We start from the raw sequence: 55882 nt of genomic DNA on the forward strand, positions 1-55882 counted from the left end.
CTGCCGGTCCTGACGGAACCGGCCCCGGGCGATTCGTCGCCGGTGGTCGGTTCGCCCGGATCGTCGTCGGGTCCGGCCCGGGGCAGACCGTCCTGGGGGCTGCGTGTCGCCACCAGCACCGGCAACTCCCGAGTGGCGGACGCCTCGCGCGCGGCGGCCAGCCGCCAGGTGTCCCGACCGCCCGTCTTGGCGGCGTACAGCGCCTCGTCGGCCGCCTGGAGCACCTGCGGTCCGGTGTCGGCGTGGTCCGGAAAGACGGCGATCCCGATCGATACCGTCATCGGCACCGTATCCACCTTCCCGGCGTGCCCGGCCACCCCGACCGGACTGTCCCGAATGGCCGCACCGAGCCGCTCGGCGACGATCGTGGCACCTCGGGCGTCGGTCTCCGGCAGCAGCACCACGAACTCCTCCCCGCCCTGCCGGAAGGCGAGGTCGACCTCGCGGATCTCGCCCCGGACGCGCCGGGCGAACTCGGCCAGCACGGTGTCCCCGGCCGGGTGCCCGTAGGTGTCGTTGATCAGCTTGAACCGGTCCAGGTCCAGCACGAGGACGCTCACCGTCCGGCCGAACCGGCTGGCCCGCTCCACCTCACGGCGTACCGACTCGCGTAGGTAGCGGTAGTTCCACAGCCCGGTCAGCGGGTCGGTGAGCGACAGCCGCTGCGCCTCCTCGTGGACGCGGACGTTCTCCACCGCCACCGCCGCGTGCCCGGCGAAGGTCCGCAGCGTCGCCAGGTCGTCGTCGTCGAACTCCGCCCCGCCCGGCCGGTCGTAGAGGGCGAGCACGCCGAGCACCGTCTCCGCCGAGGTCGCCGTGCCCGACCGCGTCCCGGCAGGCGCGGTGTCGCCCGCCGGACCGGTTTCCGCACGTACGGTCGCCTCGGGCGCGGTGAACGGCACCGCGACGTACGTCCGGCAGGGCGGTTCACCGCAGGCGTCGGCCGTCTCCATCCGGCCCCGGCATGGTCGACCGGTCGCCGCGACCTCGCCCAGCAATCCGCTGCCCACCGGCGTCGAACCGGTACCGGGCCAGTGCCCGTCGATCCCCTCGGAGCACTGGGCGACCAGCACGCCGCCCGGCTCGGTGAGCAGCACCGCACCGGCCCGGGCACCGGTCGCGGCGAGCGCGCTGCGCAGGATCACCCGCAGGATCCGTTGCAGATCGTGGGTGCTGGCCAGGGTGTCGCCCAGCACCGCGAGATGCCCGCGCAACTGGTCCCGGCTGCTGGCCAGCGCCGTCAGGTAGCCACCGGTCTCCTGGGCCATCCGGTTGAACGCGGCGGCCAGCCGGCCGACCTCGTCGTCGCTGCGTACCGGCACCCGGGCGGTCAGGTCACCGGCCGCCACCCGGTCCACCGCGCCGGCCAGTTCCACCAGCGGACGGGTGGTCACCCGGGCCAGTCGCCAGGCGGCGGCCACCCCCACCAGGGCGGCCAGCAGCACCACGCCGACCAGCACCGCGTGCAGTCCGGGCGGCTGGTCGCTGGGCACCGAGAGCACCAGGGGCAGCGGTTGGCCGAGGCTCGGGCCGGCCCGGCGCAGGTACCGGCCGTCGGGCGTACCGGTCACCCGCTCGCCGCGCAGCGACGCCGCCGCGGCGATCACCTCCGCACGGCCGTTCGCCGACTCCGTGCTGTGTGCGACCTGCGGCGGCGCGGCGCCGCCGTCGAGCAGGGTCACCGCGACGCCGGTGACCGCCGCGAGGCGCGCCACGAACCGGGGGTCGACCGGCTGGGCAGCGGAGACGGTGCCGAGCGCCGCGCCGGCTGCGTCGCGCAGTTCCACCCGGACGGCGAGCGCACCGACCGGCCCGGCGGCGGAAGCCGCGCCGACACCGACCGTCGGCGGCACCGGCGGGGCGCAGTCCCGCCAGGGGGCCGGTGGCGCCTCCGGGGTGGCGAAGCTGACCCGGCCGGTCACGTCGGTGACCAGCACGGCCGAGGCGAGCCCCCGGTTGACCACCTGGCTGGCGGCACCCGGCCGGTCGGTGGTGAGCGCGACCGCGTCCGCCGCGGCACGTAGTTGCTGGCAGAGCGCGTCGATCGAGGTACGCACGGCGGTGGCGGCCACCGCCAGCCGCTCGGTGGCGCGGCTGCGGTCCATCGCCGCCACGGTCGAGGCGACGAAGACGGCGCCGAGCAGGACCGGGCCGAACGCCACGGCCAGGAAAGCCGCGGTCAACCGCCCCCGTAGCGTCAACGCTCCCCCTTCCCCCCGGAAGTTGCGCGACCGTCGCCTGCGATGCTGACACAGCGCAAGGGTGTGACACGCGTTGCGTGAGGGGTGTTGCGTGCCGGAATTTGCGGAAGGAGCGGAAGTGACGCATGACGCGAAGCGGGCGGCCCGGGTGACGTTGCTGGCTCGCCGCCGGGCGTACACCGTCGCCGAACGCGAGAGCGCGGCCGAAGCGGTCCAGGCCGAGCTGGTGGCCCTGGTACGCCGCCTGCGGCCGACCCGCGTGGCCGCGTACGCCCCGGTCGGCGGCGAGCCGGGCGGCCCGGGCCTGCCGGCGGTGCTCGCTGACGCGCTGCCGCCCGGCGCCGAGCTGCTGCTGCCGGTGCTCCGCCACGACCTGGACCTGGACTGGGCCCCGTGGGCGGGAGCCGGCGCGATGGTCGCCGCCGGTCGAGGCATCCGCGAGCCGGACACCCCTCGGCGCGGTGTCGACGGGATCGTCACGGCCGAGCTGGTCGTGGTGCCCGCCCTGGCCGTCGACCGCCGGGGCGTACGCCTGGGCCGGGGAGGCGGCTCGTACGACCGGGCGCTGGCCCGGGTGCCCGCGACCGCTTTCACGGTCACGCCCCTGTACGACGGCGAACTGCTCGACGAGGTCCCGGCCGAGCCGCACGACCGCCCGGTACGCGCGGCGCTCACCCCGAGCGGTGGCCTGCACGCGCTGCCGACCAGTGTCGCGCCCCACACTTCCGCTGGACGAACCGGGCCCTGATGACGCACCATTGGCACTCGAATGCGTCGAGTGCCAACCGGCCGTGTCAGATCCGGAGGAGAACGTGCCCACGTACCAGTACGCCTGCACCGCGTGCGGTCACCAGCTCGAGGCGGTGCAGTCGTTCTCCGACGAGCCGCTGACCGACTGCCCCGCGTGCGAGGGGCGGCTGCGGAAGCTCTTCAACTCCGTCGGCATCGTCTTCAAGGGTTCCGGTTTCTATCGCACCGACTCCCGCTCCAACGGCTCCGCGAGCACCGACACCGCGTCGAGTCCAAGCAAGTCGGGTACGTCCGAGTCGTCGTCTTCCTCCTCGACCGGCTCGGACTCCTCGTCGGGCAGTTCGTCCTCCGGGAGCAGCGCCTCCTCGGGCAGTTCATCTGGCGGCGGCACGAGCAAGGCCCCGGCGGCGGCCAGCACCTCCTGACGCAGGGCGACGCTCCCGGGCGCTCAGTCCCAGTGCGGCGGGCGCTCGGCGAGCAGCCAGTCGTCGTTGCCACCGGCCCGCTCGCCCCAGCCGCGATCGGTGTCGTCGGTGCTCTGCTCCGGCAGCACCACGAAGTCGTCCTCGCTCAGGTCGACCGCGCGATCGTCGTCGCCGCGCCCACCCGGTTCCCCAGTCGTCACGACCGCCAAGGCTAACGCAACCCCGGGCTGCCTCCAGCCCGTCGATCATGCCGGCGTACCGGCTGCGGTGAGCACGGGTGCGGAATCTACGGCGTGGCGCACCGGGGGTTGGTAGCGTCGGACGACGTGACGACGCCCCACCCCGGCCCGGCCTCCGACGATCCCTGGCGTCGGCCGACGGCACCGACCCCCGCTGCGGGCACCACGACCGGCCCGGGCGGTCGGGTCGGTGGTCCACCGGACGGTCACGGGACGGGGGTGGCCGGGTACAGCGGGCCGCCGCCCACCATCGCGCCGCCACCCGGATGGCGTCCGCCGGTGCATTTCCAGGCGGCACCGCCACGGCGGCTGCCCGCGCAGGACATGGGAGCGCTGGACGCGCAGGAGCAGCGGGCACAGCGGACGACCTGGGTGATCGGCGGGGTCGCCGGCGCCGTACTCGTGGTGTTGGTCTGCCTGCTCTGCTCGCGGATGCTCTTCTGACGGCGGCGGGCCGTCAGTCGAAGGTGTTGCCCCAGACCATCTCGGAGCCGGAGTGACCGGTGAGCCAGACGTAGACGAGCGCGGCGACACCCGCCCCGATCACCAGCACCGACAGCACCGGGGTCAGCCAGTTCGGCAGCTTCGGCGCCCGGGGGTGACCGCTGGTCGCCACCAGCAGCACGATCGTCGCCAGGGCGAGCCCCAAGGTGATCAGGAACAGCACGTCACCGTACGCGGCGTGCGCGTTCATCTGGTCGATGATCTCGCCGGAGAAGCCCCGGGCGATCTGCCGCTCCTGCAACGCCTCGCCGGACTGCACGCTGACGAACGCCGTGATCGGCGCGACGACCGCGAGGATCGCCACCGCCCAGTCCAGGCGGGGACGGAATCTCGGCAGCACGATGTACGCGGCGGCGAGCAACACCAGCAGCGGTACGAAGACCACGACCGCATGCACGACAAGCACGTGCATGGGCAGGCCCAGCGCCTTCTCGAACATCGGCACCTCCGGCGATAGGTGATCGTGACATGTCAGCGTACGGGCCGGGTGGCTGCGCCCCAGCGCTCTCCTGCTTGACACGAGCCGCCGGCGTTCAGGGTTCACCGGATTGTCACCCGAACGGCCTGGCTGTGGCCCGAGCCACCGAACCCGCCAGTCTGTTGTCGGGGTGAAGCGGCCGTGCTGTCATTGACACATGTCCAGTGGTGAGGATCTGCTGCGGTCGCACGGCCTGCGGGTCACCCGGCCACGCCTCGCCGTACTCGACGTGTTGGCGGACGGCGGTCACCTGGACGTCGACGAGATCACCCGACGGGTACGGGAGCGGATCGACTCGGTCTCCATCCAGGCGGTCTACGACGTGTTGGGGGCGCTCTCCCGGGCCGGGCTGTCCCGCCGGATCGAACCGGCCGGCAGCCCCGCCCGCTACGAGGCCCGGGTCGGCGACAACCACCACCACGTGGTGTGCCGGGGCTGCGGCGAGATCGCCGACGTGGACTGTGCCGTCGGCGACGCCCCCTGCCTGGATCCGCGCACCGCAGCCGGCTTCCAGGTCGACGAGGCGGAGGTCACCTTCTGGGGGCTCTGCCCCGCTTGCCAGGCCCCCGGCTCCGCCGACGTCTGAGCGAGCGCAGCCGGGCGTGGCACGCTTGGTGGGTGGATTCCACTGACACCGGCCTGTTCGGTCCCGACTCGGTCACCTGGAAACTGCACGCGGAGCCGATCCTGCTCCTCGCCGGTCTGCGCTCGCTCTACCTCCAGGCGCTGCACCCGAGGGCGATGGCCGGGGTCGCCCAGAACAGCAACTACCGCCGGGACGCCTGGGGCCGGCTGGTCCGCACCGCCAACTACGTGGGCACCACCGTCTACGGCACCACCGCCGAGGCGGAGGAGGCCGGGTTGCGGCTGCGCCGGCTGCACGCCCGGATGACGGCCGTCGACCCGGCCACCGGGCAGCGGTTCCGGGTCGACGAGCCGGACCTGCTGCGCTGGGTGCACGTCACCGAGGTGGAGTCGTTCCTCGACACCGCGCGTCGGGCCGGCGTACCACTGGACGACGTTGAGGTGGACGGCTACTACACCGAGCAGCGCCGGTCCGCCGCGCTGGTCGGACTCGACCCGGAGACGGTGCCGGGCACCGCCGCCGAGGTGGCCGAGTACTACCGCCGGGTCCGCCCGGAGCTGCGGATGACCAAGGAGGCCGCCGAGACGGCCCTGTTCCTGACCGCGCCGCCGCTGCCGTGGAAGCTCAGCCTGCCCGCCCGGGTCGGGCTCAATCTCGGGCCGCTGAGGTGGGCGTACCTGGGCGTGGCCGGCACCGCGCTGGCGCTGCTGCCCGGGTGGGCCCGGCGACTGTACGGCGGGCTGGGCCTGCCGACCACCGCCCTCTCGGCGGAGGTGACGGTACGCGCGCTCCGGTTCGCCCTCACCGCACTGCCGCGCGACTGGCGGGAAGGGCCGATGCGGCGCGCCGCCGAGGAACGCGCGGCCCGGTCGGCTGCCCTCTCCGGCTGACCGGACGACGGCCGGTCCTGACCCGCCGGCCACGCAGCTCCGCTCGGCCGTTTGCTCAGCGTCGGCCGATTACTCAGCCCTGCCCGGCCGGCGGCTCGGCCGGGCGGTCGACGGCCGCCCAGGGCTCCTTGCCCGGCAGTTCGGCACCGGCCGGACAGGTCCGCCGGTAGTCGCACCAGGCGCAGCGCGGGCTGGGCGTGGTCGGGAAGGCGGCGTCCGGGTCGCCGCCGTCCGCGATCAACCGCTCGGCGGCCATGATGTCCTGGGCGGTCTGCTCGGCCCGGGTCACCTGCCGGGCCAGCGAGTCGGCGGTGTGCTCGTGCGCGGCTACCGTGCCGCTGGGCAGGTGGTGCAGTTCGACCCGCCGGCAGGGCCGACGGAACACCCGCTCGGCCGCGTACGCGTAGAGCGCCAGCGCCTGCGAGCCCCGGGCGTCGTCCGCGTCCAGCCCGGTGCGGCCGGTCTTGTAGTCGACGATGACCAACTCGGGGCCGTCCGGCCCGGGTCGAGAGTCGATCCGGTCGGTGCGCCCGTTGAACGCCAGCACCCCGGTCTTGGTCGCCACCACCCGCTCCACGCCGACCGGTTCGTCGGCCGGGTCGAGCCCTCCGACGTACGTTTCGAGCCAGCCCAGTGCCCGCCGGTAGACGTCCCGCTCCTGCGCGTCGTCGCGGTAGCCGTCGCGTACCCAGGTGCCCTTGAGCAGGGTGGGCAGCACCTCCGGGCGACGCCGGTCGGCGGGCAGGGCGTACCAGTTCTTCAGGGCGGTGTGCACGCTGGCGCCGAGCGAGTTGTGCGCCCACGGCGGCCCCTTCGGCGGAGCCGGCCGGTCGACGTACGCGTGGCGGTAGCGCCGGGGGCAGTCCGCGTACGCACCCAGTCTGCTCGGGGTGCAGACGAACAACCGCTCCGGCATGCCCTCGAAGCCGAGCTGCTCGGGCTGCGCGTCGCGGGGCCGGGGCGCACGGCCACCGGCCGCGGGTCGTCCTGCTGGGGAAGCTCGTCGCACGGCCACGATCCTGCCATCCACCCCCGACAGTCGCACGGCCGGCGCTGCGCCTGATCGGGCCACGACGGTGGCGATCGCGGCCAGCAGCAGGATCAGTGGCAGCCCGACGCGATTCCGGTCACCCCGGACGAGGCGGCGACGAGGCGCTCGTACTCCTCGGGTGCGGTGGTGAAGGCGCCGAGCTGGACGGTCTTGTGTGTGCCGTGGAAGTCCGACGACCCGGTCACCAGCAGGTCCAGGTCGGCGGCGAGCCCGCGTACGTGTGCCCGCTCGGCGGGTGAGTGGTCCTCGTGGTCGGCCTCCAGACCGGCCAGGCCGACCGCCGCCAGTTCGGCGATCAGCGTGTCCGGCACGATCGGACCGCGTCGGCTGGCCCGGGGGTGGGCGAACACCGGCACCCCGCCGGCTGCCCGGACCAGTCGGACCGCCTGAAAGACGTCGATGTCCTCCTTCGGCAGGCGGTACCGCTCCCCCAGCCACTCCGGCCCGAACGCCGCGCTGGTGGTGGCGACCAGTCCGGCCCGGATCAGCGCCTGCGCGATGTGCGGCCGACCCACCGCCCCACCGCCTGCCGCAGCGAGGATCTCCGGCCATCGCACGTCGACGCCGTCGGCACGCAGCAGCGCCACGGTGCGTTCGCCACGGGTCAGCCGGGCGGCCCGCATCCGGGCCAACTCGGCGACCAGCTCCGGATGGTCCGGGTCGAACAGGTACGCCAGCAGGTGCAGCGACAGTGGCGGCTGGTCGCCGTACCAGCGGCAGGACAGTTCCGCGCCGCGTACCAGTCGAAGCCCGGGCGGCAGCGCCCGCACGGCCGGTGCCCAGCCGGCGGTGGTGTCGTGGTCGGTGATCGCCACCACGGCCAGCCCGGCTTCGGCAGCGGCCCGGACCAGCTCGGCAGGAGCGAGCGTGCCGTCGCTGGCTGTGGAGTGGGAGTGCAGGTCGATCCGGGGGGTCATCGCCCGACGCTACCGGGCCCACGGTCAGCCACCGGTCACCACCACCAACGGCTCGTCGCGGCGCAGGCCGGCGACGGTGACCGGGACGGCGGGACGGCCGGCGCTGACCCGCTCGGCGTCCACCCGGACCAGGGCACCGGCCGCGTCGGCGTAGTGCGCCACGTCCGGCCGGTTCCAGGACACCGTGCCGTTCATCGGTGGTCCGGCCGGATGGGCCGGGACGGACGGGTCGAGTCGGGTCAGGTCGACCAACAGGGCCGAGTCCTGCTTACCGGCGCGCCCGTTGACCAGCAACCATCGCCCGTCGGGGGAGACCGCTCCGACGCCGTCGCCCCCGATCGCAGGGCCGCAGGCGGGCTGCTCGGGCGCGCGGACGTCGGCCGGGTCGAGCAGGGTCAGGCAGGTGCCCTCGGTGAGGCCGGCGGGCACCTCGCCGACCAGTCGTCCGTCGGGCAACGCGCCGAATACGCGCAGGCTGGTCCGGTCCGTGCCCTCGTCGAGCAGGCCCGGACGCAGTGGCCACAGCACGTGCCCGGGGAGGTCGGGGTCGAGCCGCACCAGCACCGCGCCGTCGACGAACCGCAGCGGTACGGCGGTGGCCGGCGCCTCGGCGCGTACCGTGCTGATCAGCACGCCGTTGGCGATGCCGGCGGCGGCCAGCACCCGGTCCTGCTTCCAGGCGACCTGCCGGCCGTGCCGGTCGAGGACGATTTCGGCGGCGCCCGCCAGCAGCATCCGGGCGGTGCCGTCGGGCGCCACCGCCCACAGCGACCGACCCGACAGCGACGGTTCACCGACGGCCAGCCAGCCTCGCCCGTCGGTGAGCCGGTGCACCCGCTGCACCGCGCCGGTCCCGAGCAGGGGCACCCGGCGTCCCTGCGCGGTGGCGATCGTCCGGCCCAGCACCAGGTCGACCTCGGCCAGCGGGGTCTCGGTGCTCGGGCCAGGCGGCGGGAGGCTGGTGCGGTACGTGTCCGGTGCCGGGTTCGGGTCGGCGATCACGACGGTGTCGGCACCGGTCGGCGGGCGGTCCTCGCGTAGTTGCATCGCACCGGCGCTGACCAGCACGATCGCGGACGCGGCCAGGCTCATACCGGCCAGCGTGCGGCGACGCTGGACGCGGTGGGCCCGGCGGAGCAGCGCACTCGCCGGGTCGCGCGGGGCGCACGGGGTCGCCACCTGCCGGGAGAACGTCTCCCGGACGGCGCGCTCCAGCTCGTCCTGCGACATGTGGACGAAACGATCCGGGGTCCCGCTCTGGTTGTCACGACCTCCGGAAACGGTGTTCACCGGTGCTCACCGACCAGGGCGTCGTCCGGCTTCCGCAGCGACGCCGCCGCCTCGGGCGGTACGTCGGGTCGCAGGGCCGGAACCTGCGCGTCGGGTCGGCCTGCCGGAAGCGGTGCGTCGGCTCGGGCGGCCGGCCGGGGCCGGGCAGACGACGCGGACCGGGCGGACGGGCGACCGGGCCGGCGGGCGGCCGGACCGGGCGGGGCCGCCGATGCGCCGGGGATCGTGATCTCCTCCTCCGCGCCGATCCGCCGCCGCAGGGTGGCCAGCGCGCGGGAGGTCTGGCTCTTGACGGTGCCCGGCGAGATCTCCAGCAGGGCTGCGGTCTGCGCCTCGGACATGTCCTCGTAGTAGCGCAGCACCAGCACCGCGCGCTGTCGGGCCGGCAACGCGCGCAGGTGTCGCCACAGCGCGTCGCGGTCGAGTTGGTGCTCGATCGCGTCGGCGGCGGCACGCTCCGGCAGCACCTCGGTCGGGCGCTCGCCGTGCCAGCGTCGCCGCCACCAACTCGTCGACGTGTTGACCATGACGCGCCGGGCGTACGGCTCGATGGCCTCGATGCCGCCGAGCCGTTTCCAGGCCAGGTAGGTCTTGGTCAGCGCGGTCTGGAGCAGGTCCTCGGCGGTGCCCCAGTCACCGGTGAGCAGGGAAGCGGTGCGCAGCAGCGCGGCGGAACGGGCCGTGACGAAGTCACGGAACTCGTCCTCCAGCGGATTGCTGCCGCCCACGCCCCCCCCGAACTGATCCTGCTCGGCAGCCTGCCACGGCGCGGGGTAGCGGGTCGAGGGCGAAAGGTGCGCAGTGACTCCGATGTTCGGTCGGAAAGTTTCAGGCCCCGTCGTCGGCCTTGGCCTCGTCCTGCTCCTTGCCCAACCGCGCCTCGACCGCCTGCGGCTCGTACATCTCCTCGACCACACGCAGGTAGAGCTCGTTGGGGTTGGGCAGGTTCTTGACCTCGCGCAGCGCCTGCTCCTGACCGGCCGACTCCAGCACGAAGGTGCCGTAGTTGAGTGCCCGTCCGGCCGGCGTCTGCTCGTACTTCATGTCGGTGACCCGGACCAGCGGCATCATCGCGACCCGCCGGGTGATGATGCCGTTGACGACCATCACCCGCTTGTTGGTCAGAATGAACCGGTCGTACCACCAGTCGGCGACCCGCCAGGCCACCCAGCCCATCACACCGAACCAGAGCAGCACGGCGATCGTGGTGAGCGCGCCGACGTTCTGTCCGGCGAGGAAGCCGGAGAGGTAGCCGAGCACGAAAGTGGCGGCGATGCCGATCAGGATCGGGGTGACGAGGTGGATCCAGTGCCGCTTCCACTCGCCCCGGTAACGCTCGGTCGGGAAGAGATAGCGTGCGACCAGCGAGCTGGGCTCGTCCTCCAGCGGCAGTACCCGCCGGGGCGCCATGCCGCTGGCGTCGGAGCGCAGCCCGGCCAGTTCCTCCTCGGAGATCTGCGGGGGCTGATAGCCGCCCTCGGGATCTCGTGCCCAGGCTCGCTCGGAGCGGGCCTGACCCGCGTAGTAGGCGGGACCGTCGCCGTAGCCGGCGTCGTCGGAGAAGGCGGGCCCGTCGGAGAGACGCGCACCGGACCCGAAGCCCGGACCGTCGTCAGGATCGATCCGGGGTATCGGCTCGGTGTCGCGTTCCCGGCGCGCCCGGTCGGGGTCGTCGGGGTCGAAGGGTGGGCCGGAGGGGCTTCCCATCGGAGGCTAGGCGACCAGGCTGGTGAAGAAGTCGCCGAACCCCTGGGCTATGTCCATGATCCCGCCGCCCAGAGACTTGAAGACGTCTGCGGCGGAATTTGGCCGGTAGGCGACGAAGAAGATCAAGAATGCGATACCGGCCCAGGTGAGGACCTTCTTGACCATGGCGGGCCATCCTCTCGCACGGCGCCGGGTTCCAATTACCGCAGCGGCACCCAGAGTATCAGCGTGGTGTCTTACCGTGAATATCTGCGTCCGTTCTCCGACATTCCGGGGAGGCAGTCACGCCTTCCCGTGCAGGTACGGAGATGGTGCGCCGTACACGAGTTCGGGCGGCGTCCACTCGACCAGGTCGTGCAACATCACGTCCTCGGCGAGCAGATGCCCCGCACTCGCCGGCCAGGCTATCGCATACAGCCACATTCCCCGAGCCTCGCCGGCGTACGCGCTTCGATCTGTCAGTGAACTCACGAGCCACAGTGGAGTGGGATGCCCAGCGACCCGGATTCCCGCGCGCCCGACATGACCGGGATGCCCCGGACCGGGATCGGTCAACGCCTCGGCCAACTCAGGGCCGGCGTCCGGGCCGAGTACCCCCGCGTACCGCGTGCCGAGCCCGACGCCCGGCTCCTCGGCCACGAAGACCAGATCGGCCGGTCCACCGCCCAGCGGCGCCGGGCCGGCACAGGCGACCGCGGTGGCGCGTACCCCGATCCGGTCGTCACCGGCCCACGCCACGCCGGTGGTGGTCCAGCCCGGAGGCAGCGGCCAGGGGCACCACAGCGGGACGGGCGGCTGCTCCGGCTGCGCCGTCGACTGGATCCGTTCCACGACGCTGGCCACGATCTCGGCGCCGATGTGCTCGGGTACGTGCAGCGGCGCCACCGGCCCGCAGTCCGGACAGCGCGACTCGGCGTGCATCAGGTCCGGCGCCCGCACGGACCCCCCACATCTGGGACAACTCACCGCAACAGTCACCACTCCACCGTCGCCCCGCACGGGCGAGCCGTCAAGCGGAGCGGCCTCATTGCCCCGCGTGGCGCGCGAGCGACTCGGCCGGGACCGGCAGCGCCGCCGTCGCGTTGGTTCTAGTCCGGGGGCGACCCGGCGTGCGTGCGGATCCAGGCGTGCATCGCGATCCCGCTCGCCACGCCCGCGTTGATGGACCGGGTCGAACCGTACTGGGCGATGGAGAAGAGCTGGTCGCAGGCGGCCCGCGCGGCGTCGGAGAGGCCGGGACCCTCCTGACCGAACAGCAGCACGCAGCGCCGGGGCAGTGTGGTGGTCTCCATCGGACGCGAACCGGGCAGGTTGTCGATGCCGACCAGCGGCAGCTCCTGCCCGGCCGCCCAGCAGGCGAACTGTTCGATCGTCTCATGGTGCCGTACGTGCTGGTAGCGGTCGGTCACCATGGCACCGCGCCGGTTCCACCGGCGGCGTCCGACGATGTGCACCTCGGCAGCGAGGAAGGCGTTGGCGTTGCGGACCACCGTGCCGATGTTGAAGTCGTGCTGCCAGTTCTCGATCGCCACGTGGAAGTCGTGCCGCCGCCGGTCCAGGTCGGCGACCACCGCCTCGCGCCGCCAGTACCGGTAGCGGTCGACCACGTTGCGCCGGTCGCCCTCGGCGAGCAGCTCCGGGTCGTAGCGGGGGTCGTCCGGCAGGTCGCCGGGCCACGGGCCAACACCGACGTCAAGCTGCTCACCGATCACGACCACGCAGGGTACGCGCCGCCGCGCCGACCCCGGCGAGGTGTGCGCGGCAGAAGGCTCAGCGCAGCGCGAGCGCGCCGCCGAGCCGGTCGAGGAACCGGCGGTCGGCCGGGGCCAGCGCCACGTCCGGCACTGCCGCCGACGCGGTACGGCACACCCGGGCACCCACCGACTGCACCCACTGCCGGTACGCCGCCGAGTCGGCCGGGTCGGCCCGCCGCTCCAGCACCCGTACCGCCGTCCGACACGCCGCCAGCAGGTCCACCGGGTCGCCGGGGCCCACGCCGGCCTCCGACGCGCCGTCGTGGCGCGCGTAGATGGCGGCCACCACCGCCCGGATGAGATCGCTGTCGAAGACCCGGCCGGCCGCCACCGCGTCCAGACCGGCGAGCCCGGCGGCCACCGGTGAGTACGCGCGCCCCGGCCCGGGCCGGGCGGCGACCACGATCACCCGGCCGGGCAGCCCGGTGAGCAACTCCCACTCGGTGGCGGAATAGCCCACGGCGATCATGACCTGCTCGCTGCGCTCGCTCATGGCGGGACCTCCGGCTCGATCATATGCGCCGGGTCGGTCCGGAGGCGGGAAAAAGTCGTTCGGCGGTGGCCGCGCCGGGTCGGACTCAGCGGTCGAACCGGGGCTGGACGCAATGAGCGGCGGGGCCCTCCCCGGCACCCGCCGCCCACGCTCTGATGCCTCAAGATTCTGCCGGAGGAGCGCCTGACTGCACAGAGACCGGGGTCACATTTACCTTTTCGTTACATTACCCAACGTGACCAAATGTCCGCCCAGAAGCGATCTCCGCAGGTCGAATCGGCGCTTGTCAACGCCAAAGTTACCGTGTCGTAGCAGTAACAGGGCCCGATCTCCTTGGAACCGCTCCCATCACAACCGGTCACGCAATTGCGACGTGCAATTGCGATCTGCGGACGCGTCGCGAGACCGATGACGGTCGATGCGGACAAAGGCTCCCAAGGCGGCCAGGCCCCGGGTTTTGGTGGCAGCCCGGCGGGAATGCCTCGGGGTACGGTCGGGTTCCACCAGGCGTAGACGTTCCGCGTGATCGGAGAGATAGACATGGCAACCGTCGAGCTGACCACCGCTAATTTCGACCAGGTGACCGAGAGCGACGGCATCGTGCTGGTCGACTTCTGGGCCGAATGGTGCGGCCCGTGCAAGCGGTTCGCCCCGGTCTACGAGCGTTCCTCGGACAAGCACCCCGAGATCACCTTCGGCAAGGTGGACACCGAGGCGCAGCAGAGCCTCGCCGCCAAGTTCGACATCCGCTCGATCCCGACCATCATGGCCATCCGCGACGGCGTGATCGTCTTCGCGCAGCCCGGCGCGCTGCCCGAGTCGGCCCTGGAGAACCTCATCGAGCAGGTCCAGGCCCTCGACATGGACGACGTACGCAAGAAGCTCGCCGAGCACAACCACTGACCTCCCACGCCGACGGCCGGGCCCCGAGACCGGGGGCCCGGCCGTCGGCGCTTTCACCGGCCCGACTCGTCACAGCTGGGACACGGGCCGGTCGACGGGAGCCGCACCAGGCCGTCCGTGCCGTATCTTCGGCACCCGATGGATGCGTTGACGAGCCACGGCCGCACGATCCGGGTGGCGGCGACCGCGCTCGGCCTGACCCTCCTGCTCGCCGGGACGGCCTGGGGCGACGACGACCACTTCCCGTTCGGCCCCTTCCGGATGTACTCCACCTCGGACCCGGCCGACGCCGACGCCCCGGACACCCGGGTCGAGGGCGTGGACCTCACCGGCGCCGTGGTCGACCTCGGCGAGCGGGCCACCGGCATCCGCCGCGCCGAGATCGAGGGCCAGCAGGCCCACTACGTCGCCGACCCGACCCGCCTGCGCGAGGTCGCCGACGCGTACGAACGGCGTCATCCCGACGCGCCCCGGCTGACCGAGGTCCGGATCGTGATCCGCTGGCACGACATCACCGACCGCCGGCCCACCGGACAGTGGTCCGACGAGACAGTCGTGCGCTGGCAGGTGGCCCCGTGATCCGCTGGCTGACCGAGGCCGTGCCACGCGGCCGGGTAGCCGCCTTCCGCACCCTGATCTACCTCTTCGTCGCCGCCGACCTGGTCGTCTTCACCCCCTGGGTACGCGCCAAGGTGGACGTGCCCGGCGACATGTACCAGCCGCTGTTCATCGGCCGCCTGCTACCGCTGCCCACCCCGAGTCCGGCGCTGGTCGGCGTCGTCTTCTGGGCGCTGCTGCTGCTCGCCCTGGTCGCCGCCACCGGGCGCGCTCCCCGGCTGTTGGGCTGGACGGTCTTCGCCCTCTACTTCCAGTGGATGATCGTCGCGATGAGCTACGGGAAGGTGGACCACGACCGGTTCGCCCTGCTCGTCGCGCTCGCGGTGCTACCCACCGCAGGCCGTGCCCGGCACGGGGACCCGACGCCCACCGAGGCCGGTGGCTGGGCCCTGCGGGTCACCCAGATCGCGGTGATCTGCACCTACTTCCTCGCCGCCCTGGCCAAGTTCCGCTTCGGCGGCCTGGACTGGGCGACCGGCTCGGTGCTGGCGAAGGCGATCATCCGGCGGGGCACCGACCTGGCCGACCTGCTCGCCCAGGTGCCGCACCTGCTGCTCGTCGCCCAGTTCGGCATCCTCGCCTTCGAACTGCTCAGCCCGGCGATCTTCGTACTGCCGGAGCGGTGGCGACACGCCACGGTCGCCTTCTTCTACTCGTTCCACCTGGTCACCATCGCCACGATCACCATCTCGTTCGCGCCGCACCTGGTCGCCATGACCAGTTTCCTGCCGCTGGAGAAGGTCCGTCCGGTGATCCTGGCGCGACGGCTGCTGGCCCGCCGCACCGAGCCGCCACATCCGCGCGCCGAGCCGTCGCCAACGGGATCCGGGACTCAGCCGGTCGACGGACCGTAGAGGCGGTCGCGCGTCTCCTGGGGCAGCGAACAGGCGGCCGTACCGCCGGGCATCCGGTGCCGGTTGCGGGCCACCCAGCGGTACACCGACCAGGCGGCGGCGCGTACCGGCGGGAACCGCAGCCCGGCCCCGGCGATCCGCCAGAGCCGGCCACTGCCGGCGAGCAGCGCGGCGATCGCGTCCGGGCCGGCGGACCGGTGCCCGTCGACGCCGACCCACTGCACCGCCTCCTCGCACTCGGTCTCGGTCAGCCCGAGCCGGTCGAGGTCGGCGAACTGCCAGGGCAGCACCGTGGCACCGGTCGGGATCCGCCGCTCGATGAACTCGGCGCAGCGGGTGCAGAACGCGCAGTCCCCGTCGTAGACGAAGGTCGACCTCTTCATGCCTGCCATCCTCCCCCGCCACCGGCCCGTTGACACCGCAGTGTCCGGCGCGCCACTTGCACCCTTGTCGTACGTGTGTTCGAATGACGGTCATGCGCTGGGAGAACCTCGCCGCTCCCCCGGACGAGGGAGTTCCCGGACGGGCAGCGCCAGCGACGCCACCCCTGCCGCTGGCGCTGCCCGACGCGGTCGTACGCACCTTCGACACCCCCGACTTCGCGGGCATGACCTTCTACGAGGTGCGCGCCAAGTCGATCCTGAACAGGGTCCCCGGCACCTCCCGAGTCCCGTTCGAGTGGACGATCAACCCGTACCGGGGATGCAGTCATGCATGTTTATACTGTTTTGCCCGGAATACCCATACTTACCTTGACTTCGATGCCGGGGCGGACTTCGACCGGCAGGTGGTCGTCAAGGTCAACGCCGGTGAGTTGGTCCGGCGGGAGCTGGCAGCGCCGCGCTGGCGGGGCGCGCACCTGGCGATGGGCACCAACGTCGACTGCTACCAGCGGGCCGAGGGCCGCTACCGCCTCATGCCACCGATCATCGAGGCGCTGCGCGACTTCGCGAACCCGTTCTCGATCCTCACCAAGGGCACGCTGATCCTGCGCGACCTGCCCCTGTTGCGGCAGGCGGCCGAGGTCACCCGGGTCGGGGTGTCGTTCTCGGTGGGCTTCGTCGACGAGCGGCTGTGGCGGTCGGTCGAACCCGGCACCCCGGGCCCCCGGCGGCGACTCGACGCCGTACGCCGGTTCGCCGACGCCGGCTTCGCGGTGGGGGTGCTGATGGCACCGATCCTGCCCGGCCTCAGCGACTCCGACGAGTCGATCGACGCGACCGTCGCGGCGATCGCCGGGGCCGGGGCGGCCAGCGTGACGCCGCTGCCGTTGCACCTGCGCCCCGGCGCCCGCGAGTGGTATGCGCACTGGTTGGCCCGGGAGCACCCCGATCTGGTGCCCCGCTACCGGGAGTTGTACCGGGCGGGCGCGTACGCCCCGCAGTCGTACCAGCGGGAGCTGACCGCCCGGGTCCGGATCGCCGCCCGGCGGCACGGGCTGCACCGGCCGGATCGGAGTGAGCACCGTCAGGTGACGACGGCCACACCGACCGTCCCGGAACAGCTCAGCCTGCTCTGACGGGTCCGGGACGTGGATAGAGTCGGCTGGTGCGTTCCGCTCAGCAGATCCTCGCCGACTCCGCCGTGATCGCCGTCGTGGGTGCGTCCCGTGACCCGAGCAAGGCCGCGCACAGCGTGCCGGCCGAGATGCAGCGGTACGGCTGGCGGATCATCCCGGTCAACCCGACCGCCGAGGAACTGTTCGGCGAGCCGGTGTACCGCTCCCTGGCCGACATCCCGCACCCGGTCGACCTGGTCGACGTGTTCCGGCCGGCGGAGGACGCCGTCGACGTGGTCCGTCAGGCGGTGGCGATCGGTGCCCCGGCGGTTTGGTTGCAGCTCGGCATCGTCTCCGCGCAGGCGCGGGAGATCGCGCAGCAGGCCGGTATCGACTACGTCGAGGACCGCTGCCTGGTCGTCGAGCGCGCCGCCGCCGGACTGACCCGGTTGAGCTGACCGGGCTGGGCTGTCGAGGCGGCAGTGCTTGGGTACCCGCCTGACGGTGGCGCCTTCATGACAACCGTGGGGACAAGGTCCGCCACTGCGGGTAACGTCGAAGAGCGTGAGCCAGCCACCGGAGCCGGACCAGCCGCCGTCGCCCTACGAGCCACCGCCCGGAGGTCAACAGCCGCCGTACGGCCAGTCGCCGGGTGAGCAGTACGGGCAGGACCAGTACGGGCAGCAGCCGTCGAGCGAGCACTACGGGCAGCCGTCGTACGGGCAGCCGTCGTACGAGCATCCGGGACAGCCGCCGCACGGGCAGCAGTGGGGGCAGCAGCCGCCGTACGCGCCGCAGGGCCCCTACGGGCAGTACGGCCCGCCGTCACCGCAGCAGGGCGGCGGGGGCACCAACGTGCTCGCCATCCTGTCGCTGGTCTTCGCGTTCGTGTTCGCCCCGGCCGGTATCGCCCTCGGCCATCTGGCCAAGCGCCAGCTCCGCACCAGCGGTGAGGAGGGCGATCAGCTCACCACCTGGGGGCTGGCGCTCAGCTACATCTTCACCGGGCTCTACCTGGTGGCCTGCTGCGGCTGGTTGGCGCTGGTCATCTGGGCCGGTTCGCCCGGCACCAACACCTGAGGACGGTCAGCGGAACCGCGCCTCCCGTACGCTGTTGCCGCCGTCGACCACCAGCATCTGCCCGGTGATGTACGACGCCGCCGGTGAGCAGAGGAAGGTGATCGCCGCGGCCACCTCGTCGGGGGTGCCGGGGCGGCCCACCGGGGTGCCCAATCCCTGTTTGATCTCGGCCATGGTGGAGGCTGCGGTGTAGATGGTGCCGGGCGCGACCGCGTTGACGGTCACCCCGTCGGCGATCATCTCCATGGCCAGCGCCCGGGTCAGTCCCACCACCCCAGCCTTGGCCGCCGCGTACGCCGCCTCGGTGGGCAGGGCGTTGACCGGCCCGGCGGTGGCCGCCAGGTTGACGATGCGACCCCAGCCGCGTTCGGCCATCCCGCCGATGAAGGCCCGGCTGCACAGGAACGCGGTGGTCAGGTTCCGGTCGATCTCGGCCCGCCACTCCTCGTAGCTGAGCTGGGCGACCGGCCGGAGCACCTCCGGGCTCGCCCGGCTGGCCAGTCCGGCGTTGTTGACCAGGACCTCCACGTCGCCGAGCTGCTCGGCGACGGCGTCGGCCAACGCGCCGACCTCCGACTCGTCGGTGAGGTCGGCGACGAAGCCGGTCACCCCGAGTTCGCCGGCCCGCTCGTGGATGCGTCGTGTGGTGGAGACGATCGCCACCCGGGCACCCAGGTCGGTCAGCCGGCGGGCGGTTGCGTACCCGATGCCGTCCGGGCTGCCTGCCCCCGTGACCAGGGCGACCTTGCCGTCCAACCGCATGGTCACCGGCTCGGGCAGCGGTGCCGGCGCGTCGTCGTCCGCCGCGCTCGGTGTCATCACCGGGCGGGGGCGTCGGGCCACACCCGGCCGGCTGACGTCCCGCCTCGGTCTGTTGCCGGAACGGTCCGCCGCGCGCGCGTCAATCCCCATGCCGCGATCCTGCCTGCTGCCGCCGTGCCGGGCAACGCGCACCCGCTGCCGGGCGCGTCGCGCCCTACCCGGTGGTGGCTACCCTGACTGCCACAGCATCGCGACGGAAGTGAGCCCGATGACACAGCCCCCACCGGCCGGTGGCTGGCCCGACCCCGCGTCGGCCGGTCAGCCTTCCAGTCCGCCGGCCGATCCTCTCCTGTCGGTCCCCGCTCAGCCTGCCGGGTACGACCCGTACCGGCCGGCCGGCCCCTACCCGCCGATCGACCCGTACGCCGCGAAGTCCGATCTCCCGCCGGCTCCCGCGCAGTACCCGCCCGCCGGCTACCCGCCACCGGCCCAGCTCGGGTACGGCTACCCGCCCGGCTACGGCTACCCGCAGCAGAGCACCAACTCGCTGGCCATCGTGGCGCTGATCCTCTCGCTGATCGGGATCGGCTCATGCTTCACCGCACCGATCGGCGCGATCATGGGGCACGTGGCGATGCGCCAGATCCGGGAGACCGGCGAGGGTGGCGAGGGAATGGCGAAGGCGGCCATCATCGTCGGCTGGATCCTCACCGGGTTCATCGTGCTGGTGGTGCTCGCCTACGTGTCGATCTTCATCATCTGGGCTGCCAGGACGACCACCGTCTGAACAGGTCTGCCCGCCCCGACCCGGAGTCAGGGGCGGGCGGCCGGTCCGGCGATCACGGTAATCTCGTGCCGTGACCGGGGTGTATGGACCTGCGGATGATCTCAATGGCCGTCGACTCGTGCTGGTGACCGGAGCCAGTTCCGGCATCGGACTGGCTGCGGCGATCGACCTGGCGCGTCGCGGTGACCAGTTGGTACTCGTCGGGCGCGACCCGTCCCGGCTGCGTGCGGCCGCCGACGAGGTACGCGAGGCGTCCGGTGAGCGTCCCGAAATGTTCCGCGCCGACTTCGCGGCCCTGGACGACGTACGGCGGTTGGCCGAGCAGGTGCGGGCCGCGTACGACCGGATCGACGTGTTGGCCAACAACGCGGGCGCGATCGTGCTTCAGCCGATCACCACGGTCGACGGTTTCGAGTTGTCCATCCAGGCCAACCATCTGGCGCCGTTCCTGCTCAGCAACCTGTTGGCCGACCGGGTCGGGCGGATGGTGGTGACCGCCTCCGGCGCGCACCGCAGCGGCACACTGGACCCGGACGACCTGAACCGGCCGCTGCGCCGCTTCCGTCCGATGGGCGCGTACGGCACCAGCAAGCAGGCCAACATCCTGTTCACGGCGGAGGCGGCCCGGAGGTGGCCGGACGTCGACTCGTACTGCTTCCATCCCGGCGTGGTGCGGACCCGGTTCGGCAACGAGAGTCGCCTGGTCTCCCTCGGGATGCGGCTGTTGCCGCTGCGCGGGCCGGTCAAGGGGGCGCGGACCCTGGTGTGGCTGGCCAACCAGGACCGCGCCCGTCTGATCGGTGGCGGCTACTACTTCGACTGCCGACCGCGCCGGCCGCTGCGCAAGGCGTCCGACCCGCAGCTCGCGGCCCGGCTCTGGGCGGCCAGCGCGGCGGCGGTCGGCCTCCCCGCCTGAGCCGTGATCCGCCGTCCGACGCGGAGGGTGGCACGGGGTCGCGGGGTCCGGTTCGACACCCGCGCCGGGCACGCCGGGTTCCTGGTCGACCCGGAGCGGGTCGCGTTGCGGGCGGCGCTGGGTGACGAGGCACCGGACACCAGCGTGCTGGAGGTGCACGAGGTCTGACCGGCCGCCCGTCGCGGGTCGGCGGCGGGGCGGTGGCTCAGTCGCGTGCCGAGGCCGCGTCCGCCGGAGCCGCAGTGACCCGGCGGGCCGCGATGACCACTTTCCGTCAGCGTTCCGTTACGATCATGCGCAGCCCGTCGGGACCCTCTCACCCCCGCCCGGAGGCGCTTCCCCATGCCCAGGTTCCAGGCGGTGCTGTTCGACTTCTTCGGCACGCTGACCCGTCCGGTTCAGCGCGGTCCCGGTCACCGCATCACCGCCCGACTGCTCGGATGTCCGACGGAGACCTTCGTCGAGCTGCTCGACCGCACATTCTACGAGCGCGCCGGCGGGCGTTTCGGCAGCGCCGAGGCCACCCTGCGCTGGTTGTGCGAGCAGGCCGGCGTACGGCCGACCGAGGAGGCGCTGCACGCGGCGGCGGCCGCCCGCTTGGACGCCGTACGCACCGACACGCGTCTGCGCGACGAGGCGGTGCCGACGTTGCGGGCGTTGCGGGAGCGGGGGGTACGCACCGGTGTGATCAGCGACTGCACGCACGAGTTGCCGGTGTTCCTGCCGGAGTTGGCCGTCGCGCCACTGCTGGACGTGCGGATCTACTCGGTGCAGGTGGGGCGCTGCAAACCGGATGCCGCGCTCTATCTGGCGGCCTGCGCGCGGCTGGGTCTGCGTCCGGAGGACTGCCTGTACGTGGGCGACGGCGGCAGTCAGGAGCTGACCGGCGCGCAGCGGGCCGGGCTGAGCGCGGCCCGGTTGGCCACCCCGGATCTGGTCGACCATCTGGTCTTCAACGTCGACACCGCCTGGACCGGTCGGGAGCTGGGCACCCTCGGCGAGGTGATCGAGCTGGTCGAGTCGGCGGGTGCCGGCCGGCGGCAGCGGATGCCGGCCGGGCGGGCCGCACCGGTGACGGTGCGGTAGCCGACCAGGAGCGCGGCGACCGGTCAGGGACGCCGGACGCGGTGCAGCCGAAACGGCTTGCGGACGGCCCGTACGGCCGGCGAGGGCCGGGGTGGCTCGGCGAGCGAGTCGGCGGGCAGGTCGGTGCCCTGCACCGGCTGGCCGCCGGGGGTGAGCCGGACCAGTGCGCAGCCGTCGGCGGCCCAGCGGGCGACCAGGTCGGCGGTGGGGCCCGGCGCGTTCAGCCGCTTCGCCCCCACCAGCGGGGCCAGGGTGTCCCACTCGTCGGTGCCGGGCAGTACCCGGGTCACCCGGGCCGGCCAGGTGACGATCGCGCCGCCGTGGTCGCCCCGGAGCGTCACCCGGGCCTCGTCGGCCTCGGCCAGCCCGGCGGCGGACTGCTCCCCCGGGCCGCTGACCACGAACAGCGCACTCTCCAGGGGCACGCACCACAGGGCGAGCGACGGTCCGCCCGCCACCGCGACCCAGGCCACCGAGGCCTTCTTCATCGCCTCGTCGACAAGTGGGGTGCTGTCACGCTCGTCGGTCACCACCACATCCTCCCGTACGTCGGCCCCGGTCGGTCAGCCGACGAACGGCGGCACCAGGATCTCGCCCCGGGCCACCGGCATCACCTGGCCGGCCACGCTGGCACCCAGCGCCACCCCACCGGCGGCGGTCACCGTGCAGTTCAGTGTCGACGGCCGGCCCATCTCGATGCCCTGCCGGACGGTGTACGACGACCGTCCCTCGCCGGGCAGCAGGCCGCTGGCGACCAGCCACACGCCCAGGCCGAGGGCGGCCGAGCCGGTCGCCGGATCCTCGGGTACGCCGAGACCGGGGACGAAGACGCGGGCCTGCGCGGTTTGCGCGGCGGCGTTCCAGGAGAAGACGCTCACGTGTTCGATTCCGTACCGCCGGGCCGCCACCGGATTGACCTCGGCCCTCGCCAGGGCGTCGGGGCGTACCGGCAGGAACGGGAACTCCAGCCCGCAGCCGGCCACCCGGGGTGCCGGGCCGAGGTGGTCGTCGGCGACCAGCCCGGCCACCTCCAGCAGCGGCTCCGGGTCGAACTCGGGACCGAGAGCGGGGGTGCCGCCGGTCAGCGTGGCACCGTCGCCGGTCACCTCGATCGGCAGTACTCCGGCACCGCACTCCTGGCTGACCTGCCCAGCCGCGAACAGGCCGCGCCGGCTCGCGGTCACCGCCGCGCCCACGCTGGGATGGCCGGCGAACGGCAACTCCTCGGTCGGGGTGAAGATCCGCGCCCGGTAGGTGGCGTTGACCTGGGTCGCGGGCAGCACGAAGACCGTCTCGGAGAGGTTGAACTCCCGGGCCAGCGCCTGCATCTGTTCGGTGGCCAGCCCCTCGGCGCCGAAGACCACCGCGAGCGGGTTCCCCGCGTACGGGCGATCGGTGAAGACGTCCACGATCTCGTAAGCCAAGGTCGACATGGTGCTAAACACTAGACGAGTTGTTCCGAATTGCGGTCAGTGGTCGTAGGCGATCAGTGACCGGGTGACGGGTGCGCCGGTCTTGTTGTTGTGCCAGATCGCCGCGGTCATGGCGAGGAGGCGTTGGGCGACCCGGACGGCCACACCGTCGAAGGTTCGTCCGCCGTGTTGTTCCAGGTCAAGCTGGCCTTTGAGGGTGTCGTTGACCGACTCGATCAACTGGCGGACCTTCTTGAGCATCGGCTCGCCGTAGCGGGCCTTCTCCTTCTTGCGGGACGGGCGCAGCAGTTCGATGCCCTGCTCGGCCAACTGCCGCTCGAATGGCTTGGAGGCGAATCCCTTGTCGCTGATCAGCAGGATCCTGTCGTGCTCTGCCACCACGCCGGCCTCGACGTCCAGCATCGCGGCGAGGACCTCTCGCTCGCCGATCTTCGGGTTCGCGAGGGCCCACAGGATCGGCATCCCGGTCGGGGTGCAGACCAGGTAGAGCCGGAGTCCCCAGAAGAAGCGGGAATGGGAGGCGCAGTAGCCGTATCCGGCCCAGCCGGCGAGGTCTGAGCGCTGGGCGGTGGGGCGGGACATGCCGCACGGGATGGGGGTGGAGTCGACGATCCAGTGGTGGTCGAACCAGAAGTCACTGTCGCGGGCCAGGTCCCGGATGACCTTTTTGATCAGCGGCAGGGCAGCGCGGAGCCGTTTGTTGTAGCCCGGCCGCTGCGGCAGGTAGGGAAACCAGGGGCGCAGGTGGATACGGGCGTAGCGGATCCAGTGCGCCTCAGAGCGGGCACCGAGCAGGACCTGCGCCACCGCGAGGCATACCAGTTCGGAGTCGGTCAGTAGCGGCGGCCGTCCCCGCCACCGGGGGGTGCGGATGCTGTCGTCGATCTTCACGTACAGTGCGGTCAAGAGGGTATCCAGGTCTTGCGTCACACCATGATCTTGGATGCCCTCTCTTCATGCCCAGACATCGACCCCTGACTTCGGAACTACTCGTCTAGGCCCTCCGGGCTGTCCGGACGTGACAGCCCGGCGCTGACTTCCGCGTACGCCCTAGGCTGGTGCCCGTGAGCACGCCGACCCGGGTCTACCTCGCCCGTCTCGCCGGCGTCGCCGTCTTCGACCCGAACGGCGACCAGGTGGGCCGGGTACGCGACGCGGTGGCTCGGCTCCGCGCCGGCCAGCGACCGCCCGAGGTGGTGGGCCTGGTCGCCGAGATCCCGATGCGGCGGCGCATCTTCCTCTCCATCAACCGGATCATCTCGATCGACGCGGACGCGGTGGTGCTCGGCAGTGGCACGTTGAACCTGCGCCGATTCGAGAAGCGCCCGAACGAGTTGCTGGTGCTCCAGGAGTTGCTCGACCGCCGGGTGCAGCTCGACCCGGACGACCGGGCGGCGACGGTGGTGGACGTGGCGATGGAGTGCAGCCGGGCCGGGGACTGGTCACTGGCCCGGGTGGCGGCCCGGGAACAGACCGGCCGGCTGGCCCGCCGGGGCAATCTCCAGCAGGTCGAGTGGGAGAAGGTACGCGGGCTCAGCGGCCTCGCCGAGCCCGGCGGTACCGCCAACCTGCTCGCCGTCCTGGAGGACATGCGCCCGGCGGACCTGGCCAACGCGTTGCAGGATCTGCCGGACGCCCGCCGCAACGAGGTCGCGGCGGCGCTGGACGACCCCCGGCTCGCCGACGTGCTGAGCGAGTTGCCCGAACGCGACCAGGTGGAGATCCTCACCGCGCTGGGCCGCGAGCGGGCCGCCGACGTGCTGGAGGAGATGGATCCCGACGACGCCGCCGACCTGCTGGGCGAGCTGCCGCCACCGGAGCAGGACGTGTTGCTCGACCTGATGGAGCCGGACGAGGCCGACCCGGTCCGGCAGTTGCTGAAGTACACCCCCGGGACGGCCGGCAGCGTGATGACGTCCGAGCCGGTCATCCTGCCCCCGGACGCGACGGTGGCGGAGGCGCTGGCCCGGATCCGGGAACCGCAGCTCTCCCCGGCGGTCGCCGCGCAGGTGTTCGTGTCCCGTGCGCCGATGGCCACACCGACCGGCCGCTACCTGGGCATGGTGCATTTCCAGCGGCTGCTCCGCGAGCCACCGGCGGACCTGCTCGGCGGGGTGGTGGTCAACGACATCGACCCGTTGCGGCCGACCACCCCGCTGCCGGAGATCACCCGCCGGATGGCCACCTACGACCTGGTCGCCATGCCGGTGATCGACCTGAACAACCGGCTGGTGGGCGCGGTCACGGTCGACGACGTGCTGGACCATCTGCTGCCCCCGGACTGGCGGGACCGCGACGCCGTGCCGGGCCCCCCACCGGAGGCCGCCGACGGTGCGGTGTCCGCCGATGTGAGCACGGAGCGAGCCGATGGCTGAGCAGCGGCGGACAGAGCGGCTGGACCTGCCCCGGGAGCCGCGTGGCCTGAAGTTGCCCCGGGTCGACCAGGAGACCTTCGGCCGCTGGTCGGAGGCGATCGCGCGGGGCATGGGTACGGCGAACTTCATCGTCTACATGACGCTGTTCATCACCCTGTGGTTCGTCTGGAACACGCTCGCCCCGGCGGGCCTGCGCTTCGACCCGTACACCTTCACGTTCCTCACCCTGGTCCTGTCCATCCAGGCGTCGTACGCGGCGCCGCTGATCCTGCTGGCGCAGAACCGCCAGGCCGACCGGGACCGGGTGGCGTTGGACGAGGACCGGCGCCGGGCGGGCATGCAGAAGGCCGACACGGAGTACCTGGCCCGGGAGATCGCGGCGCTGCGGATCGCGTTGGGCGAGGTGGCGACCCGGGACTTCCTCCGTTCCGAGCTGGCCCGGATGGCCGAGGAACTGGACGAGGCGGCACAGCGTCGCCTGCGGTTGGAGCGGCGGCTCCGGGAGGGATCGGCGGCGCGGGGCGACGACGCCGATCCGCTGGACGAGCCCCGCGACGAGATGGACGGCGACCTTCCGGGGGACGGCCGGCGCGACAGCGGCACCTCCCGCCACCCCTGACCCTGGTCATCGACTGGCTCACACCATCGCTGCTGGCGCCGGTGGCGGATCACGCCCGACGTAGCATTGCGGGCATGTCAGCTCCCGTCAGCACCGTCCACGACGCCGTCCAGGCCGCCCTGGCCACCGTCGACGACCCGGAGATCCGCCGGCCGATCACCGAACTCGGCATGGTCAGATCCGCCGAGGTCGGCGACGACGGGGTGGTCCGGGTCGCGCTGCTACTCACGGTCGCCGGTTGTCCGTTGAAGGACAAGCTGCGGGCGGACATCACCGCCGCGGTGAGCGCGGTGAGCGGGGTCACCGGCGTGGAGATCGACTTCGGTGTGATGAGCACCGAGCAGCGCCAGCAGCTTCAGGCCACGCTGCGCGGCGGTGGGGCGTCCGAGGAGCCGGTCATCCCGTTCGCGCAGCCGGGCTCCCGCACCCGGGTGTACGCGGTGGCCAGCGGCAAGGGTGGCGTGGGCAAGTCCAGCGTGACGGTGAACCTGGCGGCGGCGCTGGCCGCGCGGGGCCTCTCCGTCGGCGTGGTGGACGCGGACATCTACGGACACTCGGTGCCCCGGATGCTCGGCGCGGACGGCCGTCCCACCCGCGTCGAGGACATGATCATGCCGCCGGAGTCGCACGGCGTGAAGGTCATCTCGATCGGCATGTTCACCGCCGGCAACGCCGCGGTCGTGTGGCGCGGGCCGATGCTGCACCGCGCGCTGCAGCAGTTCCTCGCCGACGTGTACTGGGGCGACCTGGACGTGCTCCTGCTCGACCTGCCCCCGGGCACCGGTGACGTGGCCATCTCGCTGGCCCAGTTGCTGCCGAACGCCGAGATCCTGGTCGTCACCACGCCGCAGGCCGCTGCCGCCGAAGTGGCCGAGCGGGCCGGCGCGATCGCGTTGCAGACCCATCAGCGGGTGGTCGGTGTGATCGAGAACATGTCCTGGCTGGAGCTGCCGGACGGCTCCCGGATGGAGGTCTTCGGCGCCGGTGGCGGTCAGACCGTCGCCGACTCGCTGACCCAGACCATCGGCGCGCAGGTGCCGCTGCTGGGTCAGGTGCCGCTCGACACCCGGGTACGCGAGGCGGGCGACGAGGGGAACCCGATCGTCCTGGCCGCGCCGGACTCCCCGGCGGCGAAGGCGCTGGGTCAGGTCGCCGACCGGCTCGCGGTGCGCCGGGAGTCGCTGCTGGGAAAGCCGCTCGGTCTCACGCCGGCCGGCCGCTGACGGACGGGCGCGCCGTCAGGTGATCTCGTCGTAGCTGGCGGCGCGCGGGGCCGGCGGCGGGGACGCTGCCGGGGCGGAGGTACGCGTCGTCAACGGCGTGGCGGTGGGGGTCCGCAGGTCGGCGGCGGTGGCGACCTCCTTGAGGTCGTTGTGCACGCCGGTGACGTCCGCCCGAAGGTTGTCGTAGATGCCCTGCATCGGTTTGCGGATCGCCTGCTCGTCTTCCTCGCTGAGCAGGTGCTTGCGGATGAACGCCTTGGGGTGCAGGTCCTCCAACTGGATGTCGGTGCCCAGCTCCTTGCTGAGGTCGGTGGTGGCGTTCCGCGCCATGTTGCGCAGGTTGCGCACCATCCGCAGGCCGTCGCTGATCACCTGCGGCAGCCGGTCACCGAAGATCAGCAGCGCCAGCAGCAGCAGCGCGCCGACCTCCCACATGTTCAGGTTCTCGAACACCCCGTCCTCCTCCCCCTGCTATCGCAGCCAGAGTACGCACGTCGGGGGCCTGGCCAGAAGGGGTTCTGCGAGGTCACTTCGCATCCGCCGCCAGCGTGACCGAGGCGTTCTGCCGGTCGCTTCCCCGCCGGTACTCGACCGTCACCACGGAGCCGGGCGCGTACTTGCGGACCAGGGCGATCAGGTCGGTCGGCTCGGTCATCGGTCGGCCGTCGAGCCGCAGGATCACGTCGCCGGCCCGGAGCCCGGCACCGGCCGCCGGCCCCGCCGGTTCCACCGCGGCGAGGCGGACGCCCGCCCCGCTGGTGTTGGCACCGGGCCCGCCGACCTGCGCGCCGATCACCGTACGCCGGGCCTTGCCGGTGCCGATGATCTCCTGGGTGACCCGCTTGGCCTGGTTGATCGGGATGGCGAAGGCGAGACCGATGTTGCCGGCCTCCTGGCCGTCGGCGACGAGGGACTTGATGGTGGAGTTGACGCCGATCACCCGTCCCGCCGCGTCGACAAGCGGCCCGCCCGAGTTGCCGTGGTTGACCGCGGCGTCGGTCTGGATCGCGGCGTAGTAGCGCGTCGGGCCGCCCGGCTCACCGGCCTGCATGGTCCGGTCCAGGGCGCTGACGATGCCCGACGTGACCGTGTTCGCCAGCGACAGCGGCGAACCGAAGGCCAGCACCGGGTCACCGACCGCGAGGGCGTCGGAGTCGCCGAACTCGACCGGACGCAGCCCGGTACGTGAGACCTTGATCACGGCGAGGTCGGACTCCGGGTCCTGGCCCACCACGGTCGCCGAGTCGGTGCTGCCGTCGTTGAAGACCACCGAGGCCTTGCCGCTGCCGCCGGCGACCACGTGGTCGTTGGTGATCACGTGTCCGTCGGTGCTGACGATGAACCCGGAGCCCTCGCTGGTGCCGCCCACCCCGGCCACCCGGACGGTGACCACGCTGGGCAGGACCCGCTCGGCCACACCGGCCAGTGACTCCGGCGGGCGCTGCGCGAGCGTGGGGGCGGTGCCGGGCGCGGCACCGAGCACCGGCCCGTCCGCGCCGCCACGGATCGCGAAGGCGTACCCGAGGGCACCGCCGAGCGTGCCGGCGAGCAACGCGGCCAGCAGCGGGACCAGCAGCATCTGGTGCAGTCTCGGGCGGCCGGGCGCGTCCGGGTCGGTGACCTGTTCCGGCTCGGCACCGACGATCGGTGCCGCCGGCAGCACCACCGCCGCCAGCGCGTTCGGATCCCGCCACGGGTCGGTGAGCGCGTCGGACCACCACGGTGAGGCGCCCGGCGGGCCGCCCTCGCGTGCCGGCGAACTCGCCGGCGGAGCTCCGGGCACCGGCTGTCCCGCCGGTACGCCGCTCGCGCCGGGCTGGCGCCAGTCCCAGCCGTCGGTCACTCGGTGCCTCCCAGTCCGTCCCCCGGTACCCCGCGATCCGGTGATCGGGCGCCGCCCCGATGCCGTCGACGGGATACCGCTTCCAGGATTGCACGGATGCGCCGTATGGGGTCAGCGGTTGTCACTGCGGGTGGACGCGCGGCTGCGCCCGTGGCGGGCCGCCTCTAGAGTCACAGTGCCCACCCGCCCTGCGCATCATGCTCGCCGCCCGGAGGTGTCCCATCGCCACGGTCGCCGGTTCCGGCAGTTCGACGAACCCGGCTCTCCAGTTCGCGGAGTCGTACGTCACCGAGGATCTCGTGCTGCGTACCGCGCGCAGCCTCGCCCGAGAGGTCGGACTCGACGCGGTCACCCCGGGCGCGGGTGCCGCGTTGCGCCTGCTCGCCGCCGCCGGCAACGCGCGGGCGGTGGTCGAGATCGGCACCGGCACCGGGGTCAGCGGCGTCTGGCTGCTGCGCGGCATGCGGGCCGACGGGGTGCTCACCACCATCGACGTCGAGGTGGAGCACCAACGGATCGCCCGCCGGATCTTCACCGAGGCCGGCTTCGTCGCCGGCCGGACCCGCATCATCACCGGACGGGCGCTGGACGTGCTGCCCCGACTCGCGGACGGCGCGTACGACCTGGTGTTCGTCGACGCCGAGGCGACCGGCTTCACCGCCTGCGTGGAGGCCGCGCTGCGGCTGCTGCGGCCGGGCGGGGTGCTGGTCCTCAACGGCACGCTGGCCGGGGGTCGGATCGGTGACCCGGCCGCCCGGGACGCGGAGACGGTGACGGTGCGCGAGACGGTGAAGGCCATCCGCGAGTCGGAGCACTGGATCCCGGCGATGCTGCCGGTGGGCGACGGACTGCTGGCCGCGGTGCGCTGCTGAACCGGCCGCACCGCCGCCCGGCCGCCGGTCAGGAGAGGGTCGCCAGCCAGCGCAGCAGGCCGCGTACGCCCCAGCCGGTCGCGCCCCGGGTCAGCTCCGCGTCGTCGCGTTCGCACCAGGACGGCGCCGACATGTCGATGTGCAGCCACTGGCGGCGCAGCTCGCCGGTGAACTCCCGCAGGTAGAGCGCGGCCAGCACGGATCCGGGCCCCTGCGTCGACGCGCTGTGCAGGTCGGCCAGGTCGCTGCCGAGGTGCTCGACGTAGTCGGCGGCCAGCGGCATCCGCCAGGCGGACTCGCCGGCCACAGCCATGGCGTCCAGCAGGTCACCGGCCAACTGGTCGTTGTCGCTGTAGAGCGCGCCGGTGCGGGTGCCGAGCGCGACCGCGTTCGCCCCGGTCAGCGTGGCCAGGTCGATCAGCAGGTCGGGCTTGAGTTCCTGCACGGCGTACGCCAGCGCGTCGGCGAGGACCAGCCGACCCTCGGCGTCGGAGTTGGTCGTCTCACTGGTCAGGCCGCCGTAGTGCCGGACGATGTCGCCGGGGCGGAACGCCGAGCCGCTGACCATGTTCTCGGCCAACGGGGCGAGCGTGGTGATCCGGACCGGCAGCCGCAGGGCCGCCGCGCCGAGGGTGGCCGCGACGACGGCCGCCGCCCCGGCCATGTCCTTGCGCATCAGCTTCATCGCCGGCACAGGCTTGATCGAGATGCCGCCGGTGTCGAAGGTGATGCCCTTGCCGACCAGCACCACGTGGGTACGGGCGTCGGCCGGGTGCCAGTCCAGCTCGACCAGGCGGGGGCTGCTGGCCGAGCCGCCGCCCACCGCGAGGATCCCGCCGAATCCCTCGGCGGCCAGTTGCTCCGGCTCGCGTACTCGCAGCGCGAGTCCGGGCAGGTCGGCGGCGGCCTCGGTGACCTGGGCGGCGAACCACTCCGGGTTCTTGATGGAGGAGGGGGTGTTGGTCAGGTCGCGGGCCAGCCGGGTCATGTCGGCGGTCGTCCGGGCCGCCGCGACGGCTTGCGCGTGGGCCTCGGGGTCGCTGACCGCCAGGTCGACCTCGGTCAGTACGGGGGCGTCCGGGTCGTCGCCGAGACGAAACCGGTACGAGCCGAGCAGCAGGCCCTCGACCAGCCCGCGCACCGCGTCGGGCCCCGCCTCCGCAGGCAGCACTACTGTGACATGCGTCTCATCTCGGGCTGCCCGGACCAGTCCGGCGCCCGCCGCGCGCCACGCCGCCTCGTCCGCCTCACCCACGCCGAGCAGCAGCAGGCGGGCCGGTGTGCCGCCCGGTCGCACCTGGGTGTGGACCTGCCCGGGACGGCCGGTGACGCGGGCCAGCGGAACCAGCGCGGCAGCCTCGTCGGCGATCCCCGTGGGCAGCGTCGCCCCGGTGGGCACCGGCTCGGCCGGTGTGTCGTCGCCGGCACCGGACCGGACGGGCAGGGCCAGGATGTCGAGCCGGTCCGGCTCGGCGGTCAGACGGATGGCGAGCACGCGGAGCCGTACCTCCTGAGGACGATCGCCGGGGCGGCTGCCCGGCGAGATGGTGTGAAGGCCCTGAGCCACCGGCTCAGCCGGTGGCTCAGGGCTTTGACGAACCGTCCGCGGCGGCGAGCGTCGCCGACGCACCGGCCTTGTTCAGCCGGCGGCCGCTTTCAGCGCGTCACCGAGCGCCGTCGCCTCGTCGGGAGTCATCTCGACGACGAGCCGGCCACCGCCCTCCAGTGGGACCCGCATGACGATGCCCCGGCCCTCCTTGGTGACTTCCAGCGGACCGTCGCCCGTCCGCGGCTTCATCGCCGCCATGTTGTCTCCCCTCAGACCTACACCAGGGTCGGTGGGTTGCCCCACAGCCACTTCGCCATGACCACCCGCAACGTGCGCGGGAGGTGTCGACCAACGATTTTCCCTGATGAACACCGCCGGACCCAAACCGAAGCAGCATTGATGTAACAGCATCTAGCTTATCGCGAGATGGCCTGTCACAATGTGCGGTCATGCAGGCACGGTCGGCACTCTTCGACCTGTACGGCGACCACCTCCGACCCCGGGGTGGCCGCGCGCCCGTTGCCGCCCTGGTGAAGCTGCTGGCGCCGCTCGGGATAGCCCCACCCGCCGTGCGGACGGCGGTCTCCCGCATGGTCCGTCAAGGCTGGCTCGAACCGGTCAAACTGACCTCCGGGCCGGGCTATTCGATCACACCGAAGGCGGCCCGACGACTGGACGAGGCGGCCTCCCGGATCTACCGCACCGGTCGGGTCACCTGGGACGGGCGGTTCGATCTGCTGGTGCTCGACGCGCCGACGGCGCGACGCGACCGCCAGCGCCTCGCCGCGAACCTGCGGTACCTCGGCTACGGCACGCTCGACGAGCAGACCTGGGTGGCCACCCGTCCGGCCGAGGACGTCGACCTGCTGCTCAGCGAGGCGGGCGTACGTTTCGAGCGGTTCAGCGCCGCGCACGCCGCCGGCACGCCGGGCGCGATGGGCCTGGTCCGCCGGGCCTGGGACCTGGCCGAGATCGGCCGGGCGTACGAACACTTCGTCGCCGAGCAGCGAACACTGCTGACCGGCGTCTCCGCGCGCAGTGGCGACGAGGAGGCGTACGCGGCCCGGTTCCGGCTGGTGCACGCGTGGCGTACCTTCCTGTTCCGGGACCCGCAGCTGCCACCGGCGCTGCTTCCCGAACGCTGGCCCGGCACCGCCGCGGCCGGCTTCTTCGACCGGCACGCGGCCCGGCTCCGGCCGGCCGCCGACCGGTACGTCGAACAGTGCCTCGACGGAGGACACCGGATCGCCCGACAGAAGGGTCGCCACACGTGACAGAGCCGCTGCTCGTCGACCGCACCGACGCCGTCGCCACGCTCACCCTGAACCGCCCGGCGGCGATGAACGCGCTCGACGTGGCGCTCAAGGAGGCGCTCCGGGACACCCTCGCCGAGCTGGAGGCCGACCGCAGCGTCCGGGCGGTGGTGCTCGCCGGGGCCGACGGAAACTTCTGCGCCGGCCAGGACCTGCGGGAACACGTGACCACCCTCCAGGAGGGCGCGGGCCGGCCGCTGGACACCGTGGCGGCACACTACAACCCGATCGCCGCCCGGCTCGCCCACCTGGCCAAGCCGGTGGTGGCCGCGGTACGCGGGATGGCCGCCGGTGCCGGCGCCTCGCTGGCGTTCCTCGCCGACTTCCGCATCGGCGGGCCGTCAACCAGCTACCTGATGGCGTTCGCCAAGGTCGGGCTCGCCGCCGACACCGGCGCGTCCTGGACGCTGCCCCGGCTGGTCGGCCACGCCAAGGCCGTCGAGCTGCTGATGCTGGCCGAGCCGGTACGCGCCGACGAGGCCAGCCGACTGGGCCTGCTCACCCGGCTGGTGGACGACGACGAGCAGGTGCTCCCCACCGCACAGGAACTCGCCACCCGGCTCGCCGCCGGCCCGACCGTGGCCTACGCGGCGATCAAGCGCCAACTCTCCGTCGCCGATGCCGGCACCCTGACCGACGCGCTGGCCGCCGAGGCGAAGGCGCAGGCGATCTGCGGCGGCACCGCCGACCACCACGCGGCCACGCTGGCGTTCGTCAACAAGCAGAAGCCGGTCTTCGAGGGACGCTGATCCGAGCGGGTCAGTCGTCCTCCTCCGGGTCCTGGTTCGCCTCGGCGCCCAGCACGAATGCCTGCATGGCCAGTTCGTCGCCGGAGGGCGAGACGAAGGCGGGCAGTTCCCGGGGGCCCAGCTCCTGCACGTAGGCCCAGAACAGCCGGACCGCCTCGGCCGGCGAGTCGGCCTCGATCGGCAGGTCCAGGCTGACCAGCCAGGTACGTCGCTGCTGCGGCGGGCCGAGCCGGTCGGCCAGGTCGCGGAAGGTCACCGGGTCGAGCGCGGTGACCGGCCCGTCGAGGGTCAACGTCTCCGCCGGCACGGGCTCGTCGAAGGCCCGCCGGGTGTACGTGACCACCAGCGCGTCGGGCCCCCGGCCGGATTGCGGGTCCTCGGGATCCTCGGGACCGTACCCGGTCGGCACGGCGACCCGGCCCAGCGCCACCAGCCGGGGCGGCTCGTCGGCCAACACCGCGACCTGATCGCCGGGGCCGGGCAGGAGGCGGTCCTCCAGGCCGGTCAGCTCCAGCGTGTCGTGGTGCACGAGCCGTTCGGCGTCGTACCTGCCTGGCGGCAGGAGCACCGCCCAGGCTCCGGTGCCCTCCGCGTGGCTCGCGCCGTTGGGCCGGTGCACGGTGTCGGTCGTCATGTCCTCATCTCATCACGTTCGCCCGGGTCGCCACGACGTGGCAGCCCGCCAGGTGATCGTCGACCATTCCGGTGGCCTGCATCAGCGCGTACGCGGTGGTCGGGCCGACGAACCGGAAGCCGCGCCGCTTGAGCGCCTTGGCCAGGGCGGCGGAGACGTCGGTCGACGCCGGCACCCCGGTCAACTCGGTGGGGCGGGCTCGGTCTGCGGGCGGCGCGAACGACCAGAGCAGTGCCGACAGCCCCTCTGGCAGCTCCAGCGCGGCCCGGGCGTTCGCGATCGTCGCCTCGATCTTCGCGCGGTTGCGGACGATGCCCGTGTCGGCCAACAACCGCGCCACATCGGCCTCGCCGTAGCCGGCCACCGCCTCGATCCGGAAGTCGTCGAAGGCCGCCCGGAACGCCGGACGCTTGCGCAGAATGGTCAACCAGGACAGCCCGGACTGGAACGCCTCCAGCGTCATCCGCTCGTAGAGCGCGTCGTCGCCGCGCAGCGGGCGGCCCCACTCGGTGTCGTGGTAGACCGCGTAGTCGGGCGTGCTCGCTCCCCAGGCGCAGCGGGCCAGCCCGTCGGCACCGATCACCAGCTCAGTCACGGCCCCCAGGCTACGTCGCGGGTGTGACCGTCGCGGCCGGAAGGATCGGCCGCAGCACGGTACCGATGCCCCCCGGGGGCAGGTAGCACATGTGCTACAGTAGGCGTATGCATGAGGTGGGGCTGCGGGAGATGCGACAGAACGCCAGCGACCTGGTACGTCGGGCGCAGGCGGGCGAACGTGTGACGATCACCGTCGCTGGCCGACCTGCAGCCGTGCTCGGCCCGGTAAGTCCTCGCACCTGGCGCGAGTGGGACGACCTTGCCGGCGTGTTCGACCAACCCACAGACCAAGGGTGGGCGGGTGATCGGGACCTGCTCGACGACGCCGTCACCGGTCCGTGGGCCGAGCGGTGAGTCGCGGCATCCTCGACACCAGCATCCTTATCGCCACCGACGTGACCCCGATTCCCGGCGAGCTGGCCATCAGCGTCGCCAGCCTCGCCGAACTCCAGTTCGGTGTCCTGGTCGCGAAAACCGCCGAGGCGAGGGCACTCCGGTTGGCACGGTTGAGCGCCATCCAACGTCGATTCGATCCACTTCCCATCGACGAAGTGATCGCCGACAGCTACGCACGGTTGGCCGCACGCGTCGTCGAGACCGGCCGCCAGCCGCGAGCCAGGGTGATGGGCCTGCTCATCGCGGCAACTGCACACGCCCATGACGCCGCCGTATACACCCGTAACGCCGAGGACCTCGCAGGTCTCGAAGACCTCATAACGATCCACACGATCTGACTCTCACACCGCCCACTGGCAAGGAAGCTCGTGGTGCTCGCGGGTCTGCTCACCACGGAACAGACCCCGCGCCCACCCCGCCGCCATAAACCGGAAGCCGGCTCGGCGGTCGGCGGGGTGTACCAGGGTCAGGGCAGGTGGCCCTGCTCGACCTGGCGGGCGAACCGGCGCAGCGCCTGGGTGAGGCTGAACTTCGAGCCGGGCCAGAGCACCGGCCAGGCCGCCCGCCCGGCGGTTCCGCCGGGCAGGTGGAACCACTCGTGCCAGACCACCTGGGTACGCCCGCCCGCCAACGGGGTGCAGCGCAGCACGCCGGGGCCCCGCAGCAGGGTGCCGCAGTGCACCACGCCGATCTCGTACGGCGCGTCCACCCGGACGACCCGCATCTTGTCCCGCAGCACCGCCGGGCCGAGCGCGGTGACCGCCTCGACCAGGCTGCCCTCGCCGCCGTCGCCCTCGACCACCCGCACCCTGGTGAACGGAATCCAGTCGGACTGCCGTTCCCAGGCGAGCAGGGCCGCGAAGACCTTCTCGGCCGGGGCGTCGACGATCACGGTCGCGGTGACCTCACCGGCGCCCGGCTGGGCCGCCTGACGCAGATCGTCCTGTCCCTCCGGATCACTCACGCCGACTCCGAGCGGACCACCGGCCCGCGCGGCTCGGCCTCCGGCCCGGCCTCGTCCGACCTGCGGTCTTCCGCCTCGCCAGACACGGCGCTACCGGACGTGGCGGCGGTGTCGCCGGGCGAGGAGGCGTTCGCCGGAGTGGCAGGGACCTCCGGCTCCGCCGGGGTGACGGTGATGTCGGAAACCGGCGGGGTGGCGGGGTCGGACACCGGCGGGGTGGACGCGTCGGGGGCCGTGGTGGTGTCGGGGGCCGTGGTGGTGTCGGGGGCCGTGGTGGTGTCGGGGGCCGTGGTGGTGTCGGGGGCCGTGGTGGTGTCGGGGGCCGTGGTGGTGTCGGCGGCCGGGCCGGTGGCCAGGCCGGCGGACTGCTCGCGGGCGCGCTGCAGGGCATCGGCCTCGGCCGTACGCCCGTCCCGCAGCGCGGTCACCTCTGCCTCCAACACCCCGATCAGCTCGGTCTTGTAGCCGATGTCGTACGCCGCCCGGCGCAGCGCCTGGTCGACCTGGGCCATCCGGTATCCGCGCAGCGCGGTGTCGAAACGCAACTCGCCCACGTCCGACTCGCGCAGCGGACGGTCGCCGGGCAACGGCACCGCCCGCCCGTCCGCCTCGGCCGGCACCAGGCCGGGATCCCGGCCGGTGACCAGCACCGTCACCCCGAACACCACCGCCGCGACGGCGACCGCCACGACCAGCAGGAGCAGAAGCTGACCCATACCACTGATCGTGGCACGTCGACGGGCGCGGAGCGACCCCACCCGGCGCGCCGTACCGGACGGTGCTCGTGACCTGGCACGGGATAGCGTCGTGGATGCCGGCCGCGTGATCGACCGGCGGCGTACGGCGATGGAGGAGGCGGCGTGGCCGGGGAGCTACGGCTCGGTGGACGGACGTTCGGCCCCGACGATCTGGTGGTGATGGCGATCGTCAACCGCACGCCGGACTCGTTCTTTGACCGGGGTGCGACGTTCGAGGCCGACAGCGCCCTGTCGGCGGTGGCCCGCGCCGTGGACGAGGGCGCGCAGATCGTCGACATCGGTGGGGTGAAGGCGGGGCCGGGCGCCGAGGTGGACGTCGCCGAGGAGATCCGCCGGACAGTGGACACCATCGCCGCCGTCCGGGCCGGCTTCCCGGACGTGGTCGTCTCCATCGACACCTGGCGGGCCGAGGTGGCGGTGGAGGCAGTCGCCGCCGGCGCCGACCTGCTCAACGACACCTGGTCGGGCGCAGACCCGGCGTTGGCCCGGGTCGCCGCGCGAACCGGCGCCGGGCTGGTCTGCTCGCACGCCGGTGGGCTGAGCCCACGGACCAGGCCGCACCGGGCAGCCTTCGACGACGTGGTGGCCGACGTCGTGAGGACGGTGACCGGGCTCGCCGAGCGGGCGGTGTCCCTGGGGGTACGCCCCGACGGGATCCTCATCGACCCGGCGCACGACTTCGGCAAGAACACCCGGCACTCGTTGGAGATCACCCGACGGCTCGGGGAGCTGGCCGGCACCGGGTGGCCGTTGCTGGTGGCCCTGTCGAACAAGGACTTCGTCGGCGAGACGTTGGACCTGCCGGTCGCCGAGCGGCTGGAGGGGACGCTCGCCGCAACGGCGGTCTCCGCCTGGCTGGGCGCCCGGGTCTTCCGGGCCCACCAGGTCCGCCAGACCCGCCGGGTGCTGGACATGGTGGCGTCCATCCGGGGCACCCGCCCGCCCACGCTCACCCGACGTGGGCTGGCCTGACCGGGGTCAGGTCCAGTCGAGGATCTTGCGACGCCAGGCGTAGAGCAAGCCGAGGGCGAGGACCGCCACGAAGATCGCCATCTCCACCACGGTGACCAGGCCGAAGCCGGGCCGGGCGAAGACCACCGCCCAGGGGAAGAGGAACACCGCCTCGACCGCGAACAGCACGTACAGGTAGGCGTAGACGTAGTAGCGGATCTGCATCTGCGCCCAGTCGCCGCCGACCGGGTCGACGCCGCACTCGTAGTTGGCTCGTTTGCCGGGCGGGTCCGCCGGGCTGGCCGGGCGCAGCACCCGGTTGGCCGAGAAGGCGACCACGAGGAAGAGGACGCCGGCGAGCAGCAACAGCCCGAGCGTCGCGTACGAGCCCAGGTAACCGGTCACGATCGATCAGCCTACCGGCGGGAACCGTCGGCGGGTCGGGTCAATCCCTGGCGGTCCGCCCGGATTGGGCGGTGATCTGGATTACGGCGTGCCGGGCGAAACACCCCAAGGGGCCGCATAGACCCTCACAATCCAGTCCCAGTCGGCGGACCTCCGGGGCAGGCGGGAACCCGATCCGACGTAGGCTCTGGGTGAGGAATGACAGGCGGGCCGGCCCCTTCGCGGACGGCCGGTGCAGCGGCGCGTCAAGGAGGTCTCGTGGCCGGGCAAGGCGAGGTCACCATCCAGTTCAGCCGAGCGGGCCACGCACGACGGAGCGGGGTGCGGCCGTGAGCAAGCAGATCCGCCAACTGGAGCGGGTGGTCATCCGGTTCGCCGGCGACTCCGGCGACGGCATGCAGCTGACCGGTGACCGGTTCACCTCCGAGACCGCGCAACTGGGCAACGACATCTCCACGTTGCCCAACTTCCCGGCCGAGATCCGGGCACCCGCCGGCACCCTGCCGGGTGTGTCGAGCTTCCAGGTGCACTTCGCCGAGTACGACATCCTCACGCCCGGCGACGCGCCGAACGTACTGGTGGCGATGAACCCGGCGGCTCTCAAGGCCAACCTCGCCGACCTGCCGCGCGGGGCCGACATCATCGTCAACACCGACGAGTTCACCCGGCGCAACCTGGCCAAGGTCGGGTACGCTAGCAACCCGCTCGACGACGACAGCCTCGCCGGGTACGCGGTGCACCCGGTGGCACTGACCTCGATGACCATCGGTGCGCTGGCCGACCAGGACGTGTCCAAGAAGGACGCCGAGCGGGCCAAGAACATGTTCGCCCTCGGCCTGCTGAGCTGGATGTACTCCCGCCCGTACGACTCCACGCTGCGGTTCCTGGAGCGCAAGTTCGCCAAGCGTCCCGAGCTGGTCGCCGCCAACATCGCCGCCTTCAAGGCCGGTTGGAACTTCGGCGAGACCACCGAGGACTTCGCCGTCCGGTACGAGGTCAAGCCGGCCAGGATGCCGCCCGGCACGTACCGCAACATCACCGGCAACGCCGCGCTCTCGCTCGGCCTGGTGGCCGCCGGGGTCCGCTCCGGCCTGCCGGTCTTCCTCGGCGCCTACCCGATCACCCCGGCCTCGGACATCCTGCACGAGCTGAGCAAGCACAAACGGTTCAACGTCACCACGATGCAGGCCGAGGACGAGATCGCCGCGATCGGCGCGGCGCTGGGCGCCTCGTACGGCGGCGCGCTCGGGGTGACCACCACCAGCGGTCCCGGTGTCGCGTTGAAGGGCGAGACGATCTCGCTCGCGGTGGCGTTGGAGCTGCCGCTGGTCATCGTCGACGTGCAGCGGGCCGGACCGTCCACCGGCATGCCGACCAAGACCGAGCAGGCCGACCTGAACATGGCGTTGTTCGGGCGGCACGGCGAGGCGCCGGTGGCGGTGATCGCGCCGAAGTCGCCGTCGGACTGCTTCCACGCGGCGCTGGAGGCGGCGCGGATCGCGCTGACCTACCGCACGCCGGTGATCCTGCTGTCGGACAACTACGTCGCCAACGGTTCCGAGCCGTGGCTGCTGCCGGAGGTGGAGTCCCTGCCCGACCTGCGGGTCGAGTTCGCCACCGCGCCGAACGGCGAGGACGGCACCACCTTCCTGCCGTATCTGCGCGATCCGCAGACGCTGGCCCGCCCGTGGGCGGTGCCCGGCACCCCCGGCTTGGAGCACCGGATCGGCGGGCTGGAGAAGGCCGACAAGACCGGCGACATCTCGTACGACCCGACGAACCACGACTTCATGGTGCGTACCCGGGCCGCCCGGATCGAGACGATCCCGGTGCCGGACGTCGAGGTGGAGGACCCGGACGGCGACGCCCGGGTGCTGGTGCTCGGCTGGGGTTCGACGTACGGCCCGATCGGTGCCGCCTGTCGCGCGCTGCGCCAGCGCGGGCTGCCGGTGGCCCAGGCGCACCTGCGTCACCTCGCGCCGATGCCGGCGAACCTGGGCACGGTGCTCAGTGCGTACGACCGGGTGGTCATCCCCGAGATGAATCTCGGCCAGCTCGCCCACGTGATCCGGGCCCGCTACCTGGTCGACGCGATCGGCTACAACCAGGTCCGCGGCCTGCCGTTCACCGCCGCCGAGCTGGAGTCGATGCTGGAGGAGGTCCTGAAGAATGTCTGAGCCCGTCGCTCTGAAGCTCACCGCCAAGGACTTCAAGTCCGACCAGGAGGTGCGTTGGTGCCCCGGCTGCGGTGACTACGCGATCCTCGCGGCGGTCCAGCAGTTCATGCCGGAGCTGAACATCCCCCGGGAGAACATCGTCTTCGTCTCGGGCATCGGCTGCTCGTCGCGTTTCCCGTACTACATGAACACCTACGGGATGCACTCGATCCACGGGCGCGCCCCGGCGATCGCCAGTGGCCTGTCGGTCTCCCGTCCGGACCTGTCGGTCTGGGTGGTCACCGGTGACGGTGACGCGCTCTCCATCGGCGGCAACCACCTGATCCACGCGCTGCGCCGCAACGTCAACCTCAAGATCCTGCTGTTCAACAACCGGATCTACGGCCTGACCAAGGGGCAGTACTCGCCGACCTCCGAGGTCGGCAAGGTCACGAAGTCGACGCCGGTCGGCTCGGCGGACGCGCCGTTCAACCCGTTGTCGCTGGCGCTCGGCGCGGAGGCCACCTTCGTCGGCCGCACCATCGACTCGGACCGCAAGCATCTCCAGTCGGTGCTGCGGGCTGCGGCCGAGCACGAGGGATCGGCTTTCGTGGAGATCTACCAGAACTGCAACATCTTCAACGACGGCGCGTTCGAGCAGCTCAAGGACCCGGGCGTCCGCGACGACCACCTGGTCCGGCTGGAGCACGGTCAGCCGATCACGTTCGGCAAGGACGGGCAGTTCTGCGTGGTGCACCCGCCGCGCGGCTTCGGCCTGGAGGTCCGCGAGACCGCGTCCACCCCGGCCGAGGAGATCGTCGTGCACGACACCACGGTCGACGACCCGGCGTACGCCTTCGCGCTGTCCCGGCTGCCCGGGTTCGACCTGCGCAACACTCCGATCGGGGTGTTCCGGTCGGTGCGCCGTCCGTCGTACGACAGCGTGGTCCAGGCGCAACTGGACGAGGCCCGGGCCTCGGTCACCGAGACTCCGGAGCAGCAGCTCGCCGGCCTGCTGGGCAGCGGCGACACCTGGACGATCCTCTGACCCACCGAGTCACCTGAACGGCCGGGCCGCTCCCGAGTGGGCGGCCCGGCCGTTTTGCGTACCAGGTCAGACGGTGGCCGGCACCCAGAGCTCGTCGATGCTCCGCTGCGCCACCGCGAGGCTCTCCTCGTGCAGCGGGATCAGCTCGGACATGGCCGGAACGCTCGACGCCAGGGTCAGCTCGCAGCCGATGAACCTCGGCTCCAGGCCGGTCATCGACAGGCCGTGCGGCAGCCAGGGTGCGGCGTGGTCCCAGCCCTCGCGCGGGGTGCCGGAGCCGTAGCCGCCGCCCCGGGCGGCCAGCACGATGAGCTCCCGGCCGCCGAGCAGCCCTGCGCCGGTGGCCGGGTCGTACGACAGGCCGGGCGCGATCAGCGTGTCCACCCAGCTCTTCACGCTGCTCGGCGCGCCGTAGTTGTAGAGCGGCAGACCGAGCAGCACGGTGTCGGCGGCCCGCACCTCGGCGACCACCTGCTCGGTCAGCTCCCAGATCCGGTGCTGCTCCGGGGTGCGCTGGTCGGGCGGCGTCCGCCGGGCCGTCTCGGTGGCCTCGTCGAGGTGCGGCAGCGGCTCCTTGCCGAGGTTGCGGTAGGTGATCGTGCCGCCGGGGTGCGCGGCCTGCCACGCGGCGGCGGCGCGGGCGGTGAGCCGGCGGCTGACCGACTGCTCTCCCCGGATGCTCGAGTCGATGTGCAACAGGTGCGGCATTGGCTAACCCCTCACAGATGGCTTGTGTAGCGCCAACTATTTATAGCAGGCCAATGTTTCGTGGTGGGGGTAAACTCGGTCACATGACTGCCGGGCCGGGCGAGCACAGGGAGCGCCGTTCCGGCGCCCTGCTCGAGTTCCTGGCCCGCCGGATGCGGCTGCGATCGGAGTCGGTGCTGGCACCGCTCGGCCTACGCCCCCGCCACCTGGTCGCGCTCACCGTGCTGCGGGAGGCCGGCGAGATGAGTCAGCAGGCGTTGGCGGGCAGCCTGCAACTCGACGGCACGAACGTGGTGGGGCTGCTCAACGACCTGGAGACGGCGGATCTCGTCGAGCGTCGCCGGTCCCCCGAGGACCGCCGCCGGCACGTGGTCAGCCTCACCGAGCACGGGACGAAGCGGCTCAACGAGGCCGAGTGCGCCCTGGCCAGCGCCGAGGACGACGTGCTCGCCGCACTCGACCCCGTCGAGCGGGACACGCTCTACGACCTGCTGCGGCGAGCCAGCAGCGGCGGGCCGGCGACCTGCACGGAGGCCATCCGGGACAACCCCGACGTCCTCTGCTGACCCGGCTCGGCGATCAGGGCAACGTGTTGGCGGTGGGCCGGTCGTCGCGTACGTGCACCAGCATGTCGCCGGTCTCGACCACCGCGCCCGCCTGGTCCGCCAGCGTGACCACCTTGCCGCGCCGGACCAGGGCGATCACCAGGGACTTTAGTTCGCGCGGATTCCGGCCCACCTCGTTCCGCTCCGCCGACCGCATGGCCAGGGCCATCCCCTGACCGGGGGTCAGCAGGTCCTCGACCACGTCGATCAGCGGTGGCGCGGAGGTCGACAGGCCCAGCAGACGCCCGGCGGTCGCTGACGAGACGATGACGTGGTGCGCACCGCTCTGCTTGAGCAGCGGCGCGTTCTCCGCCTCCCGAGCGGCGGCGATGATCCGGACCTGACCGGCGGTGAGCTGCCGTACGGTCAGCGCCACCAGCACCGACGCGTCGTCGCTGTCGGTCGCGATGATCACCGCCTTGGCGGTCCGCACGTGTGCCTGGTTGAGCACCGAGGATCGGGTGGCGGAGCCCTCGATGGCGACCAGCCCGTTCGTGGTGGCCTGCCGCAGCGCCGCGCCGTTGCGCTCCACCACGACGATCCGGGACTTCTCGAACCCGTTCTCCAGCAGCGCCGAGACCGCACTACGGCCTTTGGTGCCGTAGCCGCAGATGATGACGTGATCCTTCACTTTTCTCTCCCACCGGTGCAGGCGGCGGCCGGTCCGGTACTGCTCGGTCAGGACTTCGAGAGTGGTGCCGACCAGGATGATCAGGAACAGCACCCGAGCCGGCGTGATGAACAGGACGTTGATCAGCCGCGCCGAGTCGCTGACCGGGGTGATGTCGCCGTACCCGGTGGTGGAGAGCGAGACGACCACGTAGTAGAAGCAGTCGAGGAGCGTGATGCCGTCCTCGTTGACGTCCCGGTACCCGTCGCGGTCGAGGTAGACCACCGTCACCACGGCGAGCACCAGTCCGACGGCGGCGGCCAGCCGCATACTCAACGCGCTGAGCGGGCCCCGACGCTGCGCGGGAAAGTGGATCACCGCGGGGCCTGGCCCGACTCGGTCGACTGCACGCCCACAAGATAGCCCCTGCCCGCCGATCCGCACGGCGGGGTGGCGGAGCGAGGGGCGGCGCGGCGGGCGGCAGCCCGGCATGATGGGAACGGTCAGCGCAGACCGGCGAGAGTGAGGCCCCGGCATGACGTTGCTGCGACGGGTGATCGGTGCGGTCCTGCGCCGCCAGCGCCAACGACAGCGCCGCACGCTGCGCGAGGTGGCCGAGGCCGCCGGCGTGTCGGTGCCCTACCTCTCCGAGGTCGAGCGGGGGCGCAAGGAAGCCTCCTCCGAGGTCCTCGGCGCCGTCTCCCGGGCGCTCGGCCTTCCGCTCTCCGACCTGCTCGGAGAGGTACGCGACGAGCTGCGCCGGGTCGAGCGGCCCGCCCCGACCACCCCCCAGGGCAGTTACGTCCCGGCCGTCCGGGGTGGCGACCCCACCGCCTCCGTCCCGCGCGGCACGGACGGCTTCGCCCACCCGGTCGCGCAGTTCGGCGGCATCGGGTTCGGCAGCACCCTGGTCGACGCCGCGTCCCTCGGCAGCGGCCTGGGCGGTGGCTCTCGGGGCGGCGCCGGGACGGCGGCGATCGGGGGGTTCACGCAACTGGGCGGCGAGTTCGGCATCGGTGGTACCGCTGCGGGAAGTGTCGTTGCCGGTGGTGTCACTGCCGGACCGGTCGGCGGCTTCGGCTTCCGTGGCGGTCTGCGCGTCATCGTCTTCGGCGACGCCACCGAGGTCGACGCCGGTGACGACGTCACCAGTCCTGACCAGGCCAGGTCCGCCACGACAGGACGCCATCTGCAACCGCTGTCGAGCTGATCCGCCTACGCTGTCAGGCGCGTCGACGTGGCCTTCGACGAGATCGCCGACTGGCCGCCGCCCCGACTGCCCACCCGGCTGGCCACCCCGGCTGCTCGCCGGGACCGTTCTGCCATGGGCGGATCTGCCCCGGGCAGAAGTGCTGGGGAACGGCCACCCGGGCGGCGCACGCTGGACGGGCCGGTTCCCGGGCGGCGGAGGTCGCCCACCGGCGGCGCGTGGAGGTGGACGAGATGGTCACGATGCTGGACGACGGTCAGCGGACCTTCGGCGACCAGGTGTACGAGCGGCTGCTGCGGGAGCGGATCGTCTTTCTCGGCAGCGAGGTGACCGACGAGGTCGCCAACCGGATCAACGCCCAGATCCTGCTGCTCGCGGCGGAGGACCCGGACCGGGACATCCATCTGTACATCAACTCGCCGGGTGGCTCGGTGAGCGCCGGTCTGGCGATCTACGACACGATGCGCTTCGTCCGCAACGACGTGGCGACGCTGGCGCTGGGCCTGGCCGCCTCGATGGGCCAGTTCCTGCTCTGCGCGGGTGCCGCCGGCAAGCGGTACGCGCTGCCGCACACCCGGGTGGTGATGCACCAGCCGCACGGCGGCTTCGGCGGCACCGTCAGCGACATCACCATCCAGGCGGAGAACATGCTGCACGTCAAGCGGACCATGCTGGAGTTGATCGCCCAGCACAGCGGTCGCCCGTTGGAGGAGGTTCAAAGCGACTGGGACCGGGACCGCTGGTTCACCGCCGACGAGGCCCGCGAGTACGGCCTGATCGACCAGGTGGTCCGCGCCGCCACCGACCTCCCGACGCCCCTGACCGCCGGCTAGCGGCCACGCCGCCTGGCGGGTCGAGCGCTCAGCCGCGCCGACCCGCTGGATCAGGACGGTGGCTACGCCTGCTGGCGGGCGTCGTAGCGGGCGCGGGCGGCCTCCACCTCGGCGAGGTGGTCGGTCGCCCAGGATTCCAGGCCGGCCACCAGTGACCGCAGGTCGTGCCCCAGGTCGGTGAGCTCGTAGTCGACCCGGGGCGGGACGGTGGCGTGCACGGTGCGGGTGACCAGGCCGTCGCGTTCCAGGCCGCGCAGGGTCTGGGTGAGCATCTTCTGGCTCACCCCGTCGATCCGCTGGGCCAGCTCGCCGTACCGTTTGGGGCCGTTCGCGAGGGTCAGCACCACCAGGACGCTCCACCGGTCCCCGATCCGGTCGAGGACCTGCTGGATCGGGGCGTACCGGCCGGGCAGATCGTGGCGCTCGGCCGGGAGACCGCCCGCCTCGCCGACCTGGCCGGGCGTGGCGTCACCGTCCGGCAGGCGGACTACGACGATCCCGAGTCGCTGCGGGTCGCGTTCGCCGGTGCCGAGAAGCTGATGTTCGTCTCCGGCAGCGAGGTGGGCCGGCGGGTGGCGCAGCACCGCAACGTGGTCGCCGCCGCCACGGAGGCCGGTGTCGGGCTGGTCGTCTACACCAGCATCCCGAAGGCCGACACGTCCAGCCTGATCCTCGCCACCGAGCACCGCGCCACCGAACAGACCGACGAGGGCCACACCAACCGGGTGTACGAGCTGGGTGGTCCGGCGTTCACCCTGGGCGAGCTGGCCGCCGAGGTGTCCCGGCAGAGCGGTCGGGAGGTGGGCTACCTGGACCTGCCGGTGGAGAGGTACGTGGAGGTGCTGGTCGACGCCGACCGGGGTGCCGCCGAGGGTGAGCTGTACGTCGAGGGCGACGACCTGGCCACGCTGATCGGCCGACCGCCGGTGACCCTCGCCGAGGCGATCCGCACCGCGCTCTGACCACGGACGACCCGCCGTCGCCATCGGTGGCGGCGGGCCGTTGTCACAGGGGCGGGTTAGCGTCGCGGAATGACACAGACAACGGGGGAACGAGTGACGTCGGGTCGGACGGTGGCGCAGAAGATGGGCGTCATGCCGGGCAGCCGGGCCTATCTGGACGCGGCGCCCGCATCAGCGGTCGAGGCGCTGCGGCTGCCCGAGCTGGCGGTCGCCGACTCGCTGACCGGGGAGTTCGACTACCTGCACCTCTTCGTCACCACGCAGGAGGAGATGCGGCACCGTTTCCCGGTGCTGCGGGAGCACCTGCGCCGGGGCGGCATGCTCTGGCTCTCCTGACCCAAGGGCGGCCGGCTCGGCTCCGACCTGGAGCTCAAGAGTGTGATCCGGATCGGCTACGACTTCGGGCTGGTCGAGAGCACCTGCCTGCGCGTCGACGAGGTGTGGGCGGGCTTGAAGTTCACCCACCCCAAGCCGGGCAAGGTCTACCGCAACAGCTACGGCACCCTGCCCGGCTCCTGACGACCGGTCAGCAGTTGGCCAGGGTGTAGGTGAGCACCTCCAGCAGGGCCGCGTGGCGCTCCGCCGGTCCGTCCACGTGGCCCGGGACGCCGTGGGCACCGACCTCGTCGCGGAGTTCGTCCAGGCGAGGCACCCAGTACATGCGGTGGGTGGGGTTCGCCTCGCAGCAGGCCACGTCCTCCAGCGCCTTGCCCCAGGCGTCGACGAAGCCGGGTGTGCGGGCTTCCTCCCGGGTCATCCGCAGCACGATGGCGACCGCGCCGAACACGGTGGCGTTCCAGCGTCCGTCGTCGACGCGGTCCCGTTGTTCGCCGACGACCCCCGCGGCCAGCGCGGCGGCCAGCTCGCGGGCCCGGCCGTCGGCGTACATCAGGCGGAGCAGGCGGTCGTCCCAGGGCTTGCGGGACAGCGCATCCGGCTTCGGTTCGAGATAGTCGAGGGCGAAGGTGACCGTCATCGGGCCCTGCACGCTGGTGCGCGGTTCCATGTCGAACGTCTGGATCGGTTCGGTCGGCTGGTAGCGGGACTCCGCCGGGTCGATCGCCCCGTTCGCCGCCCTGACCAGGTCGAGTACCGCCTCGTGGGCGGAAAGCAGTCGGTTGTCCGGGTCCCGCGCCCGGAGGTGAGCGAGCTCGTCCACGACGTACGGGTGCCGCAGGTCTGCGACGTTCTCACGGAGGTACTCCTCCGCGGTGGGCCAGTCGGGCTGCCCCAGCCACTCGGAGAGGGTCACCGATCCGGACCGCGCAACCGGGCCCGTCGTGATCTGACCGGCGGTGGTGAACAGCGTCGGGACGAACGCCGACGTCGACCAGCGTTCCGCACCGTCCGGCCCGGTGACCTGCCAGCGGGCGTCCGCTTCGGTGGTCTCTGGACCGACCAGCGAAAGGTCGTACCGGTTCACCAGTGCGGTCAGGGCCGCGGCGGGCGCGGTGGCGATCACGATCGGCTGTAGACGTCGTTCGCCGAGCTTGATCAGCGTCATGCCGAGCACGGTCAGCACGGCGCTTCGTTCGTCGACTCCGGCACCGACCTCGACCACCACCACCGGACGCCGCACCGCGCGGGCCGCCCGCGCCACCGTCTCGGCGACCGATCGCTGCCGCCACCTGTCGACGTCGCCCACGACCAACAATCCGCCGTCGTACGCGGCACCCCGAGGTGCGTCGATCCGGGGCGGTCCGAACGGCACCGGGTGCCGCTGTGGCGAATCGTGCACGCCAGACGGGGAGCCGATCGCCAGCAGCGCCATCATCGACGCATCGGCCGACGCGTCGAGCAACTCCGGCGGAGGCTTGGGTTCCGATTCCTTCCCTGGCTCCGGCTGCCGGAACCGGACGAACGCGCCCGCTGGCTCGACCATCGGAGCACCGACGACGTCGGCGGTCAGCGTGCCCAACCGCACGTCCCCGTCTCCGGGCAGGATGTGGGCGGTCCCGACCGACACCGTCACGTCGGTGCGACGCGCCTCCTGCACTCGCTCCCCGAAGCGGAACAGAGCCTGGAGCTCCGCCGCAGTGCCCTCCGCGTCACCGGGGAGGAAGAGCACCAACAGCAACGCGCCCTCGAACCTGGCGCTGCTGCGCGCGAGTTCCCGGGTGAAGTTCCGAGGGCCGTACCGTCCGTTGCGGGTGACCACCTCGCCCGTCTGTGGATCCAGCGTGGCGTAGACCGACCACACCCCCGGTCGGAAGTCGGGCATCCGCCGCACCGCGTAGTACGTGTCCAGGGTGTCCGCAGGGTGCGGGTAGTAGATCTTCGAGTTGAACTCGTACCGTGACTCGATCTTCGCCCTGCGGCTGTACACGCTCGGCGCGACCGGTTCGCGTACCTGGTCGGCGATGAGCCCGGCGGCGTCGCGCAGCCACCGGTCCAGATCATCAAGCGGCCCGAGACGGCCCGACGAGTACCGGCCGGAAAGACCGTCCAACGCCCAGGTGCCGGTCTGCGGATCCCGACGCATGTTCCCGGCCACCCCGGCCCGGGTCAGTCTCGCGGTGCCGTCGCCCTCGAACCGCGCGGCCAGCGAGGGGTGTCCGGGACCGTCGAGCATGTCCCGGACATCGGCCAGGGTGACGGTCGGGTCAACCTTCCGCATCGACGTGAGCAGGTCGTCGAGCTGCGCCCGCGACATAGCGCCAGTCGCGGTCTCCGAGCCGACGAACACCAGGAGGTCGCGGGGGTCCTCACCCTCCTGCGCCTCGGCGAACGACCCGCGTTCCAGGACGAGGAAGAGCCATTCGTGGCCCGGACGCCCGGCCCAGACCTCGGGTGTGAAGTCGGCCAGCGGCATCCACAGCGGATTGAGCCGGACGTCGAGTCCGTCCGTTGCGTCGCCCCACACCACACCGCTCTGCGGCGCCTGTTCGATCTCCGGCACCACGAAGGCTCCGACGTTCTCCGGCCGGTCGTACCACCGTGAGGCGGTCGGATCGACAGGGCCGCCGGTGGGGAGCACCATCGGCGCCGGGTCCGCCGCGTGGTGCTGCACCAGGAACCAGCCCTCGCCCGCCTCCTCGACGAACCGGGCCCAGGACAGTCGCTCGGTGGAGGTGTCGCCACGAGCAGGCCGGTAGGTGAACAGGTCACCGTTGCGTAGTCGGGTGGCTGCCTGCGCCTGCCCGGAGGCACTGACGAAGATGACGCCGTCACCTCGTCGCAACGCGGGAAGCCTGTCGTCCACCGTGGTCGCTCGTGGGGATTCGGCGGCGAGCAACGAGCGCATCCGGTGGGGCACGTCCAGCATCGCCATCTGCTGCTCGTGCAGCCGGGTGGCCTGCTCGGCGGCGGCCTGGAGGTCCGCCTGCTCCAGGGCCGACGGGTCGATTCCGTCGGCCGGTCCGCCGGCCGTCAGCCAGCGCAGGGCGAGCAGCGGCGACGCGTCGCCGAGCGGCCACCAGCCCTCCGGCGGTGAGGCGAGGCGACCGAGCCGGACCGCGCCGTCGCCGTCCACGAACAGCCTCGGGGGCGGCACGTCGTCGCCGAGCGGAGGTACGGGCCGCAGCGTCAGCGCGGTACGCACCTCGCCGGTCGTCGGCAGGTCCGCCACGAGCCGCAGGCCGACCGTGGCCGCACCCGTCACCAGGTCACCGCCGAGCGGTACCGCGGTGCCGCCGTCGGCGGGGAAGTACCAGAACTCCGAGGGCTGCGCCCCGTGGAGATCGACCGTGCCGTCGGGGCGCCGATCCGCCCGCACCGCCGACACCCTCGCCTGCGGGTCGAGTGCGATGTCGTCGAGCGGAGCGATCACCGGCTGCCGTACCCGGTCCCGGAAGCGAGCGGCCAGCGAGCCGCCCGTGCCGTCGCCTCGGGCGGCGGCACCCACCAGCAGGACCAGCGGTGCCGAGGTGTCACCAGCCTGCGGCACCCACCGGTCGATCAGGTCGGCTCCGGTGAACCGGAGGGTCACGTCCCGGTGGCGTCGGCCGTCGAGCACCACCGGCACGCGCGCCACATCCGTGGTCGGGTCGTACTCGGCGAGCAGGACCGGCGACGAGCCGAAGGCGGCCGGCTGACCCCACGAGCCGGTCGGGCGGTACGACTGGAAGAGGTCTCCGCCCACCCGGCGCACGAACAGCGTCGCGCCGCCGCCGGGGTACGTACGGGCGTCCTCGTCGCCCAGCACGACAAGGTCGACTCCCAACGCGACGGCGAACACCGCAGCGACCTCGTCGAGGATGGTGGAGTTCCACATCCGGGGCGCACCGATCGCCGCGACCAGCAGCGCGGCGGCATCCCGGGCGGGGTTCGCCTCGGGCGAGCCCGCCCGCACCAGCGCCCCCGCCGCGTCGGAGTCCGGGGTGAGCAGGGTGAGGAACCGGTACAGGCGGGCCGTGTCCTCGTCCGCCATCGTGACCAACCGGGTGCGCAGCGACGGCTCGCCGGGTGACGGCTTGTTCAGGCCCAGTGCCCCGGCGAGCAGGGTGACCGCCTCGTCCGCCAGGCTACCGATGATCAGCTCGCCGATGGACCGGATCGTGAACCGGTGCGGATCGGCGCGGACGACCTGTCCGGCGTGCTGGAGCAGGGTGGCTTCGTCCCGTACGTCCGCCGGCAGCTTCAGCCCCTGCGCGCGGGCGCTGTCGAGCACCGCCCGGGTCAGACTGCCGGGCTCGGTGCCCAGGTCCCGGGCACCCAGATGGTATTCCCACCCGTCGGCGACAGCGGGTTCGCCGTCGTCCAGCAGCCTGGTCGTGAGCGGCTCCACGCGACTCGCGGGCACGAGAGGCGCGGGCTGCCGTACCCGCCAGATGACCGCCATCATGATCACGGCGCGTAGCGACGGATCCGCCACCCGCGCGAAGGAGGCGAGGGCCAGCGGTGGCACCGCGCTGACCCGGCGATCCAGTCGACTGTGGTCGTAGGGGGCGAACTCGTATCCGAGGTGGGCCAGCAGGTCGGGATGACGAGCCGGCCCGCCCGGCAGCCCGTGGATCGCGGCCAACGCACCGAAGACCGGTCCTACGGTGTCCACCTCCGCCACCCGGACGACATCGCCGGCCGAGGTCTTGAAGGACACGGGGACCGTCGTGGTCCCGGCGCCGTACAACCGGTTCAGTTCGGTGTTGACGGACCGCCGGTCGGGCCAGCGTTCCAGATCCCAGTCGCGGGACTCCGGCTCCGCACCGGTGGCCCCGGGCAGGTCGACGTCGATCCGGACCCCGGGCAGCGCGACGTCCGTCCACGTGAGGTTCCGCTGGTCGAATCGGCTGTCGGCGGCGTACTCGACGAGTTCTTCCAGCCGGCGGAACATCACCTCGACGTCGCGGCTGTACCCGACTGTGATGCTCCGGAACTCGACGTCCAGTTTGAGGGCCATCCCCAGGGCCGTGAGCACCCGCTCCGCGTCGTCGACCGACAGCGCCGAGAGGTCTTCGAGGGTCCAGCCGGCGTCCCGCGCGGCCCAGAGGACCTCGGCGACGTCGCTGTCGAAGCCCTCGATGCCGTGCAACCGGGCGACCCACTCCCGGAGCCGGGTCGCCGTCGCCTCGGGCGTGAGAGGGGCCGACGCAAGCCCCGCGACCTCGCGTGCCGCCGAATCGCCCGCGCCGGGCTGGCGGTGGCCCGCCGCCAACATGACGAACTCCAGCGCCACGTCCAGCGTGACCTCGGCCAGTTCCGCGACCGTGAGGACGTCCTCGATGGGCACACCCGCAAGCTGGTACTGCTCCCTGAGGTGGAGCAACTTGAGTTTCTCCGCGTCGCTGACTCCCAGCAGACGACGGGTGAGCGAGTCGCGCGGCGGTACCTCGCCCACGTGCTCGCGCAGCAGGGAGGCCAGGTCGTCCAGCACCACGTGCCGAGGACCGCCACGGTCGACGCGGACCGCGATCTCGCCGCGGATCGGGGCCAGCTCGCGCGCGTCCACCCGGCCCCGGTTCGCGAGGAGGAACACGGAGGGCCCGTACGGGTCGTCCGACAGCTCCACCGGCACCCGGCCGATCCGCACGCTGTGTCCCAGCACCAGCAGGTAGCTCAGACCGAGCGCGTCCGCCAGGGATTCGATCTCGTGCCGGCCCCAGGAACCGCCGGGCGTCCTGGCGTCGTGGTACTCACGGACCCTCTCGACGACCTGCGTGAGGTCGTCGAACGTCACCGTGCCGATCCGGTCCAGGTCCGACGGGTCCATGCCCAGCACGTCGGCGGTCCACTGCCGGTCCGAGGAACGTAGCTCGCGCCCGGTCACCGGCTGGTGGGAGTCGAATTCGACGTCGGCCAGGAAGGCCAGGTGCCGGCTCGGTTCCTCGGTGACCATTCCTGCCCGTTGGGCCATGTCACCGAGAACGCCCCGGATCCAGGCGGCATCGGACTGCGCCGCCACCCCTCCGGCCCGCAGGAAGGGTTGCAACAGCCGCACCGGCACCTGCAGATCCAGGGCTGACTGGTACACCGACTCGAACGGCGGCTGCAGCCCCCAAACCCGGAGCTGGTCCGGCGTCCGCTCGGACAGATGTTCCTGCGCCCTGGCCTGCTGGTAGACGAGCTTCGGCGGCACCTGCGCCTCGACAGCCAGCGAGTACACCCTCTCGGGGTCCAGCCACGGACGCTCGCGTCGGTCGTCCTCGATGTCGTGCTGACGTACGGCGAACAGCGTGGCCCAGGACGCGGCCAGCAGGTTGTCCACGAACTGCGCGGGCGGGAGATCGTCGGCACCGAGCGGAGCTTCCGCCGTCGCCGACACCTCCGTCGCCGACATACCGCCGGTCAGTCGGTCCCAGGTCCGCATCGCCGTGGCGAGTTGTCGAGCCGCCTCGACCACCTGGTCCGCCACTGCGGCCATGATCAGCGACGCCGACGGCGACGCGGCGGCACCGGCCGCCACCAGCAGTCGGGTGACGTGCACCGCCGCCGTACGGATCACCAGGTCGGCGTTACGGTAGCCGTGCCAGGTGGAGCCGGGCCGGCTCAGCGGTTCGAGTCGGGCGCGCACCTCGGCCAGCATCTGCCCGGCCGCGTCCCGTCGCCCGCCCGACTTCTGCCCGGGTAGCGCAGCCGCCAGCTCGACGAGACCAGCCAGCGTGGTCGTCTCGTCCACGCCGGGTATCGATCGGTCGGCGTGGTGCTCCGTCCACCACCGGACGGCGGCGGTCAGGGCACCGGCCGCACGGGTGGCTGCCTGGATCACGTCGCCCGGGTCGGCGACGGGGTGGTGGAGCGTCAGGGTCACGGAGCGGGCCGTACCGACGATGATCGCCGCCTGCCGGGTCAACGCTCCGACGTACGGATCGTCCGCGACCGCGTCGACCTCCTGCCACACCGCGGTCGGGTCGGCCACGTCGACATCCCGCGACCGGCGCAACTGCTCGACATTGCGGGTCAGTTCCGCGACGTGTACGGCCCGGAGACGATCGGCGAGGTGCAGTCCCCCGCCCTGCGGACCGGTGCCGCCCTCGGCGAACCGCAGGAGTTCCCGGACGTACCGTGGCCGCTGATCGTCGGCGGCGGGCTCGCTGATGATCGACGCGTCGCTCCGGACCGGCCACTCCTGCGCGTCACCTTCGCCGTCGCCACGCGGTCCCGGACGGCCGAGCGCGGCCCACCGGGTGACGAGTTCCTCGATCTGTCCCGGAGTGGGCCGTACCTCGGAGGGCAGCTCCCGGATCCGGTCGAAGAGCGGGCGCAGCGACAGCAGCCCGCGCGGGTCCGTCTCCCAGGTGGCCGCAAGCCACACCAGCAGGTATGGGGACTGCATCATGTCGAGCCGGTAGGCGATCCAGAGCAGCTCGACCGGTACCCGACCGGTCACCTCGACCAGTCGTACCAACGCCGGTGCCTGCGTGGTCGACAGCCCGAGGCGGTCGACCAACTCCGACAGGCGCGCGCCGTCGACTCCCGGCAGTGCCGTCACCCGACGGAGATAGGCGACCGGCACACCGAGTCGTTCCGCCCACCGCGCCAGGTCGGGCGGGTCGGGCGCAGGAACGTTCCGCTTCCGGGCGAGCGCCCGGGTCAGGGCGGCCGTGGCCGCCGTCTCGGGTGCCACCGGCACGAGGACATCGGCCACCCGCTCGCTCGGCACGTCGCCCAGGGCGGCCCAGACCGATTCCGCGATCGCCGGGGAGTCCACCAGCAGACGGAGGTGCTCGACGGGGAACCCGAGTCGGGCGGTCCACCGCACCCATCTGACGACGTCGGCGTCCGCCGGAAGCAGCGCCGACACCGACTCGGCCACCCGATGCCCCTGACGGCGCAGTTGTGCCGGGTCGTCCGGACTGTCGACGGGCACCGATGCGGCGGCCGCCCGGAGCTGGTCCCCCAGGGCCAGTGCAAGGTCGACGGGGGGTACGCCGAACCGCTCGGCCGCCGCCTCCAGAGCCGCCGGGCCGGCGAGGCCGGACTCCGTGGCCAACGTCGCCAGGCTCCCGGCCGCCCGGCTTCGGCCGGTCAACGCCGCGCGCACGTGGGCGGTGGGCAGCTCGTACAGCAGTTCCAGCGGTACGCCGAGTTCGCGCAGCTCACCCAGCGCGGACCGGTCAGCCGGAGACAGACTCGACCGGCGGATCAGTCGCATCAGCCACACCAGGTCGCTGTCGGTACGGACGCCCTCCCCGGCCAGCTCCGTGCGCAGCAGGTCGACCCAGGACCCCTCGTCCGGCTCGATCTCGCGGGAGCCCGCCGCGACGCGCGCCAGCACGTCCCCCACCGTCACGACGAGTTCCGGCGGCACCCCCAGGTCGCGGACCACACCGAACAGCGGCCCGGGTCCGGCGAGCCCGATCTCTCGCGCGTGGGTACCCACGTCGAGCGGCACCGTGCCGAGCACCTCGACCAGGTTCACCAGTTCGGCGACGTCGTCGCCCGCCATGTCCAGCCGTTGTGCCAACCGGTCGACCTCGGTCCGGTCGAACGGCAACTCCCCGTCGTCCAGCAGGCGAGCCGCCTGCGGGCCGGTGACACCGGCACCCCGCAACCATCGCGCGGCCTCGGTGTCCGTCGCGCGGCCGAAGGGACCGGACCCCGATTCGGGGGCGACCAGTACGACCGGGAAGTCCGCCTCGGGCACGGCGGGCAGCGACACGACGGCGTCGTCAGCCCCCGATGGGTCGGTCGTCGGCGGCGCCAGGTAGGGCAGGTCCAGTGCCGCCAACCGCTCGTGCATGCGCCGGTAGCTGGTGGTGCGATCCGCCTCGGAAACCCGCCGGGCCCGGCCGTCCGCAGCTCCGAACAGCACGCGCAGGTATGCGTCCACCGCTGCCGACGCCGCACCGGCTCCGGGATGCTCCTCGGCAGCCAGCCGCCGCAGGGCCGCGAGCCGGTCCGG

General features: G+C 72.4%; 62 protein-coding genes (2 of these 62 running past the window's edge). 32 read left to right on the top strand and 30 right to left on the bottom strand.

Annotation, left to right across the window (positions count from 1 at the left end; genetic code table 11):
• Positions 1–2201, bottom strand: partial view of a GGDEF domain-containing protein gene (locus ID554_RS09200; RefSeq protein WP_191088763.1) — the 5' portion only. 64 nt of this gene lie to the left of the window's left edge; only the first 2201 of its 2265 coding nucleotides appear in the window; the start codon lies at positions 2199–2201; its stop codon lies beyond the left edge, outside the window.
• Between the two features lie 118 nt (positions 2202–2319).
• On the opposite strand from ID554_RS09200, the gene ID554_RS09205 reads away from it, so the two are divergent.
• Both ID554_RS09205 and ID554_RS09210 read left to right on the top strand, forming a co-directional pair.
• Positions 2320–2949, top strand: a complete 630-nt coding sequence (locus tag ID554_RS09205) for a 5-formyltetrahydrofolate cyclo-ligase (protein WP_223884501.1) — start codon at positions 2320–2322, stop codon at positions 2947–2949.
• A gap of 64 nt (positions 2950–3013) precedes the next feature.
• A complete protein-coding gene (locus ID554_RS09210; RefSeq protein WP_117228721.1) occupies positions 3014–3376 on the top strand; it encodes an FmdB family zinc ribbon protein in 363 nt (120 codons plus the stop codon).
• A 23-nt stretch (positions 3377–3399) separates the two neighbouring features.
• Here the strand turns inward: ID554_RS09210 and ID554_RS09215 are convergent, their stop codons facing one another.
• Positions 3400–3576 (bottom strand): hypothetical protein, encoded by a 177-nt coding sequence (locus ID554_RS09215; RefSeq protein ID WP_191088764.1) that lies wholly within the window; start codon positions 3574–3576, stop codon positions 3400–3402.
• A gap of 126 nt (positions 3577–3702) precedes the next feature.
• Here ID554_RS09215 and ID554_RS09220 point away from each other — a divergent pair, with 126 nt between their 5' ends.
• Positions 3703–4059, top strand: a complete 357-nt coding sequence (locus ID554_RS09220; protein WP_117228619.1) for a hypothetical protein — start codon at positions 3703–3705, stop codon at positions 4057–4059.
• 13 nt (positions 4060–4072) lie between these two features.
• Here ID554_RS09220 and ID554_RS09225 read toward each other — a convergent pair whose 3' ends face one another.
• Complete coding sequence (locus tag ID554_RS09225; protein WP_117228720.1) at positions 4073–4558, bottom strand: DUF2231 domain-containing protein; 486 nt, start codon at positions 4556–4558, stop codon at positions 4073–4075.
• Positions 4559–4754: 196 nt separating this feature from the next.
• Here ID554_RS09225 and ID554_RS09230 point away from each other — a divergent pair, with 196 nt between their 5' ends.
• Both ID554_RS09230 and ID554_RS09235 read left to right on the top strand, forming a co-directional pair.
• The gene (locus ID554_RS09230) at positions 4755–5183 is read left to right on the top strand and encodes a Fur family transcriptional regulator (protein WP_117228618.1); all 429 of its coding nucleotides are present in this window, start codon (positions 4755–4757) and stop codon (positions 5181–5183) included.
• A 32-nt stretch (positions 5184–5215) separates the two neighbouring features.
• Positions 5216–6073, top strand: a complete 858-nt coding sequence (locus ID554_RS09235) for an oxygenase MpaB family protein (RefSeq protein WP_117228617.1) — start codon at positions 5216–5218, stop codon at positions 6071–6073.
• A gap of 73 nt (positions 6074–6146) precedes the next feature.
• Here ID554_RS09235 and ID554_RS09240 read toward each other — a convergent pair whose 3' ends face one another.
• The 9 genes from ID554_RS09240 to ID554_RS09280 all read right to left on the bottom strand — a co-directional run bounded on the left by ID554_RS09240 (position 6147) and on the right by ID554_RS09280 (position 13285).
• Positions 6147–6989 carry a RecB family exonuclease gene (locus tag ID554_RS09240; protein WP_396888543.1) on the bottom strand — a complete coding sequence of 281 codons (843 nt, stop codon included), beginning with the start codon at positions 6987–6989 and terminating at the stop codon, positions 6147–6149.
• Between the two features lie 185 nt (positions 6990–7174).
• Positions 7175–8041 (bottom strand): PHP domain-containing protein, encoded by an 867-nt coding sequence (locus ID554_RS09245; RefSeq protein ID WP_117228616.1) that lies wholly within the window; start codon positions 8039–8041, stop codon positions 7175–7177.
• Between the two features lie 24 nt (positions 8042–8065).
• Positions 8066–9271 carry a hypothetical protein gene (locus ID554_RS09250; protein WP_117228615.1) on the bottom strand — a complete coding sequence of 402 codons (1206 nt, stop codon included), beginning with the start codon at positions 9269–9271 and terminating at the stop codon, positions 8066–8068.
• A 56-nt stretch (positions 9272–9327) separates the two neighbouring features.
• Complete coding sequence (locus ID554_RS09255; protein ID WP_191088765.1) at positions 9328–10059, bottom strand: SigE family RNA polymerase sigma factor; 732 nt, start codon at positions 10057–10059, stop codon at positions 9328–9330.
• A gap of 100 nt (positions 10060–10159) precedes the next feature.
• Positions 10160–11038: a PH domain-containing protein gene (locus tag ID554_RS09260; protein ID WP_117228614.1), complete on the bottom strand. Its 879-nt coding sequence runs from the start codon at positions 11036–11038 to the stop codon at positions 10160–10162.
• Positions 11039–11044: 6 nt separating this feature from the next.
• Positions 11045–11203 (bottom strand): hypothetical protein, encoded by a 159-nt coding sequence (locus tag ID554_RS09265; RefSeq protein WP_007455302.1) that lies wholly within the window; start codon positions 11201–11203, stop codon positions 11045–11047.
• 117 nt (positions 11204–11320) lie between these two features.
• Complete coding sequence (locus tag ID554_RS09270; RefSeq protein ID WP_317985219.1) at positions 11321–12037, bottom strand: TFIIB-type zinc ribbon-containing protein; 717 nt, start codon at positions 12035–12037, stop codon at positions 11321–11323.
• An 89-nt stretch (positions 12038–12126) separates the two neighbouring features.
• Positions 12127–12750 carry a TrmH family RNA methyltransferase gene (locus tag ID554_RS09275; protein ID WP_117228716.1) on the bottom strand — a complete coding sequence of 208 codons (624 nt, stop codon included), beginning with the start codon at positions 12748–12750 and terminating at the stop codon, positions 12127–12129.
• Positions 12751–12808: 58 nt separating this feature from the next.
• A complete protein-coding gene (locus tag ID554_RS09280) occupies positions 12809–13285 on the bottom strand; it encodes a hypothetical protein (RefSeq protein WP_117228613.1) in 477 nt (158 codons plus the stop codon).
• Positions 13286–13825: 540 nt separating this feature from the next.
• Here ID554_RS09280 and trxA point away from each other — a divergent pair.
• The 3 genes from trxA (at position 13826) to ID554_RS09295 (ending at position 15660) form a co-directional block, all read left to right on the top strand.
• Complete coding sequence (trxA, locus tag ID554_RS09285; protein ID WP_117228612.1) at positions 13826–14188, top strand: thioredoxin; 363 nt, start codon at positions 13826–13828, stop codon at positions 14186–14188.
• A gap of 138 nt (positions 14189–14326) precedes the next feature.
• Positions 14327–14767: a hypothetical protein gene (locus ID554_RS09290; protein WP_117228715.1), complete on the top strand. Its 441-nt coding sequence runs from the start codon at positions 14327–14329 to the stop codon at positions 14765–14767.
• Entirely contained in the window at positions 14764–15660 is an 897-nt protein-coding gene (locus ID554_RS09295) for an HTTM domain-containing protein (RefSeq protein WP_117228611.1), read from the top strand. Before ID554_RS09290 ends, ID554_RS09295 begins: the two co-directional genes overlap by 4 nt.
• Here ID554_RS09295 and ID554_RS09300 read toward each other — a convergent pair.
• A complete protein-coding gene (locus ID554_RS09300) occupies positions 15639–16043 on the bottom strand; it encodes a thiol-disulfide oxidoreductase DCC family protein (RefSeq protein ID WP_117228610.1) in 405 nt (134 codons plus the stop codon). The two genes, ID554_RS09295 and ID554_RS09300, sit on opposite strands and share 22 nt — an antisense overlap.
• A 92-nt stretch (positions 16044–16135) precedes the next feature.
• Between ID554_RS09300 and ID554_RS09305 the strand changes: the two genes are divergently transcribed.
• From ID554_RS09305 to ID554_RS09315, 3 genes are all read left to right on the top strand, one after another.
• Entirely contained in the window at positions 16136–17179 is a 1044-nt protein-coding gene (locus ID554_RS09305) for an Rv2578c family radical SAM protein (protein WP_117228714.1), read from the top strand.
• A gap of 29 nt (positions 17180–17208) precedes the next feature.
• Positions 17209–17616 carry a CoA-binding protein gene (locus ID554_RS09310; protein WP_117228609.1) on the top strand — a complete coding sequence of 136 codons (408 nt, stop codon included), beginning with the start codon at positions 17209–17211 and terminating at the stop codon, positions 17614–17616.
• 106 nt (positions 17617–17722) lie between these two features.
• Positions 17723–18238 carry a DUF4190 domain-containing protein gene (locus tag ID554_RS09315; protein WP_117228608.1) on the top strand — a complete coding sequence of 172 codons (516 nt, stop codon included), beginning with the start codon at positions 17723–17725 and terminating at the stop codon, positions 18236–18238.
• A 6-nt stretch (positions 18239–18244) separates the two neighbouring features.
• Here the strand turns inward: ID554_RS09315 and ID554_RS09320 are convergent, their stop codons facing one another.
• Entirely contained in the window at positions 18245–19081 is an 837-nt protein-coding gene (locus ID554_RS09320; RefSeq protein WP_396888544.1) for an SDR family NAD(P)-dependent oxidoreductase, read from the bottom strand.
• A 187-nt stretch (positions 19082–19268) separates the two neighbouring features.
• On the opposite strand from ID554_RS09320, the gene ID554_RS09325 reads away from it, so the two are divergent.
• From ID554_RS09325 to ID554_RS09340, 4 genes are all read left to right on the top strand, one after another.
• Positions 19269–19787, top strand: a complete 519-nt coding sequence (locus ID554_RS09325; protein WP_117228606.1) for a DUF4190 domain-containing protein — start codon at positions 19269–19271, stop codon at positions 19785–19787.
• Between the two features lie 70 nt (positions 19788–19857).
• Entirely contained in the window at positions 19858–20703 is an 846-nt protein-coding gene (locus ID554_RS09330; protein WP_396888493.1) for an SDR family NAD(P)-dependent oxidoreductase, read from the top strand.
• Positions 20704–20730: 27 nt separating this feature from the next.
• Positions 20731–20871, top strand: coding sequence for a hypothetical protein (locus tag ID554_RS09335; protein WP_223884502.1), 141 nt, complete (start codon positions 20731–20733; stop codon positions 20869–20871).
• Between the two features lie 174 nt (positions 20872–21045).
• Positions 21046–21789 carry an HAD family hydrolase gene (locus ID554_RS09340; protein ID WP_117228604.1) on the top strand — a complete coding sequence of 248 codons (744 nt, stop codon included), beginning with the start codon at positions 21046–21048 and terminating at the stop codon, positions 21787–21789.
• Positions 21790–21812: 23 nt separating this feature from the next.
• Here ID554_RS09340 and ID554_RS09345 read toward each other — a convergent pair whose 3' ends face one another.
• The 3 genes from ID554_RS09345 to ID554_RS09355 all read right to left on the bottom strand — a co-directional run bounded on the left by ID554_RS09345 (position 21813) and on the right by ID554_RS09355 (position 24152).
• Positions 21813–22277 (bottom strand): hypothetical protein, encoded by a 465-nt coding sequence (locus tag ID554_RS09345; protein WP_117228713.1) that lies wholly within the window; start codon positions 22275–22277, stop codon positions 21813–21815.
• A 75-nt stretch (positions 22278–22352) separates the two neighbouring features.
• Complete coding sequence (locus ID554_RS09350) at positions 22353–23222, bottom strand: PhzF family phenazine biosynthesis protein (RefSeq protein WP_117228603.1); 870 nt, start codon at positions 23220–23222, stop codon at positions 22353–22355.
• A 36-nt stretch (positions 23223–23258) separates the two neighbouring features.
• On the bottom strand, positions 23259–24152 hold the full coding sequence (locus ID554_RS09355; RefSeq protein ID WP_191088568.1) for an IS982 family transposase: 894 nt from the start codon (positions 24150–24152) through the stop codon (positions 23259–23261).
• A 134-nt stretch (positions 24153–24286) separates the two neighbouring features.
• On the opposite strand from ID554_RS09355, the gene ID554_RS09360 reads away from it, so the two are divergent.
• From ID554_RS09360 to ID554_RS09370, 3 genes are all read left to right on the top strand, one after another.
• Positions 24287–25597 (top strand): magnesium transporter MgtE N-terminal domain-containing protein, encoded by a 1311-nt coding sequence (locus ID554_RS09360; RefSeq protein WP_117230059.1) that lies wholly within the window; start codon positions 24287–24289, stop codon positions 25595–25597.
• Complete coding sequence (locus ID554_RS09365; RefSeq protein ID WP_117230060.1) at positions 25590–26216, top strand: DUF1003 domain-containing protein; 627 nt, start codon at positions 25590–25592, stop codon at positions 26214–26216. The genes ID554_RS09360 and ID554_RS09365 overlap by 8 nt, the downstream gene beginning before the upstream one ends.
• 74 nt (positions 26217–26290) lie before the next feature.
• On the top strand, positions 26291–27439 hold the full coding sequence (locus tag ID554_RS09370) for an Mrp/NBP35 family ATP-binding protein (RefSeq protein WP_117230061.1): 1149 nt from the start codon (positions 26291–26293) through the stop codon (positions 27437–27439).
• Between the two features lie 15 nt (positions 27440–27454).
• On the opposite strand, the gene ID554_RS09375 is transcribed toward ID554_RS09370, so the two are convergent.
• The gene (locus ID554_RS09375; RefSeq protein ID WP_117230062.1) at positions 27455–27892 is read right to left on the bottom strand and encodes a Sec-independent protein translocase family protein; all 438 of its coding nucleotides are present in this window, start codon (positions 27890–27892) and stop codon (positions 27455–27457) included.
• Between the two features lie 73 nt (positions 27893–27965).
• Positions 27966–29282 (bottom strand): S1C family serine protease, encoded by a 1317-nt coding sequence (locus ID554_RS09380; protein WP_117230063.1) that lies wholly within the window; start codon positions 29280–29282, stop codon positions 27966–27968.
• Positions 29283–29479: 197 nt separating this feature from the next.
• Between ID554_RS09380 and ID554_RS09385 the strand changes: the two genes are divergently transcribed.
• Positions 29480–30154 carry an O-methyltransferase gene (locus tag ID554_RS09385; RefSeq protein ID WP_317985220.1) on the top strand — a complete coding sequence of 225 codons (675 nt, stop codon included), beginning with the start codon at positions 29480–29482 and terminating at the stop codon, positions 30152–30154.
• A 28-nt stretch (positions 30155–30182) separates the two neighbouring features.
• Here ID554_RS09385 and ID554_RS09390 read toward each other — a convergent pair whose 3' ends face one another.
• Together ID554_RS09390 and ID554_RS09395 are read right to left on the bottom strand one after the other, a co-directional pair.
• Positions 30183–31649, bottom strand: coding sequence for a leucyl aminopeptidase family protein (locus ID554_RS09390; RefSeq protein WP_117230064.1), 1467 nt, complete (start codon positions 31647–31649; stop codon positions 30183–30185).
• A 144-nt stretch (positions 31650–31793) separates the two neighbouring features.
• Positions 31794–31961, bottom strand: a complete 168-nt coding sequence (locus ID554_RS09395; RefSeq protein ID WP_013283866.1) for a DUF3117 domain-containing protein — start codon at positions 31959–31961, stop codon at positions 31794–31796.
• 191 nt (positions 31962–32152) lie between these two features.
• Here ID554_RS09395 and ID554_RS09400 point away from each other — a divergent pair, with 191 nt between their 5' ends.
• On the top strand, positions 32153–32977 hold the full coding sequence (locus tag ID554_RS09400) for a PaaX family transcriptional regulator (protein ID WP_117230065.1): 825 nt from the start codon (positions 32153–32155) through the stop codon (positions 32975–32977).
• The gene (locus tag ID554_RS09405; protein WP_117230066.1) at positions 32974–33765 is read left to right on the top strand and encodes an enoyl-CoA hydratase/isomerase family protein; all 792 of its coding nucleotides are present in this window, start codon (positions 32974–32976) and stop codon (positions 33763–33765) included. The genes ID554_RS09400 and ID554_RS09405 overlap by 4 nt, the downstream gene beginning before the upstream one ends.
• Before the next feature lie 10 nt (positions 33766–33775).
• Here ID554_RS09405 and ID554_RS09410 read toward each other — a convergent pair whose 3' ends face one another.
• Positions 33776–34399, bottom strand: coding sequence for a hypothetical protein (locus ID554_RS09410; protein WP_117230067.1), 624 nt, complete (start codon positions 34397–34399; stop codon positions 33776–33778).
• A 4-nt stretch (positions 34400–34403) separates the two neighbouring features.
• On the bottom strand, positions 34404–34994 hold the full coding sequence (locus ID554_RS09415) for a DNA-3-methyladenine glycosylase I (protein ID WP_117230068.1): 591 nt from the start codon (positions 34992–34994) through the stop codon (positions 34404–34406).
• A 107-nt stretch (positions 34995–35101) separates the two neighbouring features.
• On the opposite strand from ID554_RS09415, the gene ID554_RS09420 reads away from it, so the two are divergent.
• Both ID554_RS09420 and ID554_RS09425 read left to right on the top strand, forming a co-directional pair.
• Positions 35102–35350, top strand: coding sequence for a type II toxin-antitoxin system Phd/YefM family antitoxin (locus tag ID554_RS09420; RefSeq protein WP_117230069.1), 249 nt, complete (start codon positions 35102–35104; stop codon positions 35348–35350).
• Entirely contained in the window at positions 35347–35730 is a 384-nt protein-coding gene (locus ID554_RS09425; protein WP_117230070.1) for a PIN domain-containing protein, read from the top strand. The genes ID554_RS09420 and ID554_RS09425 overlap by 4 nt, the downstream gene beginning before the upstream one ends.
• Positions 35731–35858: 128 nt before the next feature.
• Here ID554_RS09425 and ID554_RS09430 read toward each other — a convergent pair whose 3' ends face one another.
• Together ID554_RS09430 and ID554_RS09435 are read right to left on the bottom strand one after the other, a co-directional pair.
• The gene (locus ID554_RS09430; RefSeq protein WP_117230071.1) at positions 35859–36356 is read right to left on the bottom strand and encodes an SRPBCC family protein; all 498 of its coding nucleotides are present in this window, start codon (positions 36354–36356) and stop codon (positions 35859–35861) included.
• On the bottom strand, positions 36353–37072 hold the full coding sequence (locus tag ID554_RS09435) for a DivIVA domain-containing protein (protein ID WP_117230072.1): 720 nt from the start codon (positions 37070–37072) through the stop codon (positions 36353–36355). Before ID554_RS09435 ends, ID554_RS09430 begins: the two co-directional genes overlap by 4 nt.
• A gap of 144 nt (positions 37073–37216) precedes the next feature.
• Here ID554_RS09435 and folP point away from each other — a divergent pair, with 144 nt between their 5' ends.
• Complete coding sequence (gene folP, locus ID554_RS09440) at positions 37217–38086, top strand: dihydropteroate synthase (RefSeq protein ID WP_117230073.1); 870 nt, start codon at positions 37217–37219, stop codon at positions 38084–38086.
• A 6-nt stretch (positions 38087–38092) separates the two neighbouring features.
• On the opposite strand, the gene ID554_RS09445 is transcribed toward folP, so the two are convergent.
• Positions 38093–38470 (bottom strand): NADH-quinone oxidoreductase subunit A, encoded by a 378-nt coding sequence (locus tag ID554_RS09445; RefSeq protein WP_117230074.1) that lies wholly within the window; start codon positions 38468–38470, stop codon positions 38093–38095.
• 329 nt (positions 38471–38799) lie between these two features.
• Here ID554_RS09445 and ID554_RS09450 point away from each other — a divergent pair, with 329 nt between their 5' ends.
• Positions 38800–40647 (top strand): 2-oxoacid:acceptor oxidoreductase subunit alpha, encoded by a 1848-nt coding sequence (locus ID554_RS09450; RefSeq protein ID WP_117230075.1) that lies wholly within the window; start codon positions 38800–38802, stop codon positions 40645–40647.
• Positions 40640–41674 carry a 2-oxoacid:ferredoxin oxidoreductase subunit beta gene (locus tag ID554_RS09455; protein ID WP_117230076.1) on the top strand — a complete coding sequence of 345 codons (1035 nt, stop codon included), beginning with the start codon at positions 40640–40642 and terminating at the stop codon, positions 41672–41674. The genes ID554_RS09450 and ID554_RS09455 overlap by 8 nt, the downstream gene beginning before the upstream one ends.
• A gap of 66 nt (positions 41675–41740) precedes the next feature.
• Here ID554_RS09455 and ID554_RS09460 read toward each other — a convergent pair whose 3' ends face one another.
• Positions 41741–42382, bottom strand: a complete 642-nt coding sequence (locus ID554_RS09460; RefSeq protein ID WP_117230077.1) for an FMN-dependent NADH-azoreductase — start codon at positions 42380–42382, stop codon at positions 41741–41743.
• A gap of 83 nt (positions 42383–42465) precedes the next feature.
• On the opposite strand from ID554_RS09460, the gene ID554_RS09465 reads away from it, so the two are divergent.
• Positions 42466–42948 (top strand): MarR family winged helix-turn-helix transcriptional regulator, encoded by a 483-nt coding sequence (locus tag ID554_RS09465; protein ID WP_223884503.1) that lies wholly within the window; start codon positions 42466–42468, stop codon positions 42946–42948.
• Between the two features lie 13 nt (positions 42949–42961).
• Here the strand turns inward: ID554_RS09465 and ID554_RS09470 are convergent, their stop codons facing one another.
• The gene (locus tag ID554_RS09470) at positions 42962–43975 is read right to left on the bottom strand and encodes a potassium channel family protein (protein ID WP_117230079.1); all 1014 of its coding nucleotides are present in this window, start codon (positions 43973–43975) and stop codon (positions 42962–42964) included.
• A gap of 157 nt (positions 43976–44132) precedes the next feature.
• Between ID554_RS09470 and ID554_RS32745 the strand changes: the two genes are divergently transcribed.
• Positions 44133–44807, top strand: a complete 675-nt coding sequence (locus ID554_RS32745) for a helix-turn-helix domain-containing protein (RefSeq protein WP_317985221.1) — start codon at positions 44133–44135, stop codon at positions 44805–44807.
• 233 nt (positions 44808–45040) lie between these two features.
• Complete coding sequence (locus ID554_RS09480; protein WP_117230091.1) at positions 45041–45640, top strand: ClpP family protease; 600 nt, start codon at positions 45041–45043, stop codon at positions 45638–45640.
• 62 nt (positions 45641–45702) lie between these two features.
• On the opposite strand, the gene ID554_RS09485 is transcribed toward ID554_RS09480, so the two are convergent.
• On the bottom strand, positions 45703–46137 hold the full coding sequence (locus ID554_RS09485; protein ID WP_223884643.1) for a winged helix-turn-helix transcriptional regulator: 435 nt from the start codon (positions 46135–46137) through the stop codon (positions 45703–45705).
• Between ID554_RS09485 and ID554_RS09490 the strand changes: the two genes are divergently transcribed.
• The 3 genes from ID554_RS09490 to ID554_RS31495 all read left to right on the top strand — a co-directional run bounded on the left by ID554_RS09490 (position 46057) and on the right by ID554_RS31495 (position 47121).
• Positions 46057–46602 carry an NmrA family NAD(P)-binding protein gene (locus tag ID554_RS09490; protein WP_233527464.1) on the top strand — a complete coding sequence of 182 codons (546 nt, stop codon included), beginning with the start codon at positions 46057–46059 and terminating at the stop codon, positions 46600–46602. The genes ID554_RS09485 and ID554_RS09490 overlap by 81 nt on opposite strands.
• Positions 46603–46695: 93 nt before the next feature.
• Positions 46696–46938, top strand: a complete 243-nt coding sequence (locus ID554_RS31490) for a hypothetical protein (RefSeq protein WP_223884504.1) — start codon at positions 46696–46698, stop codon at positions 46936–46938.
• A gap of 42 nt (positions 46939–46980) precedes the next feature.
• Entirely contained in the window at positions 46981–47121 is a 141-nt protein-coding gene (locus tag ID554_RS31495; protein WP_199489272.1) for a hypothetical protein, read from the top strand.
• 7 nt (positions 47122–47128) lie between these two features.
• On the opposite strand, the gene ID554_RS09500 is transcribed toward ID554_RS31495, so the two are convergent.
• Positions 47129–55882, bottom strand: the final stretch of a protein-coding gene (locus ID554_RS09500) for a hypothetical protein (RefSeq protein ID WP_147333546.1). 11778 nt of this gene lie beyond the right edge of the window; 8754 of the gene's 20532 nt are visible here — the last part of the coding sequence; its start codon lies off the right edge, out of view; it ends in the stop codon at positions 47129–47131.

The organism is Micromonospora craniellae, assembly GCF_014764405.1.
GTDB classification, from domain to species: Bacteria; Actinomycetota; Actinomycetes; order Mycobacteriales; family Micromonosporaceae; genus Micromonospora; species Micromonospora craniellae.

Coding starts and splice junctions, on each gene's coding strand:
- ID554_RS09225 (WP_117228720.1), bottom strand. CDS start 4,558: ATGTTCGAGAAGGCGCTGGGCCTGCCCATGCACGTGCTTGTCGTGCAT.
- ID554_RS09230 (WP_117228618.1), top strand. CDS start 4,755: ATGTCCAGTGGTGAGGATCTGCTGCGGTCGCACGGCCTGCGGGTCACC.
- ID554_RS09240 (WP_396888543.1), bottom strand. CDS start 6,989: ATGCCGGAGCGGTTGTTCGTCTGCACCCCGAGCAGACTGGGTGCGTAC.
- ID554_RS09245 (WP_117228616.1), bottom strand. CDS start 8,041: ATGACCCCCCGGATCGACCTGCACTCCCACTCCACAGCCAGCGACGGC.
- ID554_RS09250 (WP_117228615.1), bottom strand. CDS start 9,271: ATGTCGCAGGACGAGCTGGAGCGCGCCGTCCGGGAGACGTTCTCCCGG.
- ID554_RS09260 (WP_117228614.1), bottom strand. CDS start 11,038: ATGGGAAGCCCCTCCGGCCCACCCTTCGACCCCGACGACCCCGACCGG.
- ID554_RS09265 (WP_007455302.1), bottom strand. CDS start 11,203: ATGGTCAAGAAGGTCCTCACCTGGGCCGGTATCGCATTCTTGATCTTC.
- ID554_RS09280 (WP_117228613.1), bottom strand. CDS start 13,285: ATGAGCGAGCGCAGCGAGCAGGTCATGATCGCCGTGGGCTATTCCGCC.
- trxA (WP_117228612.1), top strand. CDS start 13,826: ATGGCAACCGTCGAGCTGACCACCGCTAATTTCGACCAGGTGACCGAG.
- ID554_RS09290 (WP_117228715.1), top strand. CDS start 14,327: ATGGATGCGTTGACGAGCCACGGCCGCACGATCCGGGTGGCGGCGACC.
- ID554_RS09300 (WP_117228610.1), bottom strand. CDS start 16,043: ATGAAGAGGTCGACCTTCGTCTACGACGGGGACTGCGCGTTCTGCACC.
- ID554_RS09305 (WP_117228714.1), top strand. CDS start 16,136: ATGCGCTGGGAGAACCTCGCCGCTCCCCCGGACGAGGGAGTTCCCGGA.
- ID554_RS09325 (WP_117228606.1), top strand. CDS start 19,269: ATGACACAGCCCCCACCGGCCGGTGGCTGGCCCGACCCCGCGTCGGCC.
- ID554_RS09340 (WP_117228604.1), top strand. CDS start 21,046: ATGCCCAGGTTCCAGGCGGTGCTGTTCGACTTCTTCGGCACGCTGACC.
- ID554_RS09345 (WP_117228713.1), bottom strand. CDS start 22,277: ATGAAGAAGGCCTCGGTGGCCTGGGTCGCGGTGGCGGGCGGACCGTCG.
- ID554_RS09350 (WP_117228603.1), bottom strand. CDS start 23,222: ATGTCGACCTTGGCTTACGAGATCGTGGACGTCTTCACCGATCGCCCG.
- ID554_RS09365 (WP_117230060.1), top strand. CDS start 25,590: ATGGCTGAGCAGCGGCGGACAGAGCGGCTGGACCTGCCCCGGGAGCCG.
- ID554_RS09370 (WP_117230061.1), top strand. CDS start 26,291: ATGTCAGCTCCCGTCAGCACCGTCCACGACGCCGTCCAGGCCGCCCTG.
- ID554_RS09385 (WP_317985220.1), top strand. CDS start 29,480: ATGCTCGCCGCCCGGAGGTGTCCCATCGCCACGGTCGCCGGTTCCGGC.
- ID554_RS09395 (WP_013283866.1), bottom strand. CDS start 31,961: ATGGCGGCGATGAAGCCGCGGACGGGCGACGGTCCGCTGGAAGTCACC.
- ID554_RS09400 (WP_117230065.1), top strand. CDS start 32,153: ATGCAGGCACGGTCGGCACTCTTCGACCTGTACGGCGACCACCTCCGA.
- ID554_RS09410 (WP_117230067.1), bottom strand. CDS start 34,399: ATGACGACCGACACCGTGCACCGGCCCAACGGCGCGAGCCACGCGGAG.
- ID554_RS09420 (WP_117230069.1), top strand. CDS start 35,102: ATGCATGAGGTGGGGCTGCGGGAGATGCGACAGAACGCCAGCGACCTG.
- ID554_RS09435 (WP_117230072.1), bottom strand. CDS start 37,072: ATGGGTCAGCTTCTGCTCCTGCTGGTCGTGGCGGTCGCCGTCGCGGCG.
- ID554_RS09455 (WP_117230076.1), top strand. CDS start 40,640: ATGTCTGAGCCCGTCGCTCTGAAGCTCACCGCCAAGGACTTCAAGTCC.
- ID554_RS09460 (WP_117230077.1), bottom strand. CDS start 42,382: ATGCCGCACCTGTTGCACATCGACTCGAGCATCCGGGGAGAGCAGTCG.
- ID554_RS09465 (WP_223884503.1), top strand. CDS start 42,466: ATGACTGCCGGGCCGGGCGAGCACAGGGAGCGCCGTTCCGGCGCCCTG.
- ID554_RS32745 (WP_317985221.1), top strand. CDS start 44,133: ATGACGTTGCTGCGACGGGTGATCGGTGCGGTCCTGCGCCGCCAGCGC.
- ID554_RS09480 (WP_117230091.1), top strand. CDS start 45,041: ATGGTCACGATGCTGGACGACGGTCAGCGGACCTTCGGCGACCAGGTG.